The 55564-nt window shown below is 68.7% G+C and carries 56 protein-coding genes, 1 tRNA gene, 1 pseudogene and 1 riboswitch (1 of these 59 running past the window's edge); of the genes and pseudogenes, 32 read left to right on the top strand and 26 right to left on the bottom strand.

Annotation, left to right across the window (positions count from 1 at the left end; translation table 11 throughout):
- On the bottom strand, positions 1-127 hold the 5' portion of the coding sequence (locus HMPREF0591_RS11625) for an ATP-dependent DNA ligase (protein ID WP_007168740.1). Its footprint begins 2153 nt before the window's first position; only the first 127 of its 2280 coding nucleotides appear in the window; its start codon is at positions 125-127; its stop codon lies beyond the left edge, outside the window.
- A 184-nt stretch (positions 128-311) separates the two neighbouring features.
- Here HMPREF0591_RS11625 and ku point away from each other — a divergent pair, with 184 nt between their 5' ends.
- Entirely contained in the window at positions 312-1250 is a 939-nt protein-coding gene (gene ku / locus HMPREF0591_RS11620) for a non-homologous end joining protein Ku (protein ID WP_040622366.1), read from the top strand.
- Between the two features lie 21 nt (positions 1251-1271).
- Here ku and pstA read toward each other — a convergent pair whose 3' ends face one another.
- The 4 genes from pstA to pstS (HMPREF0591_RS11600) all read right to left on the bottom strand — a co-directional run bounded on the left by pstA (position 1272) and on the right by pstS (HMPREF0591_RS11600) (position 5583).
- Positions 1272-2174 (bottom strand): phosphate ABC transporter permease PstA, encoded by a 903-nt coding sequence (gene pstA, locus HMPREF0591_RS11615; RefSeq protein WP_007168738.1) that lies wholly within the window; start codon positions 2172-2174, stop codon positions 1272-1274.
- Positions 2171-3115: a phosphate ABC transporter permease subunit PstC gene (pstC, locus tag HMPREF0591_RS11610; protein ID WP_085981622.1), complete on the bottom strand. Its 945-nt coding sequence runs from the start codon at positions 3113-3115 to the stop codon at positions 2171-2173. The genes pstA and pstC overlap by 4 nt, the downstream gene beginning before the upstream one ends.
- A gap of 57 nt (positions 3116-3172) precedes the next feature.
- Positions 3173-4288 (bottom strand): phosphate ABC transporter substrate-binding protein PstS, encoded by a 1116-nt coding sequence (pstS, locus tag HMPREF0591_RS11605; protein WP_007168736.1) that lies wholly within the window; start codon positions 4286-4288, stop codon positions 3173-3175.
- Positions 4289-4470: 182 nt separating this feature from the next.
- Complete coding sequence (pstS, locus tag HMPREF0591_RS11600; RefSeq protein ID WP_040622363.1) at positions 4471-5583, bottom strand: phosphate ABC transporter substrate-binding protein PstS; 1113 nt, start codon at positions 5581-5583, stop codon at positions 4471-4473.
- A 278-nt stretch (positions 5584-5861) separates the two neighbouring features.
- On the opposite strand from pstS (HMPREF0591_RS11600), the gene HMPREF0591_RS11595 reads away from it, so the two are divergent.
- From HMPREF0591_RS11595 to HMPREF0591_RS11555, 9 genes are all read left to right on the top strand, one after another.
- Entirely contained in the window at positions 5862-6653 is a 792-nt protein-coding gene (locus tag HMPREF0591_RS11595; protein ID WP_007168733.1) for an SDR family oxidoreductase, read from the top strand.
- A 101-nt stretch (positions 6654-6754) separates the two neighbouring features.
- Positions 6755-7831: an NAD(P)H-dependent amine dehydrogenase family protein gene (locus HMPREF0591_RS11590; protein WP_007168732.1), complete on the top strand. Its 1077-nt coding sequence runs from the start codon at positions 6755-6757 to the stop codon at positions 7829-7831.
- Positions 7832-7914: 83 nt separating this feature from the next.
- On the top strand, positions 7915-9171 hold the full coding sequence (locus HMPREF0591_RS11585; protein ID WP_085981621.1) for an Nramp family divalent metal transporter: 1257 nt from the start codon (positions 7915-7917) through the stop codon (positions 9169-9171).
- Positions 9172-10227, top strand: coding sequence for a poly-gamma-glutamate hydrolase family protein (locus HMPREF0591_RS11580; protein WP_007168730.1), 1056 nt, complete (start codon positions 9172-9174; stop codon positions 10225-10227).
- A gap of 23 nt (positions 10228-10250) precedes the next feature.
- Positions 10251-11075: an LLM class F420-dependent oxidoreductase gene (locus tag HMPREF0591_RS11575; protein ID WP_007168729.1), complete on the top strand. Its 825-nt coding sequence runs from the start codon at positions 10251-10253 to the stop codon at positions 11073-11075.
- 146 nt (positions 11076-11221) lie between these two features.
- Complete coding sequence (locus HMPREF0591_RS11570) at positions 11222-12568, top strand: phosphoribosyltransferase (protein ID WP_040622359.1); 1347 nt, start codon at positions 11222-11224, stop codon at positions 12566-12568.
- A gap of 453 nt (positions 12569-13021) precedes the next feature.
- Positions 13022-13447: a hypothetical protein gene (locus HMPREF0591_RS11565; RefSeq protein WP_007168726.1), complete on the top strand. Its 426-nt coding sequence runs from the start codon at positions 13022-13024 to the stop codon at positions 13445-13447.
- Between the two features lie 76 nt (positions 13448-13523).
- Positions 13524-13976: a DUF5709 domain-containing protein gene (locus HMPREF0591_RS11560; RefSeq protein WP_007168725.1), complete on the top strand. Its 453-nt coding sequence runs from the start codon at positions 13524-13526 to the stop codon at positions 13974-13976.
- Between the two features lie 278 nt (positions 13977-14254).
- Positions 14255-14327: transfer RNA gene (locus tag HMPREF0591_RS11555), tRNA-Arg, on the top strand.
- A gap of 1 nt (position 14328) precedes the next feature.
- Here HMPREF0591_RS11555 and HMPREF0591_RS11550 read toward each other — a convergent pair.
- On the bottom strand, positions 14329-14562 hold the full coding sequence (locus HMPREF0591_RS11550) for a hypothetical protein (RefSeq protein WP_007168724.1): 234 nt from the start codon (positions 14560-14562) through the stop codon (positions 14329-14331).
- Positions 14563-14835: 273 nt separating this feature from the next.
- Positions 14836-16314 carry a DUF4185 domain-containing protein gene (locus tag HMPREF0591_RS11545; protein ID WP_007168722.1) on the bottom strand — a complete coding sequence of 493 codons (1479 nt, stop codon included), beginning with the start codon at positions 16312-16314 and terminating at the stop codon, positions 14836-14838.
- 392 nt (positions 16315-16706) lie between these two features.
- On the opposite strand from HMPREF0591_RS11545, the gene HMPREF0591_RS11540 reads away from it, so the two are divergent.
- The 4 genes from HMPREF0591_RS11540 (at position 16707) to HMPREF0591_RS11525 (ending at position 20702) form a co-directional block, all read left to right on the top strand.
- Positions 16707-16937, top strand: coding sequence for a hypothetical protein (locus HMPREF0591_RS11540; RefSeq protein ID WP_007168721.1), 231 nt, complete (start codon positions 16707-16709; stop codon positions 16935-16937).
- A 531-nt stretch (positions 16938-17468) separates the two neighbouring features.
- Positions 17469-18704, top strand: a complete 1236-nt coding sequence (locus HMPREF0591_RS11535; RefSeq protein ID WP_007168720.1) for an acetyl-CoA acetyltransferase — start codon at positions 17469-17471, stop codon at positions 18702-18704.
- A gap of 1 nt (position 18705) precedes the next feature.
- Complete coding sequence (locus HMPREF0591_RS11530; protein ID WP_007168719.1) at positions 18706-20220, top strand: carotenoid oxygenase family protein; 1515 nt, start codon at positions 18706-18708, stop codon at positions 20218-20220.
- Positions 20220-20702, top strand: coding sequence for a VOC family protein (locus tag HMPREF0591_RS11525; RefSeq protein ID WP_007168718.1), 483 nt, complete (start codon positions 20220-20222; stop codon positions 20700-20702). The genes HMPREF0591_RS11530 and HMPREF0591_RS11525 overlap by 1 nt, the downstream gene beginning before the upstream one ends.
- Before the next feature lie 4 nt (positions 20703-20706).
- On the opposite strand, the gene HMPREF0591_RS11520 is transcribed toward HMPREF0591_RS11525, so the two are convergent.
- From HMPREF0591_RS11520 to HMPREF0591_RS11490, 7 genes are all read right to left on the bottom strand, one after another.
- Positions 20707-21141, bottom strand: a complete 435-nt coding sequence (locus tag HMPREF0591_RS11520) for a hypothetical protein (RefSeq protein WP_007168717.1) — start codon at positions 21139-21141, stop codon at positions 20707-20709.
- Positions 21142-21282: 141 nt separating this feature from the next.
- A complete protein-coding gene (locus HMPREF0591_RS11515) occupies positions 21283-21753 on the bottom strand; it encodes a type II toxin-antitoxin system Rv0910 family toxin (protein ID WP_007168716.1) in 471 nt (156 codons plus the stop codon).
- Positions 21754-21757: 4 nt separating this feature from the next.
- Positions 21758-21946 carry an antitoxin gene (locus HMPREF0591_RS11510; RefSeq protein ID WP_007168715.1) on the bottom strand — a complete coding sequence of 63 codons (189 nt, stop codon included), beginning with the start codon at positions 21944-21946 and terminating at the stop codon, positions 21758-21760.
- 59 nt (positions 21947-22005) lie between these two features.
- A complete protein-coding gene (locus HMPREF0591_RS11505; protein WP_007168714.1) occupies positions 22006-24375 on the bottom strand; it encodes a cation-translocating P-type ATPase in 2370 nt (789 codons plus the stop codon).
- Entirely contained in the window at positions 24372-25949 is a 1578-nt protein-coding gene (locus HMPREF0591_RS11500) for a serine hydrolase (RefSeq protein ID WP_007168713.1), read from the bottom strand. The genes HMPREF0591_RS11505 and HMPREF0591_RS11500 overlap by 4 nt, the downstream gene beginning before the upstream one ends.
- A 38-nt stretch (positions 25950-25987) precedes the next feature.
- Entirely contained in the window at positions 25988-27100 is a 1113-nt protein-coding gene (locus HMPREF0591_RS11495) for an MBL fold metallo-hydrolase (RefSeq protein ID WP_007168712.1), read from the bottom strand.
- Between the two features lie 5 nt (positions 27101-27105).
- On the bottom strand, positions 27106-27837 hold the full coding sequence (locus HMPREF0591_RS11490; RefSeq protein ID WP_007168711.1) for an enoyl-CoA hydratase: 732 nt from the start codon (positions 27835-27837) through the stop codon (positions 27106-27108).
- Positions 27838-27864: 27 nt separating this feature from the next.
- Here HMPREF0591_RS11490 and HMPREF0591_RS11485 point away from each other — a divergent pair, with 27 nt between their 5' ends.
- Complete coding sequence (locus HMPREF0591_RS11485) at positions 27865-29322, top strand: carboxyl transferase domain-containing protein (protein WP_040622356.1); 1458 nt, start codon at positions 27865-27867, stop codon at positions 29320-29322.
- Between the two features lie 97 nt (positions 29323-29419).
- Here HMPREF0591_RS11485 and HMPREF0591_RS11480 read toward each other — a convergent pair whose 3' ends face one another.
- Entirely contained in the window at positions 29420-29971 is a 552-nt protein-coding gene (locus tag HMPREF0591_RS11480; RefSeq protein WP_007168709.1) for a TetR/AcrR family transcriptional regulator, read from the bottom strand.
- A 103-nt stretch (positions 29972-30074) separates the two neighbouring features.
- Here HMPREF0591_RS11480 and HMPREF0591_RS11475 point away from each other — a divergent pair, with 103 nt between their 5' ends.
- From HMPREF0591_RS11475 to HMPREF0591_RS11455, 5 genes are all read left to right on the top strand, one after another.
- Positions 30075-31214, top strand: a complete 1140-nt coding sequence (locus HMPREF0591_RS11475) for an FAD-dependent oxidoreductase (protein ID WP_007168708.1) — start codon at positions 30075-30077, stop codon at positions 31212-31214.
- A 177-nt stretch (positions 31215-31391) separates the two neighbouring features.
- Positions 31392-32102 carry a two-component system response regulator PrrA gene (prrA, locus tag HMPREF0591_RS11470; protein WP_007168707.1) on the top strand — a complete coding sequence of 237 codons (711 nt, stop codon included), beginning with the start codon at positions 31392-31394 and terminating at the stop codon, positions 32100-32102.
- Positions 32103-32118: 16 nt separating this feature from the next.
- Positions 32119-33459 (top strand): HAMP domain-containing sensor histidine kinase, encoded by a 1341-nt coding sequence (locus HMPREF0591_RS11465; RefSeq protein WP_007168706.1) that lies wholly within the window; start codon positions 32119-32121, stop codon positions 33457-33459.
- Between the two features lie 122 nt (positions 33460-33581).
- Positions 33582-33845 carry a DUF2630 family protein gene (locus HMPREF0591_RS11460; RefSeq protein ID WP_007168705.1) on the top strand — a complete coding sequence of 88 codons (264 nt, stop codon included), beginning with the start codon at positions 33582-33584 and terminating at the stop codon, positions 33843-33845.
- On the top strand, positions 33842-35407 hold the full coding sequence (locus HMPREF0591_RS11455) for a phytoene desaturase family protein (protein ID WP_040622355.1): 1566 nt from the start codon (positions 33842-33844) through the stop codon (positions 35405-35407). Before HMPREF0591_RS11460 ends, HMPREF0591_RS11455 begins: the two co-directional genes overlap by 4 nt.
- Before the next feature lie 94 nt (positions 35408-35501).
- On the opposite strand, the gene HMPREF0591_RS11450 is transcribed toward HMPREF0591_RS11455, so the two are convergent.
- Together HMPREF0591_RS11450 and pdxH are read right to left on the bottom strand one after the other, a co-directional pair.
- Positions 35502-36794, bottom strand: coding sequence for a citrate synthase (locus tag HMPREF0591_RS11450; protein ID WP_007168703.1), 1293 nt, complete (start codon positions 36792-36794; stop codon positions 35502-35504).
- A gap of 104 nt (positions 36795-36898) precedes the next feature.
- A complete protein-coding gene (pdxH, locus tag HMPREF0591_RS11445) occupies positions 36899-37558 on the bottom strand; it encodes a pyridoxamine 5'-phosphate oxidase (protein ID WP_007168702.1) in 660 nt (219 codons plus the stop codon).
- Between the two features lie 72 nt (positions 37559-37630).
- On the opposite strand from pdxH, the gene HMPREF0591_RS11440 reads away from it, so the two are divergent.
- Positions 37631-38752, top strand: a complete 1122-nt coding sequence (locus tag HMPREF0591_RS11440; protein ID WP_007168701.1) for a citrate synthase 2 — start codon at positions 37631-37633, stop codon at positions 38750-38752.
- 131 nt (positions 38753-38883) lie between these two features.
- Positions 38884-39339 (top strand): VOC family protein, encoded by a 456-nt coding sequence (locus HMPREF0591_RS11435; RefSeq protein WP_040622352.1) that lies wholly within the window; start codon positions 38884-38886, stop codon positions 39337-39339.
- Here the strand turns inward: HMPREF0591_RS11435 and HMPREF0591_RS11430 are convergent.
- Complete coding sequence (locus HMPREF0591_RS11430; RefSeq protein WP_007168699.1) at positions 39336-41027, bottom strand: FAD-dependent oxidoreductase; 1692 nt, start codon at positions 41025-41027, stop codon at positions 39336-39338. The two genes, HMPREF0591_RS11435 and HMPREF0591_RS11430, sit on opposite strands and share 4 nt — an antisense overlap.
- Positions 41028-41047: 20 nt before the next feature.
- Positions 41048-42073 (bottom strand): AurF N-oxygenase family protein, encoded by a 1026-nt coding sequence (locus HMPREF0591_RS11425; protein WP_007168698.1) that lies wholly within the window; start codon positions 42071-42073, stop codon positions 41048-41050.
- A 245-nt stretch (positions 42074-42318) separates the two neighbouring features.
- Here HMPREF0591_RS11425 and serC point away from each other — a divergent pair, with 245 nt between their 5' ends.
- Both serC and sepH read left to right on the top strand, forming a co-directional pair.
- Positions 42319-43437 (top strand): phosphoserine transaminase, encoded by a 1119-nt coding sequence (gene serC, locus HMPREF0591_RS11420; protein ID WP_085981618.1) that lies wholly within the window; start codon positions 42319-42321, stop codon positions 43435-43437.
- A gap of 117 nt (positions 43438-43554) precedes the next feature.
- A complete protein-coding gene (sepH, locus tag HMPREF0591_RS11415; protein WP_007168696.1) occupies positions 43555-44334 on the top strand; it encodes a septation protein SepH in 780 nt (259 codons plus the stop codon).
- 26 nt (positions 44335-44360) lie between these two features.
- Here the strand turns inward: sepH and HMPREF0591_RS11410 are convergent, their stop codons facing one another.
- From HMPREF0591_RS11410 to HMPREF0591_RS11400, 3 genes are read right to left on the bottom strand one after another with little or no spacing between them, the layout of a single operon-like run.
- Positions 44361-44633, bottom strand: coding sequence for a DUF2537 domain-containing protein (locus HMPREF0591_RS11410; protein WP_007168695.1), 273 nt, complete (start codon positions 44631-44633; stop codon positions 44361-44363).
- Positions 44630-45463, bottom strand: a complete 834-nt coding sequence (locus HMPREF0591_RS11405; protein ID WP_007168694.1) for a TrmH family RNA methyltransferase — start codon at positions 45461-45463, stop codon at positions 44630-44632. Before HMPREF0591_RS11405 ends, HMPREF0591_RS11410 begins: the two co-directional genes overlap by 4 nt.
- On the bottom strand, positions 45460-45891 hold the full coding sequence (locus tag HMPREF0591_RS11400) for an Rv0880 family HTH-type transcriptional regulator (protein ID WP_007168693.1): 432 nt from the start codon (positions 45889-45891) through the stop codon (positions 45460-45462). Before HMPREF0591_RS11400 ends, HMPREF0591_RS11405 begins: the two co-directional genes overlap by 4 nt.
- 198 nt (positions 45892-46089) lie before the next feature.
- Between HMPREF0591_RS11400 and HMPREF0591_RS11395 the strand changes: the two genes are divergently transcribed.
- Positions 46090-46362, top strand: coding sequence for a DUF2530 domain-containing protein (locus HMPREF0591_RS11395; protein ID WP_040622348.1), 273 nt, complete (start codon positions 46090-46092; stop codon positions 46360-46362).
- 19 nt (positions 46363-46381) lie between these two features.
- The gene (locus HMPREF0591_RS11390) at positions 46382-46837 is read left to right on the top strand and encodes an SRPBCC family protein (RefSeq protein WP_007168691.1); all 456 of its coding nucleotides are present in this window, start codon (positions 46382-46384) and stop codon (positions 46835-46837) included.
- 257 nt (positions 46838-47094) lie between these two features.
- Here HMPREF0591_RS11390 and HMPREF0591_RS11385 read toward each other — a convergent pair.
- Positions 47095-47877, bottom strand: a pseudogene (locus HMPREF0591_RS11385) (DUF3027 domain-containing protein); the annotation flags it as partial.
- Between the two features lie 131 nt (positions 47878-48008).
- Here HMPREF0591_RS11385 and HMPREF0591_RS11380 point away from each other — a divergent pair.
- Positions 48009-49661 (top strand): MFS transporter, encoded by a 1653-nt coding sequence (locus HMPREF0591_RS11380; protein ID WP_040622345.1) that lies wholly within the window; start codon positions 48009-48011, stop codon positions 49659-49661.
- The gene (locus HMPREF0591_RS11375; RefSeq protein WP_085981594.1) at positions 49658-50146 is read left to right on the top strand and encodes a DUF2771 domain-containing protein; all 489 of its coding nucleotides are present in this window, start codon (positions 49658-49660) and stop codon (positions 50144-50146) included. Before HMPREF0591_RS11380 ends, HMPREF0591_RS11375 begins: the two co-directional genes overlap by 4 nt.
- A 22-nt stretch (positions 50147-50168) precedes the next feature.
- Here HMPREF0591_RS11375 and HMPREF0591_RS11370 read toward each other — a convergent pair whose 3' ends face one another.
- The 3 genes from HMPREF0591_RS11370 to HMPREF0591_RS11360 form a co-directional block, all read right to left on the bottom strand.
- A complete protein-coding gene (locus HMPREF0591_RS11370; protein ID WP_007168687.1) occupies positions 50169-51083 on the bottom strand; it encodes a universal stress protein in 915 nt (304 codons plus the stop codon).
- Positions 51084-51280: 197 nt separating this feature from the next.
- Positions 51281-52270: a glutathione S-transferase family protein gene (locus HMPREF0591_RS11365; RefSeq protein ID WP_007168686.1), complete on the bottom strand. Its 990-nt coding sequence runs from the start codon at positions 52268-52270 to the stop codon at positions 51281-51283.
- Positions 52271-52329: 59 nt separating this feature from the next.
- Positions 52330-52743 carry a cold-shock protein gene (locus tag HMPREF0591_RS11360; RefSeq protein WP_007168685.1) on the bottom strand — a complete coding sequence of 138 codons (414 nt, stop codon included), beginning with the start codon at positions 52741-52743 and terminating at the stop codon, positions 52330-52332.
- 163 nt (positions 52744-52906) lie between these two features.
- On the opposite strand from HMPREF0591_RS11360, the gene HMPREF0591_RS11355 reads away from it, so the two are divergent.
- The 4 genes from HMPREF0591_RS11355 to HMPREF0591_RS11340 form a co-directional block, all read left to right on the top strand.
- Positions 52907-53311, top strand: a complete 405-nt coding sequence (locus tag HMPREF0591_RS11355; protein ID WP_007168684.1) for a YccF domain-containing protein — start codon at positions 52907-52909, stop codon at positions 53309-53311.
- Positions 53308-54387: a GTP 3',8-cyclase MoaA gene (moaA, locus tag HMPREF0591_RS11350; protein WP_007168683.1), complete on the top strand. Its 1080-nt coding sequence runs from the start codon at positions 53308-53310 to the stop codon at positions 54385-54387. Before HMPREF0591_RS11355 ends, moaA begins: the two co-directional genes overlap by 4 nt.
- Positions 54380-54670: a MoaD/ThiS family protein gene (locus HMPREF0591_RS11345; protein WP_007168682.1), complete on the top strand. Its 291-nt coding sequence runs from the start codon at positions 54380-54382 to the stop codon at positions 54668-54670. Before moaA ends, HMPREF0591_RS11345 begins: the two co-directional genes overlap by 8 nt.
- Before the next feature lie 234 nt (positions 54671-54904).
- Positions 54905-55094: riboswitch (cyclic di-AMP (ydaO/yuaA leader) on the top strand.
- A gap of 12 nt (positions 55095-55106) precedes the next feature.
- Positions 55107-55564, top strand: a 458-nt coding sequence (locus HMPREF0591_RS11340) for a transglycosylase family protein (protein ID WP_007168681.1), incomplete at its 3' end; no start/stop codon positions are given.

Below are 55564 nucleotides of genomic sequence, written 5' to 3'. Positions count from 1 at the left end.
GCGGGATCATCACCTCCGCGACCCGGGTGTAATAGTCGAAGACGTCCCGCTTCGTGGTCCCCGTGGCGGGGTAGAGCACCTTGTCGGCGTTGGTCAGCCGCACGCGGGGCCCCGCCGTCGCACTCATAGTCTCAACGTACGTCCTCCGGCGAGGGGTGAGCCATGGCCCGCGGGCTCGTCGGCGAAGCCGTGAACACGTTCGACCCGGGCGGGCGCCCTGGCGGCTCGCCAGGCTTCGATGCGGTCACGAGCTGCGGCGCAGCGGCCCGGCGTGCTGTTAGGCGGCCAACAGTATGGGCATACTGACTTACATGCGCTCCATCTGGAAGGGCTCGATCGCGTTCGGGCTGGTCAACGTCCCGGTCAAGGTGTACAGCGCCACCCAGGACCATGACATCAAGTTCCATCAGGTGCACGCCAAGGACAACGGCCGCATCCGTTATCAACGCGTCTGCGAGGTGGACGGTGAGGTCGTCGAATACCGTGACATCGCCCGGGCCTTCGAATCCGACGACGGCCAGATGGTCATCATCACCGACGATGACATCGCCACCCTGCCCGAAGAGCGCAGCCGCGAGATCGAGGTGCTGGAGTTCGTTCCCGCCGAAGAGGTCGACCCCATGCTGTTCGACCGGAGCTACTTCTTGGAGCCCGACTCCAAGTCGTCGAAGTCCTATGTGCTGCTGGCCAAGACGCTCGCCGAGGCCGATCGGATGGCGATCGTCCACTTCACGCTGCGCAACAAGACACGGCTGGCCGCGTTGCGGGTCAAGGACTTCGGCAAGCGGGACGTGATGATGGTGCACACGCTGCTGTGGCCCGACGAGATCCGCGATCCCGACTTTCCCGTGCTGGACAAGGAAGTCGAGATCAAACCGGCGGAACTGAAGATGGCGGGCCAGGTGGTGGAGTCGATGGCCGAGGACTTCAATCCCGACCGGTACCACGACACCTACCAGGAGCAGCTGCAGGAGCTCATCGACGCGAAACTCGAAGGCGGCGAAGCCTTTACCACCGAGGAGCAACCGAAGGAGCTCGACGAGACCGAGGACGTCTCGGACCTGCTGGCCAAGCTGGAGGCCAGCGTGAAGGCGCGCTCCGGCGATGGGAAGGCACCGGCCAAGAAGGCACCGGCCAAGAAGGCACCGGCCAAGAAGGCACCGGCCAAGAAGACGCCGGCCAAGAAGACGGCCGCGAAGAAGACCACGGCGAAGAAGGCACCGGCCAAGAAGGCCGCGGCGAAGTCCTGACCCCGCCCCGGCGGGGCTGACTCAGCGCCGGCGGGCCGCCAGGAACCGCGTCGCCGCCGCGACCAGGTTGATCACGGCGACGATGATGATCAGGCTCAGCGCCGCACCCCAGATGCGCAGGAAACCGGCGTGCTCGGGGTTGGTGAGTTCGGTGTAGATCAGCAGCGGCAGCGAAGCCATGTTGCCGTGGAAGATGTCGGTGTTGATGGATCGGCTGTAGCCGACCAGCACCAGCACCGGAGCGGTTTCGCCGATCACCCGCGCGACCGACAGCAGAACGCCGGAAACGATGCCGGGCATCGCGATCGGGAACACGATCCGCATGATCGTCTTCCATTTGGTCACACCGAGCGCGTAGCTGGCCTCGCGCAGATCGTCGGGCACCAACCTCAGCATCTCCTCGGCGGACCGCACCACCACCGGCAGCATCAGCAAGACCAGCGCCAGCGAGACGGCGAACGAGCTCTGCTGGAAACCCAGGGTGGCGATCCAAAGGCTGAAGACGAACAGCGCCGCGACGATGGACGGCACCCCGGCGAGCACGTCGACCATGAACGTCGTCAGCCGCACCAGCCGGCCGGAACCGTACTCCACCAAGAAGACCGCGGTCATCAGGCCCAGCGGCACGGACAGCAGGGCCGCCACCCCCGCCTGCACGACGGTTCCGTAGAGCGCATGATAGACGCCACCGGCGAATTGCTCCGGCAAAATGCCGCGCAGCGAGTGGGTCCACCAGGTCGCCCGGGTGACCGCGTACCAGCCCCGGGCCACCACCACCGACAGCACCCAGCCCAGCGGCACCAGGGCGATGAGGAACGAGGCGACGAAGAACAGGGTCGCCGCGTTGTTCGTCAGCCGGCGACGGATGCTGACCGGCCGGAAGGCCTGCGTCTTGACCGGCCGGTCGAACACGTTGGCGGTCATCCGTTGACCTTCCCGCCGGCGATGGCCCGCGCGAGCGCGTTGACGACGAACGTCAAGACGAACAGCGCGAACCCCGCGGCGATGTAGGCCCCGGTGGGCAACGGTTCGCTGAACTCGGCCGCCGCGGAGGCGATCTTCGAGGCGAACGTGTACCCGCCGTCGAACAGCGACCAATTCCCCGGGCGTGCGGCGGAGCGCAGAATGATCAGCACCGCGACGGTCTCACCGAGCGCGCGCCCCAGCCCCAGCATCGACGCCGCGATGACACCGCTGCGGCCGAACGGCAGCACGGTCATCCGCACCACTTCCCACTTGGTGGCACCCAGCGCTTGCGCCGCTTCCATCTGGATATGCGGCGTCTGCCGGAAAACCTCCCGCGAGACCGACGTGATGATCGGCAGGATCATCGCCGAGAGCACGATGCCCGCGGTGAAGATGGTGCCGCCCCCGGCCAGCGACACGTTGCCCTGCTTGAACAGGAAGAACCAGCCCAGGTTGCGGTTGAGGAACGCCGCGACGGGCTCGATGTTGGGCGCCAGCACGAAGATGCCCCACAGCCCGAAGATGATCGACGGCACCGCGGCCAGCAGGTCGACGACCGCCCCGAACGGCCGAGCCAGCCGCTTGGGCGCGTACTGGGTGAGGAACACCGCGATCCCGACCGCGACCGGCACCGCGAGCGCGAGCGCGGTGAGCGAACTCAGCACCGTGACCATCAGCAGGTCACGGATGCCGAACGCCAGCTTCCCCGGGTCGGTGGTGCTGAACTGGGCGCTGGTGAAGAAGTTCGCGTGATTGACCCGCAACGACGGGACCGCACGGATCAGCAGGAACACCGCGATCAGCAGGATCGCGACCACGATCGTCGAACCGGCAGCGGCAGCCAGCAGTTTGAACAACTGGTCGCCCCGCCGGGCCGAAGGCGCACCCAGCGCCTTCAGCTCCGGCTTTTTCGGGGTCGACGGGCTGGCTACCGCTCGGGTCACGACCACCTCAAATCACGTGATGGCGTTGATCGAAGCCGACAGTCTCGACTTGAACGAATCCGGGATGGGAATGTACCCATTGTCGGCCAGGCCACTTTGCCCCGCACCGATCGTACTTTGCAGGAATGCCTTCACGGCCGTGCCAACCTGGGGATCGGGGTACTTCGAGCAAACGATCTCGTACGTCGCCAGCACGATCGGGTAGGAACCGGGCTGGGTCGGCTTGTAGAAGGAGAGCGTGTCGAGCACCAGGTCGTTGCCCTGGCCGCTGATCTTGGCCCCGGAGATCGTTTTGCCGACCGAGTCCGAGCTGATCGCCACCGCATCCGGACCGGCCGACGTGATCACCTTGGCCATGCTCAGCTTCTGCGCCTGCGCGAACGACCATTCGTTGTAGGTGATGGAGCCCTCGGTCGCCTTGATGGCCGCCGACGTGCCGTCGTTGCCCTTGGCGCCCTCGCCGACGCCGCCCTTGAACGTCTTTCCGGCGCCCTTGCCCCACGCGCCGTTGGACGCGGCGTCGAGGTACTTCTGGAAGTTGTCCGTGGTGCCGGATTCGTCGTTGCGGAACACCACGTGGATCGGCTCGGCGGGCAACGTCACGCCGGGGTTCACCGCCGCGATGGCCGGGTCGTTCCAGGTCGTGATGGCGCCGTTGAAGATCTTGGCCGCCGTGGGACCGTCGAGGCTCAGCGAGCTCAGCCCCTTGACGTTGTAGGTGATCGCGATCGGACCGAACACCACCGGCAGGTTCCAGGCGGGCGAGCCGCAGCGCTGCTGTGCCGCGGCGTATTCCTTCGGAACGAGCGGTGAGTCAGAGCCACCGAAATCGGTTTGGTTGCCGTTGAATTCGCTGATGCCCGCACCCGAGCCATTCGCGGTGTAATTCAACGTCTGGCCGGGGCAGGCCTGCTCGAATGCGTTGACGAAGCGCGTCATCGCGTTGGCCTGGGCGGTCGACCCGCTGGCCTTCAACGTCTTCTTCCCGCCACACGCCACGTTGCCCGACGACGAACCGCTGGTCGCCCCGCTTCCGCCAGTGGCGTTGTTGTCACTTCCGCATCCCGACAACGCCAGCGCACCAGCGGTCACGACGCTCAGCGCGGCTCCGAATCGGTTGAGTTTCAAGTCACTTCCTAACGGTAGGGATGAAACATGATTGCCGACGTTCTCCTAGCCGCTCTCGGCGACCAGCGTCTCTCGCAGCACGGAAGCTAACAGCACGAAGGTTAACGTTGGGCAAATTGCCGTCGGCGGATCATCGCTGGCCAAGGCGGCTTGGGCCGGGATCGCAGAGCGGGCGAGAAGGCTCACGAAATGGCGTCGACCGCCGCCAACAGCCGGGATTTGAACGACGCCGGCACGGGAATGTAGCCATTGTCCGCCAAGCCGTCCTGCCCCGCGCCGACGGTGCTTCGCAGGAAGGCCTTTACGGCCGCGGCGACCTGCGAATCCGGATACTGCGAGCAGACGATCTCGTAGGTCGCCAGGACGATCGGGTAGGAGCCGGGCTTTGTCGGCTTGTAGAAGGAGAAGGTGTCGACGACCAAGTCGTTGCCCTCCTCGCTGAAGGTGGCGCCGGCGATCGTCCTACCGACGGAGTCGGCGCTGATCCCCACCGCGTCCGGGCCGGCCGAGGTGATGATCTTGGCCATGTTGAGCTTCTGCGCCTGGGCGAAGGACCACTCGTTGTAGGTGATCGACCCCTCGGTGGCCTTGACGGCCGCCGAGGTGCCGTCGTTGCCCTTGGCCCCCTCACCGACGCCACCGTTGAAGGTCTTCCCGATGCCCTTCTCCCAGACGCCGTCGGCGGCGGAGTCCAGGTATTTCTGGAAATTGTCCGTCGTCCCGGACTGGTCGTTGCGGAAGATCACCCGAATCGGCTCGGCGGGAAACACGACGCCGGGGTTCAGCCCCTGAATTGCCGGGTCGTTCCACTCCTTGATCGCGCCCATGAATATCTTCGCGGCCGTCGGACCGTCCAGGCTGAGCGACGTGACGCCCGCGACGTGATAGGTAATGGCGATCGGGCCGAACACCACCGGCAAATTCCAGGCCGGCGAACCGCAGCGCTGCCGCGCCGCAAAGTATTCGATGGGGGCCAGCGGAGAATCCGATCCGGCGAAATCGGTTTGATTGCCGGTGAATTCGGCGATCCCCGCGCCGGAACCATTCGGCGTGTAGTTCAGCGTCTGGCCGGGGCAGGCCTGCTCGAAGACCTTGATGAAGCGCGTCATCGCGTTGGCCTGGGCGGTCGATCCGCTGGACTTCAGCGCCTTCTTCCCCGCACAACTCACCTTGACCGGCGACGCGGCCGCGCCGACATCTTCACCCGCCGCGTTGTCGTTGGACCCGCAGGCCGCCACCACCAGGGCAAGGGCGGTCATGGCATTTAACGCGGTACCAAATCGGTTCAGCCTCAACAGGAATCCCTATGGGCCAGGTCAAACATCATCGTCACCATTCAATAGCCACTGCACGCCGACCAAACGGTCAGCACCAAGGCTAGCGCCGGGTAAATGTTCTCGCAGGGGACGCAAGATGCGGCGAGGTCGTCAGGCCCCGAATTGGGCGCGGGCAGTTGTACGGGTCCCGCCATATGCAAAAGTAGAACCTGTTCCAGAAATGCCGCATCCGAGACGGCAGAGCTTGCTACCGTGTCGGCTGACATCGGCTGACAACTTGGGCGAGGAGAGCCGCAATGATCCTGGACAGATTTCGTCTCGACGACAAAGTCGCCGTCATCACCGGTGCCGGCCGCGGGCTCGGGGCGGCCATCGCGCTGGCTTTCGCCGAGGCGGGCGCCGACGTGCTCATCGCCTCGCGCACGGAATCGCAACTAGAAGGCGTCGCCGAACAGGTCCGCGCCGCCGGCCGACGGGCGCACGTCGTCGCCGCCGACCTGGCGCATCCGGAGGCGACCGCCCAACTGGCCGGCCAGGCCGTCGAGGCCTTCGGAAAACTAGACATCGTCGTCAACAACGTCGGCGGGACCATGCCCAACACGCTGCTGACCACCTCGACCAAAGACCTCAAAGACGCGTTCACCTTCAACGTCGCCACCGCGCACGCGCTGACCGTCGCGGCGGTGCCCCTCATGCTGGAGCACTCCGGCGGGGGCAACATCATCAACATCACCTCCACCATGGGCCGCCTGGCCGGCCGCGGGTTCGCCGCCTACGGCACCGCCAAGGCCGCGCTGTCGCATTACACCCGGCTGGCCGCCCTGGACCTGTGCCCGCGCATCCGCGTCAACGCCATCGCGCCGGGGTCGATCCTGACCTCCGCGCTGGACGTGGTGGCCTCCAACGACGAGTTGCGCGCGCCGATGGAGAAGGCCACACCAATGCGACGCCTCGGCGATCCCGTCGACATCGCCGCTGCCGCAGTGTATTTGGCGTCGCCGGCGGGGAGCTTCCTGACCGGAAAGACGCTCGAGGTCGACGGCGGCCTCACCTACCCCAACCTCGACATCCCCGTCCCGGATCTGTGAACCCTTGACGCGCGAGCAGACGCAAACTCGCCTGCGCAGCCCGCAGTTCATGCGATTTTGTGTCTGCTCACGGTCGTGAACCAACCCCTGAGGAGCCCGTCATGGCAATACCCGTCGTCCAATTGGGCACCGGCAACGTCGGCGTCCACGCGCTGCGAGCGCTCATCACCAACCCGGCGTTCGATCTCACCGGCGTCTGGGTGTCATCGGACGCCAAGGCGGGCAAGGACGCCGCCGAGCTTGCCGGACTTCCCGATCCGACCGGCGTGCTCGCCAGCACCGACCTGGACGCCGTCCTGGCGACCGGCCCGCAATGCGCCGTCTACAACGCGCTGGCCGACAACCGGTTGCCCGAGGCGCTGGAGGACTACCGGCGCGTGCTGGCGGCCGGGATCAACGTCGTGGGCAGCGGCCCGGTGTTCCTGCAGTATCCGTGGGAGGTGATCCCCGAGGAGCTGATCAAGCCCATCGAAGACGCCACGCGCGAAGGCAATTCGAGCGTGTTCGTCAACGGGATCGACCCCGGTTTCGCCAACGACCTGCTGCCGCTGGCGCTGGCCGGCACCTGTCAGAACATCCAGCAGATCCGCTGCATGGAGATCGTCGACTACGCCACCTACGACAGCGCCGCGGTCATGTTCGACGTGATGGGGTTCGGGAAGCCGCTCGACGAGATCCCGATGCTGCTGCAGCCCGGCGTGCTCAGCCTGGCCTGGGGCTCGGTGGTTCGGCAGCTCGCGGCCGGCCTGGGCGTCTCGCTCGACTCGGTGGCCCAGGAGTACGTGCGGGTCCCGGCGCCCGAGGACTTCGACATCGCGTCGGGACACATCCCCGAGGGCAGCGCGGCGGCGCTGCGGTTCGAGGTCTTCGGCCTGGTCAACGGCGACCCCGTCGTGGTCCTCGAACACGTCACCCGGCTGCGTGAGGACCTGTGCCCCGACTGGCCGCAGCCGGCGCAACCCGGCGGGTCCTACCGCATCGAGGTCACCGGCGAACCGTCCTATGCGATGGACGTCTGCCTCAGCAGCCGCAAGGGCGACCACAACCACGCCGGGCTGGTCGCCACCGCGATGCGGGTCGTCAATGCGATCCCCGCGGTGGTGGCCGCGCCGCCCGGAATCGTGACGACGCTGGATCTCCCCCTGATCACCGGGAAGGGCCTCTACCTGCCCGGGTGACCGGCCGGCGGTAGCGCCGTGTGTGCCCGAATCGCGGGTGGCCTTCGGGCCGGCCCGCAGTCTTCGGATACCCTCACTTTCTTATTCGGCCAAGTGAATCGAGGGGCGGCGCGTTGACGCAGAGCAGGCAGGACTCGCTCAAAAGCAGCTGGTATCTGCTCGGTCCCGCCTTCGTCGCCGCGATCGCCTATGTCGATCCGGGCAACGTCGCCGCCAACGTCAGCTCCGGCGCCCAGTTCGGCTACCTGCTGCTGTGGGTGATCGTCGTGGCCAATGCGCTGGCCGGGCTGGTGCAATACCTGTCGGCCAAGCTGGGCCTGGTGACCGGGCGCTCGTTGCCCGCCGCCATCGGCAAGCGGATGAGCCGTCCCGTCCGGCTGGTCTACTGGGTCCAGGCCGAACTGGTGGCGATCGCCACCGACATGGCCGAAATCGTCGGCGGCGCAATCGCCTTGCGCATCCTGTTCGACTTGCCGCTGCTGCTCGGCGGGATCATCACCGGGCTGGTCTCCCTGTTGCTCCTGGCGATCCAGGACCGCCGCGGGCAGATCATTTTCGAACGCGTCATCACCGGCCTGCTGCTCGTCATCGCGGTCGGTTTCGCGGCGAGCTTTTTCGTGAAGACGCCGCCGCCCGGAGACGTGCTCGGCGGGCTGGTGCCGCGGTTCCGCGGCACCGAAAGCGTGCTGCTCGCCGCCGCCATCCTGGGCGCGACCGTGATGCCGCACGCCGTGTACATGCATTCCGGGCTGGTCCTCGACCGGCACGGACATCCCGCCGCGGGCTCCCAGCGCCGCCTGCTGCTGCGGGTCACCCGGCTCGACGTCGTGCTGGCCATGGCCGTCGCGGGGACGGTGAACGCCGCGATGCTGCTGGTCGCCGCGATCAACCTGCAGCACCGCAACCTCAGCGCGTCCATCGAGGGCGCCTACTCCGCGATCCACAACACGCTCGGACCGACGATCGCGGTGCTGTTCGCGGTGGGATTGCTGGCGTCCGGACTGGCGTCGTCGTCGGTGGGCGCCTACGCCGGCGCCATGATCATGCAGGGGCTGCTGCACCGCAGGATTCCGATGCTGCTGCGCCGCTTGATCACCGTGTGTCCCGCCCTGGTCATCCTCGCCGTCGGGTTCGACCCCACGCGGGCGCTGGTGCTCTCGCAGGTGGTGCTGTCCTTCGGGATTCCGTTCGCAGTCCTGCCGCTGGTGAAGCTGACCAGCGACCGGGAATTGATGGGCGGCGACGCCAACCACCCCGTCACGACGATTATTGGCTGGGCCGTCGGCGTAATGATTAGTCTGCTTAACATGGTGCTCATCTGGCTGACGGTGACCGGCTAAATGCCGGCCCTGCGGCATGCCTACTTCGCATACGGGTCGAACCTGTGCGTCAGGCAGATGGCGCAGCGATGCCCCGACGCCGCCGATCCGCGGCCGGCGGTCCTGTCCGATCACGACTGGCTGATCAACCAGCGCGGCGTGGCCACGGTCGAACCGTGCGCCGGTAATCAGGTGCATGGCGTGGTCTGGCAGATCTCCGACGGCGACCTGGCGACGCTCGACAGCGCCGAGGGGGTGCCGGTGCGCTACCGGCGCGACCGGCTGACCGTGCACACCGACGACGGGCCGTCGCCGGCGTGGGTCTACATCGACCATCGGGTGACGCCGGGTCCGCCCCGGCCGGGCTACCTGCCCACGATCATCGACGGCGCCGTGCAGCACGGGTTGCCGCAACGTTGGATCGACTTCTTGCGGCGCTGGGATCCGTCACGCTGGCCACGCCGGGCATCCGCGGCGGGGCCAGCGCCGCAATCGCTTTCGGCACTGCTCAGCGAGCCGGGGGTGGCCGAGGCCAGCCGGTTACGGTCGCGCTTCGGGTTCCTCGCCATCCACGGCGGCGGACTGGAAGAGATGACCGACGTGATCGCCGAACGCGCCGCCGACGCCGCCGACGCGTCGGTGTACGTGTTACGGCACCCCGATCGCTACCCGCACCACCTTCCGTCGGCGCTGTTCGACCCGGCCGAGTCGCCGCGGCTCGCCGAATTCCTGGACCACGTCGACGTTGCGGTGTCGCTGCACGGCTACGGCCGCATCGGGCGCAGCACCCAACTGCTGGCCGGCGGCCGCAACCGCGCGCTGGCCGCGCACCTGGCCCGGCACATCAACTTGGCCGGCTATCAGGTCATCACCGACCTCGCGGACATCCCACCGGAGCTACGGGGCCTGCACCCGGGTAACCCGGTGAACCGGGTGCGCGACGGCGGCGCCCAGCTGGAGCTGTCCCCCCGCGTGCGCGGCATCGGCCCGCGCAGCCCACTGCCCGGCGACGACGGTCTGTCGCCGGTCACCGGCGCCCTGGTGCGGGCGTTGGCGGAAGCGGCGCGTTGTTGGTAATTATCCTCATCGGTTGAACGGAGTTGTTGGTGGCCAAGGATTTTCGCTTCGGAATGAGCATGCGCTTCATCAAGTCGCGCGCGGCGTTCGTCGACAAGGTGAGGCAGGCCGAAGACACCGGATTCGATGTCCTGTGCGTGCCGGACCATCTGGGCGCCGTGGCACCCATTCCGGCGCTGACGGCGGCCGCCATGGTGACCACCAAACTGAAGCTGAGCATGTTCGTGCTCAACGCCGCCTTCTACAAGCCGGCCCTGCTCAGCCGGGACCTGGGCGACCTGGACAAGCTCAGTGAGGGCCGTCTCGAGATCGGGCTGGGCACCGGATATGTCAAGGAAGAGTTCGACGCCGCCGAGCTCCCCTACCCCAGCGCCGGCGCCCGCGTCGACTACCTCAAGCACATGACGACCTACCTGAAAGAACATCACCCGAAGACGCCCATTCTCATCGCCGGCAACGGCGACCGGGTGCTGACCATCGCCGCCCGGCAGGCCGACATCATCGGGCTGACCGGTTCGCGCGTGAAAGAGGCCGACGACCCGCTGACCGAACGCGTCGAGTTCGTCCGCAACGCCGCCGGCGACCGGTTCGACGGGCTCGAGCTGAACCTCGCGGTCACGGCGGTACCGGCCGAGGGCGAGAGCCTGCCCGACCTGACGATGACCCGTAGGTACGCGCCGGAATTGTCCGACGAGGAAATCCTGGCGATGCACGCCGTGCTGACCGGGTCGCCCCGGGAGATGGCCGACACCCTGTTGGGGTATCGCGAGAAGTACGGGGTCACCTTCATTACCGTCCAGGACAACCACATGGACAACTTCGCCAAGGTGATCGCCGAACTGCGCTGAACGGTCGGCGGCCAGGGGGCGTTGGTCCCCACCGCAGCGGCCTTCCGGCCCTTCGCGGCACCGGCCGGTCACGACACACTGAGGTGATGACTCCCAGGGACCGCGGTGGTGGTCGCGGGCGGCTGCTGGCGCCTCGGTTGGCTTCGTTGCGCGGTGCCAAACCGTTCGATGATCGTGTGGACGCCGGACGACAGCTGGCCACAAGCCTGGAATCCCTGCGCGGTCAAGACGTTGTGGTGCTTGGCCTGCCGCGCGGCGGCGTCCCGGTGGCCTTCGAGGTTGCCAGGGCACTACGGGCACCGCTCGATGTGTTGGTGGTGCGCAAGCTCGGGGTCCCGTTTCAGCCCGAACTGGCCTTCGGCGCGATCGGCGAGGGCGGTGTGCGGGTGATCAACGACGCCGTTGTCCGGGAGGCCGACTTATCCACAGACGACATTGCCGCCGTCGAGGCCAAGCAACGGGCCGAGCTGGCTCGCCGCTCGGAAATGTTCCGCAGTGGGCACGAGCGGATCGCGCTGGCGGGACGGACCGCGGTGATCGTCGACGACGGCGTCGCGACCGGCGCGACGGCCCGAGCCGCCTGCCAGGTGGCCCGCGCCCAGGGCGCGGATAGGGTGGTGTTGGCCGTTCCGATCGGCGGACGCGATGTGTTCGCGAGGTTCGCCGGTTACGCCGACGAAGTGGTCTGCCTGCACACGCCCGAATTGTTCTTCGCCGTCGGCCAGGGGTACCGCAACTTCGCCCAGATTTCTGACGGCGAGGTGGTGAGGCTCCTCGATCGCGCCCGCGACGGATCTCGCGCGCCGGTCGACGATGCCGCCGCGGCCGACCCCCCGATCCGCGACGAGGAAGTCACCGTCAGCGCCGGTTCGGTCTCGGTGGCCGGCCATCTGACCATTCCCGAGCGCCCCGTCGGTGTGGTGCTGTTCGCGCACGGCAGTGGGAGCAGTCGGCACAGCCCCCGCAACCGCTACGTGGCCGAGGTGCTGAACGGCGCGGGTCTGGCCACGCTGCTGTTCGACCTGCTCACCCCGGCGGAGGAACGGAATCGCGCCAACGTGTTCGACATCGAGCTGCTGGCGCGTCGGCTGGTCGACGTCACCATCTGGCTGGGCCGCGAGCGGGACACCGCCGCGCTGCCGGTCGGCTACTTCGGCGCCAGCACCGGCGCCGGCGCGGCCCTGGTCGCCGCCGCCGACCCGCGCGTCAACGTCGCGGCCGTGGTGTCCCGGGGCGGGCGGCCGGATCTGGCGGGTCCGTTCCTGCCCAGGGTCCACGCGCCGACGCTGCTCATCGTCGGCGGCAACGACGAGATGGTGCTGGAGCTGAATCGGCAAGCGCAGGCGGCAATCCCGGGCAAGTGTGAACTCACCGTCGTGCCCGGCGCCACCCATCTGTTCGACGAGCCCGGCACGCTCGAGCGGGTCGCGGTGCTCGCCCGCGACTGGTTCATCGACCACTTGAGCCCGGCGGCCCTTACCGCGAATCCGTGAAGCGGAAGCTTCAACGCGGACGCTTGCGGGCACGTCCGCTCGTCTAGCTCGGCGGCACGTGCTCCCCGGCGCGTGGGCATTCGTCGGGCAGATGGACGAGTACCGCGTCGTCATCGGCCGGCGCGGCCTGGCCCCGGCGATGCGCAGTCAGGTAAAGCCATCCCGGTCCGATCGCTTGTTTGCACCGGGCGCATTGTGGGTCTGCGGCCATGGCGTCCTCCCTTCCCGGAGTCACGATCCCGGTCGTCATTCTCCGCGCCTTGGCAGTCGCGGACCACGATTCGAGGAGATCGATTGCCGCATGGCCTGTTTCGCCATGCTGCCGGACGGGCGCGCCCAACGTTCAGGCCCTCTTTCATCGGGTCGGCGGTGAGCTTGACCAGCGGCACAACGGACTCAAGACATGACTTTCGACTCTCCCCAACAGCGGGTCGGCCGCACAGACTGCACATCATGACCACATCCGACGACACCGCCCAAACCTGGCGCGACGTGGCCGATCAGCTCACCGCGGCGCAGATCGCTCAGCTCGAGCGCATCGAACACGACGAACCGCAGACGCTGCTGGACATGGCGCGACAGTGGGCGGCCAAGAACGTGTCCGCCGGGATGCCGTTCGACGCTGTCGCGCCCCCGGACGGCGCGGTTCGCACGTTCGACTGGCAGCTCGACAGGAACTGGTTTCGCGACTTCGAGGGCACCAGTCGGCGAGGCGGGCGGGCGCGCGTTCAGATCTACGGCCGACAACAGGTCGACGGCTCGACGCGCCGGTGGATCGCCGTGCATGCGCGCCACCTCGATGCGTTGGACGGGGTCGCCGCCCGCGAACTCGCCGCGGCGTTGACCGACGCGGCCGACGAGATCGAGCGGCTCAGCTGAGGATTCCCCGGATGGCACTCCGTGAGACGACTTATATTGTGGCAGAACCGGTATCGAAGAACATGGCAGGCAAATCGTGAGCTCTCACTATGAGACCGGCCCCGCAGCGGGCGAGTACAGCGTCGAGGACGACAACCAGCTTCAGCCGGAGGACACCCTGCTGGATCGCGGTGTGGACGACGTCCTCGACGAGGGGTATTCGCCACCGGAGCGGCCCTACGGGCGAGGCGCCTTCGGCCCGGGCGAGAACCTGGACCAGCTCCTGGCGGAGGAAGAGCCCGACCCGGCAGCGCGCATCGACGTCCCGTTCGACGAAGCCGAGCAGCGACGCTCCGATGCATCCGAGCGCGAGTCCGAGTTCCCCCAGCGGCGCGAGGTGGGCCGCGGCCGAGCCGGCCGCCTTGTCGCGCCGGACGCGGGATTCGGCGGGGACTACGAGGACGAATTGGTCGCTTCGGACGTCGGCCTCGACGGGGGCGCAGCGTCCGCCGAGGAAGCCGCCATGCACGTCATCGAGGACGAAGACTGACAGACTTGCGAGTGCTACCGCCCACGACGTTTCGGAGCGCTGCGACGGCCGGCCGTTGATCGGTCCGCCGGCCGACGCCCGACCGCGCTGAACGACGGCTACCGTGGACCGGGGCCTCGAACGGCAACGGTCACCACGCGAGGACCCGCTACACTCACATCCGCCGGACTGGGACTACCGGCTCGACCGCCCAGAACGGCACCAGGACGCTCGACGCACCTTCTGAAATGCCTCCACGGATGCCGACCCAGGGTGCGTTCAGTGTTCGCGGACGGCCCGCCCTCGTAGCTCAGGGGATAGAGCACGGCTCTCCTAAAGCCGGTGTCGCAGGTTCGAATCCTGCCGGGGGCACTCAAGGCTTGATCCCGTACCCCTCGCCGTCGTCGGCCAGGTAGCTGACCAGATACCACCGCCGGGGCGGTTGGGTGCTCGCGTCGTATTCTTCGGTCGCGGTCGCGCGCTCGAGCCGAACGTCCGTCAGCCGCGGATTGTGCACGCGGACATAGTCTTCGAGCTCAGCCAGTAGCGCATCGCCGGTCAGACTCGTGTCCGCGAGCGCTTTCGCTTCGCGCTTGGCCCAACTCACGCGTTACATCTTGCCCCGGCCAACGCGGCCGGCGGCCGACGCGTCGGGTTAAGTCGCTCTCCGCCCGTCGAGCATGATGCCCAGCCGGACGGCGCCGTCCCTGCGACGCACACCCTCTATGCGCACCTCGATGTCTGGCCGCCTTGGCTTACCGGCGGTCGAAGTGGCCGGGTTGTCGAAGGTGATCATCGCCGATCTCCTCTCTCACTAGGCCCCCGCTTTATTCAGGGTGCGACACGTATACCGACTATTCGGGGTGCGACACGATCACGATTAGGGCAAGACGGTGTGCATCAGCATCACGTCGTATGCCGACCACAGCGACAGGTTGAAGTACAGGTCCCGGCCCGACGACCAGGGGTGGATCATCGGTGCATAGATGCCGCCGGGCATCGAGAACGACGACACCAGGGGTTGCTCGGGGCTCCACGGCCCTTGCGGGGTCGGCGCGGTCCGCGCGACCACGTCGTTGCTGCCGCCGTTGGTGTATAGCACCAGGTATTGCTTGAGGTAGTTGTTGTATTGGGCCGACATTTCGCCCACGGGGCCCGGGAAGATCGGCGTCGCCGCGCCCGGGTTGTTGGGGACCCACCGGCCGCCCTCGTCGCCGTTCCAGTACTGGTACTTGGTCAAGTCGGGCAGCTGGGCCGGTGGCACCCGCGACAGGAATGCCGCGCCGCCGCGTCCCGACGGGGTGCCGAATTGATACAGGTAGCCGTCGTTGCCCTTCATGAAGGCGCCCATTTGGAAGTTTTCGTTACCGGGGGTGAACCCGGCTCCCGGAATGGCGTCCGCGGAGGCCGTGCGGATCGAAGTGGGAAAGATCCCCCAGTTCTGCCCGTTGTCATTCGACCGCGCGATCGCCGAGTAGTTGGTGCTCCATTCGCCGTCGCGACCCCACTGCCGGATGGACATGTAGCTCATGTACTGCGTCCTGCCGATCGAGATGCCGGCGGTCGGAATGATCCCGGTCTCGTGCGCCGCCTTGTGAATGGTGTTGACGACCTGTTTGGAAAGGCTCGGCGCCCACACCGGTGAACCGGAGTACCGGTCGTTGGGGATGCCGTCCGAGATGTGGATCCCGTGTGAGAGATCGCGGTCCGAGCTGCGGAACAGGGTGTTGTACCGCCACTGTTGGCCCCTGACCTTGCAGTAGCCGAAGGTGTCGCCGAAGGCCATCAACACCTGCCGGTTCACGGGATCGCCGTTGTCCCAGGCGATCCCGAGGTCGGTGCCGGAGATGCTGAAGCGCTGCAGCGTCTTGTTCGGGCCCTCGGGGCCGGTCACCCAGTCGACGAGCGAGGTCGGCGCCCCGGCGATCGAGGGCGGCGGGGGAGCCGGCGCGGGTTGCGGCTGCGGGACCGGGGCGGCGTTGGGCTGCAGCTGCCCGGCATTCGGCGGCTGGGGCAGGCCGGGAACGGGCGGGTTCGGGCCGGGCGGAAGGACCCCGGCTTGCGGCCTCATGGGGGCGGCCTGCCGGGGAATTGCCGGCTTGAGGAAGGAGGAGATCAGCGGCCCCAGCTTGGGCAGCGGCGCCTGGTCATTCGTGTGGGTGGGCCTGCGCCCGGTGGGCGGTTGGACGACCGGCTGCGGTGCGGGCATCGCCGGCGGCGCGGCGGGCGGCTCCACGTTCGCTTCCGGAGCGCCGCACGGGGTGGCGTTCGCCGACGGCGCGGGCCCGACCACGTAGACGAGTCCGACAGCCGCCGCCGACGCCATCGATAGCGACAGACTTCGAAGAATCGCCGACATGTAGCACCTTTCGAGCGGCGGGACACCGCGTTGACGTCCGCAGTTGGCTCATGTGACGATAGTGATCAGCGCGACTGTTGTGACTAGTGATGCGACGATAGGTACGTATCCGTGACCGTGTCGCAACGCAGCCGGGCCCCGCCGAAACGGGTGCCATCAGCCGGTTAGCTCCCCGGCGGGCAGCTAACCATCCCGCCCTCGCGGCCACCCCGCCATTCGCGCTCGTCCGCCGCGAAATTGCCCGCGGCGCCCGCCCGCAGGGCGACGCATTCTTCTGGCCCAGGGGTGTTGCCGGCGCCCTACCGGTGTTATCCTGCCGTGACAATATGATCCGTATTTCGGTCCGAAGAGATTCGTTATACGGATCACGCCCTTCGATCCGGAGAAAGCTCATGCACGATCGGACAGTCCCGCGCTATGCGTTGCTCGCCGTCAGCGGCCTGGTCATCGCCGCAGTGACCCTGGCGGGTCACCACCAAAGCGGCGCCATCACCGCGGCGCCCGTTGGCACCGACACCCAAGCGTCCACCACCTCGCCGACGCCGCTGACCACCTTGCCGCCGCCGTCGACTCTCTCGGCGCCGCCGGCTCCGTCGGCGCCGCCGGCACCACCGCTTCCCTAGCGGTCGCCGGACGGCAGGGCCTTCCTGCGGGCCACCACGCGGGTCGTTTGCCTGCCGCAGACCGCCACCCGGAGCGACGCCGGTCAATCCCCCCAGAACTGCCGCTCGGGGGCGGGCATCGCCGCGTGTGCCCGGCTCGCCGTGACGGTTGGGGCGCGTGGGTCTCGCGGCGGGGAGGAGCACGCCGCCACAGCGCGCGCCGGGATCCCCGGCCCGGTATGGCTTTTGGGCCGGCTAAGCGCGGTCGGACACGCTCGGCTGGGACATGTCGGCCACTGCGTCTTCGCCGAGCCCGTCGAGGACACCGCCTGGACGCGCCGCGGCGTCCGCGCGGAAGCCGTATGTTTGCCTGCCGCCGTACGGGGCAATGTTCCATGAGAGGCGAACGCGTCGGCCGGCCTTCGCGTCCGCCTAGGTCCCGTCGGTTCAGCCCGAGAGCCGACGGGGCCGCCTCATTTTGGGGTACCCGTGACCGCGACCGCTCGCGGATACGCCTCAACGACGAGGCCGCCCAGGAGTACCGTGCGGCGTATGGATGGCTCGGCGGGGATATGGATCCTGGGTGGTTGGCAAACCGATTTCGCCCGCAACCTGACCAAAGAGGGCCGGGACTTCGCCGCCCTAACCGGGGAGGTCGTCGACGGCACGCTGGCCTCGGCCAAGGTGAACGCCGCCGACATCGAGGTGGTCCACGTGGCTAACGCCTTCGGGGAAATGTTCGCCGGCCAGGGCCACCTCGGGGCGATGCCGGCCACGGTCTGCGCCGACCTCTGGGACACCCCGGCCTCCCGGCACGAAGCGGCGTGCGCGTCGGGCAGCATCGCGACGCTGTCGGCGATGGCCGATCTGCGCTCGGGTGCGTACGACATCGCGCTGGTGGTGGGGGTCGAGCTCGAGAAAACCGTTCCCGGCGACACCGCGGCCCAGCACCTGGGCGCGGCGGCGTGGACGGGTCACGAGGGCGCCGACGTGCGTTACCTGTGGCCGTCGATGTTCGCTCAGGTCGCCGACGAGTACGACCGCCGCTACGGCCTGGACGACGCGCACCTGCGGGCCATCGCGCAGCTCAACTTCGCCAACGCGCGGCGCAACCCCAACGCCCAGACGCGCGCGTGGACGGTCCCCGACCCCATCACCGACGACGATGCGACCAATCCCGTCACGGAGGGCCGGCTGCGACGCTTCGACTGCAGCCAAATGACCGATGGCGCGGCGGGATTGGTGCTGGTCGGCGACGCGTATCTGCGCGACCATCCCGACGCGCGCCCGATCGGCCGCATCGACGGCTGGGGGCACCGCACGGTGGGACTGGGCCTGCGGCAGAAGCTGGACCGCGCGGCGGACGATCCCCGGGAAAGTCACGTCCTTCCCCATGTGCGGTCCGCGGTGCACGACGCCTTGCGGCGCGCCCGCTTGACCCTCGACCACCTCGACGGCTACGAGGTACACGACTGCTTCACCCCCAGCGAGTACCTCGCCATCGACCACATCGGGTTGACCGGGCCCGGCGAGTCGTGGAAGGCGATCGAAAACGGCGAGATCGAAATCGGTGGCCGGCTGCCGATCAACCCCAGCGGCGGCCTGATCGGCGGCGGCCATCCGGTCGGCGCCTCCGGTGTGCGGATGCTGCTCGACGCGGCCAAGCAGGTCAGCGGCGGGGCCGGCAACTACCAGGTCGAGGGGGCCAAGGCGTTCGGCACCCTCAACTTCGGCGGCAGCACCGCCACCACCGTCAGCTTCGTCGTCAGCACAGCAGAAGGCACGTGACATGGATGTGGAGATCGTCGGCAAATTCCTGTCCACGCTGCCCGAAGACGACGACCACCCGTACCGGACCGGGCCCTGGCGCCCGCAGACCACCGAGTGGGACGCCGACGACCTGATCGCCGTGGAAGGGGAAATCCCGCACGATCTGGACGGCATCTACCTGCGCAACACCGAGAACCCGCTGCACCCGGCGCTGAAGACCTATCATCCGTTCGACGGCGACGGCATGCTGCACGTGGTGGGTTTCCGCGATGGAAAAGCCTTCTACCGCAATCGCTTTGTCCGTACCGACGGCTTTTTGGCGGAGAACGAAGCGGGGGGGCCGCTGTGGCCGGGCCTGGCCGAACCGGTGCAATTGGCCAAGCGGGAGGATGGCTGGGGCGCCCGCACCAGGATGAAGGACGCGTCGAGCACCGACGTCGTCGTGCACCGGGGCGTGGCACTTACCAGCTTCTATCAGTGCGGCGACCTGTACCGGGTCAACCCGTACTCGGGTGAAACCCTGGGCAAGGAAAGCTGGAACGGGCGGTTCCCTTCGGATTGGGGCGTGTCCGCGCACCCGAAGGTCGACAACAAAACCGGTGAGCTGCTGTTCTTCAACTACAGCAAGCGAGAGCCGTACATGCGATACGGCGTGGTCGACGGAAACGACGAACTGGTCCACTACGTCGACATCCCACTGCCCGGGCCGCGACTGCCCCACGACATGGCATTCACCGAAAACTACGTGATTCTCAACGACTTTCCGTTGTTCTGGGACCCCACCCTGCTCGAGCACGACGTGCACCTGCCCCGCTTCTACCCGGACATGCCGTCTCGCTTCGCGATCCTCCCCCGCCGCGGCGGCACCCACGACATTCGTTGGTTCGAGGCGGAACCGACGTTCGTGCTGCACTTCGTCAACGCTTACGAGGACGGTGACGAGATCGTGCTCGACGGCTTCTTCGAGGGCGACCCTTCCCCGATTGACAACGGTGGATCGAAGTGGGACAAGCTGTTTCGCTTCCTGGCGTTGGACCGTCTGCAGTCGCGGTTGCACCGATGGCGGTTCAACCTGACCACCGGTGCCGTGCACGAGGAGCGGCTGTCGGAATCCATCACCGAGTTCGGCACCATCAACCCGGACTACGCCGCGGGCAACTACCGTTACGCGTACGCGGCCACCGGCAAGCCGGGCTGGTTCCTGTTCGACGGGCTGGTCAAACACGATCTGCGCACCGGAAGCCAACAGGAGTTCTCCTTCGGCGACGGCGTCTACGGGAGCGAGACGGCGATGGCGCCCCGGGTCGGGGCCTCCGGCGAGGACGACGGCTACCTCGTCACACTCACCACCGACATGAACACCGACGCCTCGTATTGCGTGGTCTTCGACGCCGCCCGGCTCGGCGACGGACCGGTCTGCAAACTACGACTGCCGGAACGTATCTCCAGCGGCACCCATTCGACGTGGGCGCCCGGGGAACAGCTACGGCGCTGGGATACCGCGGAGTCGGCCGCCATGGCCGTCGGGCTGTGATGGCCGCCGACAAGCCGCGCCGTACCACGCACTGGCCCCCGCAATTGGCGACGATCGGTGGTCTGCGCTTCGCGCGCCGGTCGTCGAATTTCCAAGACACGGTGCGGTTTTACCGCGAACTGGTGGGCTTGCCCCTGTTCGAGACGTTCGGCGAAAGCTACGGCAGCAACGGCGCGATCTTCGGCCTGCCCAGCTGGAACCTGACCCTGGAGATCGTGGAGTCCGTCGAGCCCGTCGCGGTGGACCACCACGAGCAGCTGTGCCTGTACTTCCCCGACCGACAGGCCCAGCAGGCGGCGATCGCCCGCCTGCGGGGGGCGGGCGCCCAACCCGTCGAACAGCACCCGTACTGGGAGGCGACCGGCGCGGTCACTTACCGCGATCCGGATGGTCGCGAAATCGTCTTTGCGCCTTTCGTATTCGGCGTCAACGAGCCGAGCGACAGCTCCGCCTCGGGAACGCACGAGTTCCCGTCGGCCTGAGACCTCAGCGGGGCGACCGAGCGGAGGCCAACGCCGCGACGACCGCGGCGATCGAGCACACCACCGCGCACACCGCCGCGCCCGCACCGACGTACAGGCCGTACTGGGCCGATACCGGCGGGTTGACGTTGAGCTTGTAATACCACGCCACCAGCGCGACGATCAGCAGCGAAATCACCAGCGCGGCAACCGAAGCAAGCCTGACCGAGAGGCCGCGGCCGACCATCGCCCCGGTCACCAGCAGCGCCGAGGACAGCAACACGATGAGCTGGCCCGCGCCAAATCCCGGCGGGAGTTCCAAGTTCCCGTGCGCGCCTCCGATGGCGTTGGCCCAGCCGCCGCCGTTGACCGCCGTCGTCAGCCACGGCAGCCACGCGCTGGCCGAGATCACCAACGCGAAAAACGCCACCAGCCAACCAGGGCGCAGCCGGCTAGTCATGTCAGCGAGATTAGCCGACTCAGCACCGGCCCCGGCGAACGTCACGCCAGCGTGGCGCCCGGGGGCAACCGCCACGCTGGCGTGACGCTCGGGGAGTGTGGCGCTCGGGGGCGTGGCGCTCGGGGGCGTGGCGCCCGAGCGTCAGCGACGACCGCCGGAGCCGTTCATGCCGGGATCGGGCCGGGTGAACACCGTGACGAAGTTCTCCAGCGACGTGTCGATGTCGCCACGAAGCGCGGCGGCGACGATCATCCCGATCGGCCCGAACAGCGCCGGGCCGCCGAGGTGGACGTCGAAGCTGACGGTGGAGCCCTCGTCGGCGGGTTGAACCTTGGCCATCAGCTTGACCTTGACGCCCCCGACGCCGTCGCCGTTGAGCGTCATGCCCTCCGGCGGCTTGTACCGCACCACCGTCCACTTGATCCGGTTGTACATGCCCTTGACCTCGACGATCGACTCCACGACCGTCCCTTTGTCGATGTCTTCGGGCAGTTTGCTCCGCCACACCCGGTGAATGGTCAGCCAATCCTTGAACCGGGACAGGTCGGAGGCGTGCTTCCAGGCCACCTCGGGTGGCAGCGGGACGTCGATGGATCCGGAGAGTTTCGCCATGAGCTCAGTTCTGGTCGTCGCCTTTTGCCGCGGATTCGGCCGCCTTCTTGGCCTCTTCTTGCACTTTGTGGATGGTGTCGGAGTACTTGCCCTGCGTCTTGCCGTCGACGAATTCGCCGGCCTTGTCGATCGCGGTCTCGACCTTGTCGGCGTTCTGCGACAGCAGGTCTTTGGCCTTGTCCAGGAATCCCATCTCCCCGTCCTTTCCCCGCCGAAAATCCTACTAACCCTTCCGGCCCGCGCTTCGGGTGGTCAACGCCACAGCCGCGGCTGCACACCGAGCATCCGCGCCCGGATCCACCACAGGGCCTCGACGGCGCCGGCGCCCAGCGCGCCGATCCCCACGGCGGTCGCCGTCACCGCGACATCGGAGGGATCGAGCAGGAACGCCTTGCGGGCCAGCGGGATGCTGAAGATCACGACGTAGGCCAGCCCGGAACCGACGACCAGCGCCACCCGCCACCACTGATAGGGCCGCGCCACGATCGCCAGCACCCACAGCGCCGTCATCAGCAGCGTGATCAGCGCCGCGGTCGACGCCTGTTCTTGTTGCTGGAACGTCGCGTGCCGGCCGTGGTAGGCCACCAGGTACGACGCGAACGTCGCGATGCCGACGATCAGCCCGGACGGCAGCGCCGAACTCAGCACCCGCCGCACGAACCCGGGGTAGGCGCGTTCGTTGTTGGGCGCGAGCGACAGGATGAACGACGGGATTCCGATGGTGAACCACGCCGCGATGGTGACGTGGATGGGCTGAAACGGGTATAGCAGGGGATCGGCTTTGAGCGGCCTGGCGAACAGGCATTCGACGCCGACCAGCAGGGCCAGCAGCACCGAGTAGACGGTCTTGGTCAAGAACAGATTGGCCACCCGCTCGATGTTTCCGATCACCCGCCGGCCCTCGCCCACCACATACGGCAGGGTGGCAAACCGGTTGTCCAGCAACACGATCTGCGCCACCGCGCGCGACGCCGGGCTGCCGGCCCCCATCGCGACGCCGATGTCGGCATCCTTGAGGGCCAGCACGTCGTTGACGCCGTCGCCGGTCATCGCGACGGTGTGTCCGTGCGATTGCAGGGCGTGCACGATCGCCCGCTTCTGGTCGGGCCGCACCCGGCCGAAGGTGGTGTAGGCGTCCAGCGCGTCGGCCAATTCGGCGGGGTCCGACGGGAGCCGGCGCGCGTCCATCGTCTCGCCGCGCAGCCCGAGCTTGTCGGCGACGGCGCCGACCGATACCGCGTTGTCGCCGGAGATCACCTTGACCGAAACACCCTGCTCGGCAAAGTAATCCAGTGTCTCGGCGGCGTCCGGACGCACCCTCTGTTCGAGGATCACCAGTGCCACGGGGGTGACGCGGCCCGGCGCGTCGGGATGGTCGACGGCCACGTCGCCGGTGCCGACGAGCAGCACCCGCAACCCCTGCGCGCCGATACGCTCGGCGTCTTCGGCCGCCGCCGAGGCCGGATCGAGCAGCACATCCGGCGCACCGATCACCCAGTTGCCGTGGTCGCCGAAGGACACCCCGCTCCACTTGGTGGCCGACTTGAACGGCGCGGTCGCCGTGGCGACCCAGCCCGGGGGGCGTTGATAGCTCTCGGCGATCGCCTGCATGCTGGCGTTCGGGCGCGGGTCGGCGGCCGCCAGCGCCGCCAGCGCGTCGTCGACGCGGTCCACAGGCGCGCCCAACCCCTCGACCCCCGCGACGCGCATGCCGTTCTCGGTCAGGGTGCCCGTCTTGTCCGCGCACACCACGTCGACCCGGGCCAGCCCCTCGATGGCGGGCAACTCCTGCACCAGGCAGCGGCGCTGGCCCAGCCTGACCACCCCGACGGCGAACGCGACCGACGTCAGCAGCACCAGGCCTTCGGGCACCATCGGCACCAGCGCGCCGACCGCCCGCAGCACGGACTGCCGCCAGCCCGCATGCGTGGTGAACAACTGCGTGTAGATCGTCAGCAGACCGGCCGGCACCAACAGATAGGTGATGAACTGCAGGATACGGTTAATCCCGTTGCGCAGTTCGGATTTCACCAGAGTGAACTTGCTGGCCTCCTCGGCCAGCTTGGCGGCATAGGCCTCCGGGCCGACCCGCGTGGCGCGGTAGGCGCCCGTTCCGGCGACGACGAAGCTGCCCGACATCACCCCGTCTCCGGCGGCCTTGGTGATCGGGTCGGCCTCCCCGGTGAGCAGCGACTCGTCGATCTCCAGGTTCGCCTCCTCGACGATCCGGCCGTCGACGACGACCTGGTCGCCGGGCCCGAGTTCGATGATGTCGTCGAGCACGACCTCGGCGGGCGACAGGGTCCGGGTGCCGGATTGCCTGCGCACCAACGGTTTCGCCTGGCCCACGATGGCCAGCGCGTCCAGCGTTCGCTTGGCGCGGATCTCCTGGACCATGCCGACGACGCTGTTGGCGACGATGAGCAGGCCGAACATCCCGTTGATCAGCGAGCCCGTCGCCAACACGATCAGCAGCAACACGCCCAGGATCGCGTTGATCCTGGTGAAGACGTTGGCCCGCACGATGTCCGGGACGCTGCGGGTGGCGCGTTCGGAGATCGCATTGCTCTTGCCGTCGGCGACGCGCTGCGCCACCTCCGCGTCGCTCAGGCCCGCGATCATCGGGTGAACGTTCCCAGCTTGTCCGAGTCGTAGTACTCCAGGTTCAGCGTCGCGCCGAAAAATACCGCTTTGGAAACCGTTCCGGGCGGCGCGTTTTCGTCGGTCAATCCGAAGGTGAAGGTGTCGCCGTCCCAGTGCGTCAGGGTGACCGTCCGGTTCTTCGGACCCATCGCCAATTGCAGGGTGCCATCGTGTTCGGTGACGACGGCCGGGCCCCAGTAGTCGCTGGCGTAGACGCCGGCGTAGTCGCGCAGCGGCCGGGCCGGGGCGGGGTTGGCCGGTGGCTGCTTGCCGACCAGCGAGCCCTCCGGGTTGTTCAGCCAGCCGATCGCCTTCTGGTACAGGGCGCCCCAATCCTCGCGGATCTGGCCGTACTGAACGAGATCCATGAATTGGGCGGTCAGCGTTTCGGGGATGCCGTAGGGGGCACCGTTGGTCAGCGCGATGATGCCCAGGTCCTCCGCGGGCATCACGACGAAGTTGGTCGCGGCCCCCAGAGCGAAGGCGCCGGAATGACTGTATTCGGTGCGTCCCGAGGAGTCGACCGACGCGTTGAAGCCGTATCCGTAGAACCCGGTGCGCGCCTTGGGTGTCTTCGCCGGCGACGAGACCATCTGCGGGCTGGTGGCGGGCAGCAAGGCTTCCGGGGCGACGATCCGCCGGCCGTTGTAAGTTCCGTTGCCCAGCAACATCATCAGCCAGCGGGCCATGTCATCGACCGACGAGCTCACGCCGCCGGCGGGGGATTGGGGATCGGGGTCGCGCTGAAGCCGGGCCTCCCACTTGTCGCCGACCTTGACGTGGTTGACCGCGTGGTTGGGTCTTGCGACGAAGTCCGCGAAGCGCGAACTGGTCGACGTCATCCCCAGGGGGCGGTAGAGCGCCTCGTCGGAAAGGTCTTCCCATGGCTTGCCCGCCGCGGCGGCCACCGCTTCGGCGGCGGCGGTCACGCCGTAGTTGGTGTAGGCGTAGCTGACTCGAAACGGCGCCAGCGGCAGGTACTTCAGGCGTTCGAGGGTCTGCCGACGGCCGTAGCCCAGATCCTCGAGTTTGTCGCCGGCGTGGTCGGGCAGCCCCGACCGGTGCGAATACAGGTCGGCGATGGTCACATGGCCGCTGACGTAGGGATCGCCCAGGGTGAACCAGGGCAGCTTGGCCGCGACCGGCGTGTCCCAGGCGACGACGTTGTCGGTGACTTCGTGCGCGACCACCGTGGCTCCGACCGATTTGGACACCGACGCCAACTGGAAGACGGTGTCGGCGTCCACCTTGTTGTCCTGCCCGCGTCCCCTGCTTACGTCCTTGACGCCGAAGCCCTTGGCGTACAGCACCTTTCCGCCGTGGACGATGGCCACGGCCATCCCCGGGACGCCCGTGCTCTTCATCAGGTCGTCGACCAGGCCGTCGACCTTCGCGACGGCGTCGTCGATGCGGCCGGCGGGGATGGCGAGACCGGACACCTCGTTGGGCGGTGCGTCAGAGAGTGCGGGCGGCCTGGACACCGGTTGCGCGGGCCCACACCCTGTGATGCCGAGCAGCACGGTGACAGCGGCCGCGGCCGCGCGTTTCGTCATGGCCGAACTCTAACGTGGGCGCGTTGCCGAACCCCGGATCAGAACCGCCACCAGGGGTTGGCCTTCACGGGCGCCGCGGGATCGACGCGTTGACCCGGGGTGGGCACCGCGACTTTGACCTGTTCGGGTTCCGCGGCGGCGAGCAGGCGCTCAACCGGCTCGGCCCACGGGTGGGGGGCCAGCCGGAACGTTCCCCAGTGGATCGGAACGAGCAGTCCGTCGTCGGTGAGGTCGAGGTGGGCCCGGACGGCCTCCTCGGGGTTCATGTGGACGTCGGGCCACGCGGTGTTGTAGGCGCCGATCGGCAACAAGGTGAGGTCGAACGGCCCGTGGTCGGCGCCGATCCGCGCGAAGCTCTTGGTATAGCCGGTGTCTCCACCGAAATACGCGCGGCGGTTCGGGCCGGTGAACGCCCATGACGCCCACAGGGTGGTGTTGCGGTCGAGGAAGCGGCCCGAAAAGTGGCGCGCCGGCATGCAAGTCACGGTGAGCTCGTCCACCTGGGCGCTCTGCTCCCAGTCCAGTTCGACGATGCGGTGCTCGGGTATCCCCCATGCGCGCAGGTGGGCGCCGACACCGAGCGGCACGAAGAACGGGGCTCGCTGCGTGCGGGCCAGCGCCATCACCGTGTCGATGTCGAGGTGGTCGTAGTGGTCGTGGCTGATCACCACGGCGTCGACGGCGGGCAGCCCCTCCAATTGCACCGGCGGCGGGTGCAGTCGCTGCGGCCCGACGATGTCCGACGGTGAGCATCGATCGCTCCACACCGGGTCGGTCAGCACCCGGTAGCCGTCGATCTCCAGCAGCGCCGTGGAGTGCCCGAACCAGCTGACGGCGAGCCGGGCGGGGTCGCCGTCGAAGATCGCCGGTGCGGCCAACGGGATCGGCGCCGGCGGCCGGCTCACGCCCCGGTTGCCGATCAACTCCCAGGCGACCAGCCGCATCTCCTCGCGATCCATCGTGAAAGCGGAAGCGGGGTCGAGGTTGACGAACACGCCGTCGCGGTAGTTCGGTGATCCCTGCGCCGCCGCCCTGATCGCCGAGGGGTGGGCGCCGAGGGCCGCCGGCGCGCCGTGCAGGGCCCGCACCAACCAACTGCCGGCCGCCAGCGATGCCGTACCGGCGGCCAGTCGCAAGGCCCCCCGCAACATGACGCTCAGGCCCCCTGGAACTTCGGCGGTCGCTTCTCGATGCGGGCGACCTGCGCCTCGATGACGTCCTGGCTCTTCCAGGCCTTGTCGAAGAGCTCCTTGTGTTCCGGCAACGAGTCGTCCATGGCGCCGTCATCGTTGAGCACCCGTTTGGCGTGCTGGATGGCCAGCGGCGCCAGGTCGGCGATCTCGGCGGCCCAGGACTGCGCGTCGGCCAGCGTCCCGATGCGGTTGGCCATTCCGGTTTGCAGCGCCACCTCGGGCGTCAGCTTCTCCGCGGTCAGCAACATCGCGCTGGCCCGGCCGTGACCCACCAGCGAGGACAGCCGGCGGATGCTCCAGTTATCCAGCGCCAGCCCGTATTTGGAGGTGGGGAATTGAAAGAACGCCTCGGGCGCGACGACCCTCAGGTCGCATCGCATCGCCAGCTGCAGGCCCGCGCCGATCGCGGGACCGTTGATGGCGCCGATCACCGGGATCAGCGTGGCATCCATCAGCTTGTGCAGCTCGATGAGCCGGTCGGGGTAGTCGGCGGCGAACGCGTCGCCGCTCAGGTCCGCGCCGGCGCAGAAGGCCGTGCCCTGGCCGGTCAGCACGATGGCCCGGACGGTGCCGTCGCTCGCCTTCTGGAAGGCCTCCCGCAGCTCCTCGACGAGCTCGGAATTCAGCGCGTTGCGGCGCTCGGGGCGCTGCAGCTCGAGGGTCAGCACGGCTTCGGCCCGGGTAACACCGATCATGGCAGCCACCCTATATAGCCTCGTGTCGTGAGTCGTATCACGGCTGCTCAGTTGCGGGACGCGGTGCTGGACGAGGGCTCCTTCGCCCGCTGGGACAGCGAGCCGCTCGCCGTGCCGGTCAGCGAGGCGTATGCACGCGAGCTGGCCGACGCGCGGGCGGCCACCGGCCTGGACGAATCGGTGCTGACCGGCGAGGGCCGCATCTTCGGGCGCCGAGTGGCGGTCGTGGTGTGCGAGTTCGGCTTTCTCGGCGGTTCGATCGGCGTGGCGGCGGCCGAACGGATCACCGCCGCGGTGCAGCGAGCGACCGACGAGGGGCTGCCGTTGCTGGCGTCGCCGAGTTCCGGCGGCACCCGCATGCAGGAGGGCACGGTCGCCTTCCTGCAGATGGTGAAGATCGCCGCGGCCGTCCGCCTGCACAAGCAGGCCCACCTGCCCTACCTGGTCTACCTGCGAAATCCGACCACCGGTGGGGTGTTCGCGTCGTGGGGATCGCTGGGTCATGTCACGCTCGCCGAGCCCGGCGCGCTGATCGGCTTCCTCGGGCCGCGGGTGTACCAGCTGCTCTACGGCGAGCCGTTCCCCGAAGGCGTCCAGACGGCGGAGAACCTGCAGCGGCATGGCGTGATCGACGGCGTCGTCCCGGTCGGCGAGCTGCGCGGGATGCTCGATCGTGCGCTGACCGTCATCGCCGACCCGCCAGCGGCTTTGCCGCCCGCGCCGCCGCCCGAACCGATACCCGACGTGCCGGCATGGGACTCGGTGGTCGCCTCGCGCCGCCCGGACCGGCCGGGCGTCGGGCTGCTGCTGCGCCACGGCGCCACCGATCAGGTGCTGCTGGCGGGGAGAGCGACGACGCTGTTGGCCCTGGCGCGTCTCGCGGGTCAGCCGGCGGTGGTGCTCGGGCAACAGCGGCTGACGGGCGGGGTGATGGGGCCGGCGTCGCTGCGCGAGGCCCGCCGCGGCATGGCGCTGGCCGCCGAGCTGTGCCTGCCGCTGGTGCTGGTGATCGACACCGCCGGCCCCGCGCTGTCCGCCGAGGCCGAAGAGGGCGGGCTGGCCGGTCAGATCGCCCAGTGCCTGGCCGAGCTGGTCACCCTGGACACCCCGACGGTGTCGGTGCTGCTCGGCCAGGGCAGCGGCGGGCCGGCGCTGGCGATGGTGCCCGCCGACCGGGTGCTGTGCGCCCTGCACGGCTGGCTGGCGCCGCTTCCGCCGGAAGGCGCCAGCGCGATCGTCTTCCGCGACACCGCGCACGCCGCTGAACTTGCTGCGGCGCAAGGCATTCGGTCGCTCGACCTGCTGAGGTCGGGCATCGTCGACGCCATCGTGTCGGAGCGTCCCGACGCCGCCGACGAGCCGATGGAGTTCTGCCAGCGGGTCTCGCGCGCCATCGCCGCCGAGGTGCACGCGCTGCGCGCATTACCCGCCGGCGAGCGGCTGACCACCCGGCTGCGCCGCTACCGGCGCATCGGATTGCCCTGAGCGCCGGCCGCTCTCGTCCACCCCCGTCCGCTTCCGCGACACATAATCGGCTGCGACGACGCGCCGCAGAACGCCACCGTGGTTTATCTCTGGTGAGTCAGCCTTCCGGCAGCCCCAGGTAGCGCTGAATGGTCGGGCCCAGCCAGTCGACGATCTCGTCCCGCGTCATCTCGACGACCGGGGGCAGGCGTAACACGAAGCGGCACAAGGCCATTCCCAGGATCTGAGTCGCGATCAGCCCGGCCCGCACACCGGAGTCCTGCGGCGCGACGAAGGCGGCCACCAACGGCTGGATCTGGCTGCCGAAGATCTCTTGCATCCGCTGCGCCGCTTCCCCGTTGGTGGCGCTGGACCGCAGCAGGATCACCAGCGCCTCGTCACCCTCCCAGCGTTCGAGAAAGTGCCGGACCATCGACGGCCCTACCTGCGCGGGGTCGATCGCGGCCAGGTCGGGAAACCGCAGGTCGAACTCGGCCGCCGCCGCGAACAGCCTGTCCTTGCTGCCGTAGTACCGCATGACCATCGCGGGATCGATCCCCGCGTCGGCGGCGATCGCCCGGATCGTCGCGCCCTGAAAGCCCACCGCGCCGAACCGCTCGCGGGCCGCCGCCAGGATCGCCGCCTTGGTGTCGTCAGACGACCGTCTCATGCCAACAATTGTAGGCCAACAAGTGTTGACATAGCTCGGTCGGCGCGCGAGCATGGGTTATGCCAACAAGCGTTGACTAAGGCGTCAGAGAGGGGAGCGGGCCATGAAAGACACCGATGTCCTGGTGGTAGGCGCGGGGCCCACCGGCCTCACGCTGGCCGCCGCGTTGCTCGACCGCGGGATTCGGGCGGTGCTGGTCGACAAGATGGCGGCGGGCGCAAACACGTCCCGCGCCGCCGCCGTCAACGCCCGCACCCTCGAGGTGCTCGAAGAGCTGGACGTGTCCCGGCGGATGATCAAGGCGGGGCTGATCGCGCCGCGGTTCACCATGCGGCAGGGCCGGCGCATCTTGATCCCCGTCGACTTCAGCGAGCTGCCGACCGACCATCCCTACACGCTGATGCTGTCCCAGGCCGACACCGAGCGGCTGCTGCTGGAGCGGCTCGGTGAACTGGGCGGCGACGTCGTGCGCCCCAAGGTGCTGAGCCGAGTCACCCAGGACGCGAGCGGCGTCACGGCGACGTTCGACGACGGCGACACCATCCGGGCCGGTTATGTCGTCGGGGCGGACGGCATGCACAGCACGGTTCGCGCGCAAGCCGGGATCGGTTTCGCCGGCGGGGAATTCGCCGAGTCCTTCACGCTCGCCGACGTGCGAGTGACCGGGGAGGTGCCCCGCCACGAAGTGATCCTGTTCTACGCCAAGGACGGCCTGGCGGTGCTGGCGCCGCTGCCCGGGGACATCTTCCGCGTCGTCGCGCCGACCGCCGACGCGCCACCGCAGCCGTCCGCGGAGTTCGTGCAGGCGCTACTGGATGCCCGGGGGTTCGGGCCGGGGCAAACCACCGTCACCGAGCTGGTGTGGGGATCCCGGTTCCAGATCCATCACCGCGTGGCCGACACCTACCGGGCCGGCCGGTTGCTGCTCGCCGGCGACGCGGCCCACGTGCACAGCCCGGCCGGCGGGCAGGGCATGAACCTCGGGATCACCGACGCCGCGGCGCTGGCCGGGGCGCTCGCCGAGGTCCTGGCGGGCGGGCCGGACGCCGCGCTGGACGCCTACAGCGCCGCGCAGCGCCGGCGTGCCGAGCGGGTGCTGAAACTCACTGGACGCCTGACCCGGGTCTCGACCCTGCCCCGCCCGCTGCGGCCCCTCCGCAACGCCGGAATACGCCTGGCCGCGGGGGTCCCGGCGGTGCGGCGTCAGCTCGCGCTGCGACTGAGCGGGCTCGGCACCGAATGACCCGAAGACGCACGGGCCCAACATGACTCGTCCGGACCGGCGAATCCCGCTGCACGCCAGCCGTTTCGGCGCCGGCGGGGCCCTAACACCGCGCAGTCGCGGCCCAGCGTCGAAAACGTAACCTTTTAGGTGTCGCCGACCCCTCCAGGGCACCACCGCGATCGACAATCAGGCAAAATGGGCGGCATGGACACTGGCGGGACCTCACCTCGCGTCTTGGTCGTCGACGACGACTCCGATGTGCTCGCGTCGTTGGAACGCGGCCTGCGGCTGTCCGGATTCGAGGTGTCGACCGCGGTCGACGGCGCCGAGGCCTTGCGCAGCGCCACCGAGACCCGGCCGGACGCGATCGTGCTCGACATCAACATGCCGGTGCTGGACGGCGTCAGCGTGGTCACGGCGCTGCGGGCGATGGACAACGACGTGCCGGTCTGCGTGCTGTCCGCCCGCAGTTCGGTCGACGACCGGGTGGCCGGGCTCGAGGCCGGTGCCGACGATTACCTGGTCAAACCGTTCGTACTCGCGGAGCTTGTCGCGCGCGTGAAGGCGCTGCTGCGCCGCCGCGGCGCGACCGCGACCTCTTCGTCGGAAACCATCACGGTGGGTCCGCTGGAGGTGGACATCCCCGGCCGGCGCGCGAGGGTCAACGGTGTCGACGTCGACCTCACCAAGCGCGAATTCGACCTGCTGGCGGTGCTCGCCGAGCACAAGACCGCGGTGCTGTCCCGCGCGCAGCTGCTGGAATTGGTGTGGGGTTACGACTTCGCCGCGGACACCAACGTCGTCGACGTGTTCATCGGATACCTGCGCCGCAAGCTGGAGGCCAATGGCGGTCCCCGGCTGCTGCACACCGTCCGCGGAGTAGGGTTCGTCCTCCGTATGCAGTAACCAGGTCGAGCGGTCGATGAATTTTCTCTCCCGGATTTTGACCCGTACGCCATCGCTGCGGGCCCGGGTCGTGGTCGCGACGGTCATCGGCGCGGCGATTCCCGTGCTGATCGTCGGCGTCGTCGTTTGGGTGGGCATCACCAACGACCGCAAGGAGCGGCTGGATCGGCGCCTCGACGAGGCCGCGGGCTTCGCGATCCCGTTCCTGCCGCGCGGGCTGGACGAAATCCCCCGCTCCCCCAACGACAACGACGCCATCATGACGGTCCGGCGCGGCGACCTCGTCAAGTCGAATTCCGACGTGACGCTGCCCAAGCTGGACGTCGACTACGCGGACGCCTACGTCAAAGGCGTGCGCTACCGGGTGCGGACGGTCGAGATTCCCACGCCGGAGCCCACGTCGCTGGCCGTGGGGGCGACGTATGACGCGACCCTCGCCGAAACCAACAATCTGCACCGGCGGGTGCTGCTGATCTGCGGCTTCGCCATTGGCGCGGCGGCCGTGTTCGCCTGGCTGCTGGCCGCGTTCGCGGTGCGCCCGTTCAAACAGCTGGCGCAGCAGACCCGGTCGATCGACGCCGGGGACGAGGCACCGCGCGTCGAGGTCCACGGTGCCACCGAGGCCGTCGAGATCGCCGAGGCCATGCGGGGCATGCTGCAGCGCATCTGGGACGAGCAGATCCGGACCAAGGAGGCGCTGGCGTCGGCCCGCGACTTCGCCGCCGTCTCGTCACACGAACTGCGCACCCCGCTCACCGCGATGCGCACCAACCTCGAGGTGCTGTCCACCCTGGACATGTCCGACGACCAACGCAAGGAGGTGCTGAGCGACGTCATCCGCACCCAGTCGCGGATCGAGGCCACCCTGAGCGCGCTCGAGCGGTTGGCCCAGGGCGAACTTTCGACGTCCGACGACCACGTGCCGGTCGACATCACCGAGCTGCTCGACCGCGCCGCCCACGACGCGATGCGCATCTACCCCGATCTCGACGTGTCACTGGCGCCGTCGCCTACGTGCATCATCGTCGGATTGCCGGCGGGATTGCGCCTGGCCGTGGACAACGCGATCGCGAATGCCGTCAAACACGGCGGCGCGACCCGGGTCCAGCTCTCGGCCGTCAGCTCCCGCGCCGGGGTGGAAATCGCCATCGACGACAACGGCAGCGGCGTGCCCGAAGACGAACGCGACGTGGTGTTCGAGCGGTTCTCCCGCGGGTCGACCGCCTCCCATTCCGGGTCGGGGCTGGGGCTGGCGTTGGTGGCCCAACAGGCCCACCTCCACCGCGGGACCGCCGCACTGGAAAGCAGCCCGCTGGGCGGCGCGCGGCTGGTGCTGCGCCTCCCGGGCCCGAGCTAGCGTCCCGCGTCGCGCGGCTGAGTGAGTCCGGAATACCGCCAAACGCTAGCGATTTCGGCACCGCAATTCTCCCCGGCCGTCGGCCCTCACGTGCGCGTTCGCGCGTCGTGCACACTGGAGCGATGGCCAACGGCAAGAAACCGACGGACAGCGAAACCCTGGCACACATCCGCGGCCTGGTCGCCGAGGAGAAAGCCCTGCGGGAGCAGCTGCAACAGCGCGACATCTCCGAATCGGAGGAGCACGATCGGCTGCGGCGGCTGGAAGTCGAGCTCGACCAGTGTTGGGACCTGCTGCGGCAGCGCCGGGCGCTGCGGGACAGCGGCGGTGACCCGCGCGAGGCCGAGGTGCGCCCGCCCGACGAGGTCGAGGGCTACCTGAACTGAGCCAACACGCGGCGGATGTCGACGCCGTCGTCATAGGTGGCGGTCACAACGGCCTGGTGGCGGCGGCGTACCTGGCCCGGGCGGGGCTTCGGGTGCTGGTGCTGGAGCGGCTGGCACACGTCGGCGGGGCCGCCGTCTCGGCACGTGCCTTCGAGGGCGTCGACGTCCGGCTGTCGCGGTACTCGTACCTGGTCAGCTTGTTGCCACCGCGCATCGTCGACGACCTGGGCGCCGCGGTGCGGGTGGCCCGGCGACCGTATTCGTCGTACACGCCCGACCCCGCCACCGCTGGCCGCCACGGGCTCCTGATCGGGGCGGCCGGTCACACGTTCGCCGCGATCGGCGCCGCCCCCGACGAGCAGGGGTTCGCCGCCTTCTACCAACGCTGCCGGCTGGTGACCCAACGGCTGTGGCCGACGCTGCTGGAACCGCTGCGCACCCGCGAGCAGGCCCGCCGACACGTCGGGAGAAGCGGCGAGGCGACCTCCGCGTGGCACGCGTTGATCGACGAGCCGATCGGGCACGCCATCACCGCCGCCGTCGGCAACGACGTCGTGCGCGGCGTCATGGCGACGGACGCCCTGATCGGGACGTTCGCCCGCCTCGGCGACCCGTCGCTGATCCAGAACGTCTGCTTTCTGTATCACGTGCTCGGCGGCGGGACCGGCGACTGGGACGTCCCCGTCGGCGGGATGGGCGCGCTGACCGAGGCCCTGGCGGCCGCCGCGGTTCGCCACGGCGCCCAAATCACCACCCGCGCAGAGGTTTACGCCGTCGACCCGGACGGCGGGGTGCGTTACCGCGTCCGCGACGACGAGCGCACGCTCCGCGCCCGGTTCGTCCTCGCCGGGGTGACACCGTCGGCACTGGCCGGCCTGCTCGGCGAACGACCGCCGACCCCCGCGCAGGGCGCGCAGGTCAAGGTGAACATGGTGCTGCGGCGCCTGCCGCGACTGCGCGACGCCGGCGTTACACCCGAGCAGGCCTTCGCCGGAACGTTCCACGTCAACGAGTCCTGGACCCAACTGGACAGCGGGTATGCCCACGCGGCCGCCGGGCAGATCCCGAATCCGCTGCCCTGCGAGGCCTATTGCCATTCGCTGACCGACCCGAGCATCCTGTCGCCCGCCCTGCGCGAGTCGGGCGCCCACACCATGACGGTGTTCGGCCTGCACACCCCGCACTCGTTGTTCGACGGCACATACTCCGGCGCCCTGCGTGACCGGCTCACCGACGCGGTGCTGGCATCGCTGAATTCCGTTCTCGCCGAACCGATTCAGGACGTGCTGATGAGCGACGCCGAGGGCCGGCCGTGCCTCGAGACGACGACCACCCTGGACCTGCACCGCAGGCTGGGGATGACCGCGGGCAACATCTTCCACGGCGGATTGTCGTGGCCGTTCGCGGACGACGACGACCCGTTGGACACCGCGGCGCGGCGATGGGGTGTGGCCACCGCGCACGAGCGGATCATGCTGTGCGGCTCCGGCGCCCGCCGCGGCGGTGCCGTGTCGGGCATCGGCGGGCACAACGCCGCCATGGCGGTGCTGGCCTCGCTGTGAGCGACCGCCGGCGAGGCTGCGGAGTTGTACGCGATTTCCCGCGTGTCGCCGTGCAGACGCGCACGCCCACGCGCGGAAGGTCAGGTCCGCAGCGCTACCGCGCGTCGATGGTGGTGTAGTCGCGCTCGGTGTAGCCGGTGTAGATCTGGCGCGGACGGCCGATCTTGCTGTCGCCCTCGTCGTGCATCTCACGCCAGTGCGCGATCCAGCCCGGCAGTCGGCCCAGCGCGAACAGCACGGTGAACATGCGCACCGGGAAGCCGAGCGCGCGATAGATCAGCCCGGTGTAGAAGTCGACGTTCGGGTAGAGCTTGCGCTCGACGAAGTAGTCGTCGGTCAGCGCCGCCTCTTCCAGCTCCTTGGCGATGTCCAGCAGCGGGTCTCCCCCGAGCTTGGCCAGGATCTTGTCGGCCTGCTCCTTGACGATGCGGGCGCGGGGGTCGTAGTTCTTGTAGACCCGGTGGCCGAAGCCCATCAGCTTGACGCCCTCTTCGCGGTTCTTCACCTTGCGCACGAACTCGCTGACGTCGTCGCCACTTTCGCGGATCTGCTCGAGCATCTCGAGCACGGCCTGGTTGGCGCCGCCGTGCAGCGGGCCCCACAGCGCGTTGATGCCCCCGGAGATCGAGGTGAACAGGTTGGCCCGCGACGATCCCACCAGGCGCACCGTGGACGTCGAGCAGTTCTGCTCGTGGTCGGCATGCAGGATGAACAGCATGTCGAGAGCTCGCACCACTTCCGGGTCGGCATGGTACGGCTCGGCCGGCAGCCCGAAGGTCATCCAGAGGAAGTTCTCCACCAGCGAGAGCGAGTTGTTTGGGTAGAGGAACGGCTGACCGATCGACTTCTTGTACGCGTAGGCGGCGATGGTGGGCAGTTTCGCGAGCAGACGTGTCGTCGACAACTCGACTTGCTCACTGTCCATCGGGTCCAGCGAGTCCGGGTAGTACGCGCTCAACGCGTTCACCACGCTGGACAACACCGGCATCGGATGGGCGTTGGGCGGGAAGCCGTCGAAGAAGCGCTTCAGGTCCTCGTGCAGCATGGTGTGCAGCTGGATCCGCTTGGTGAACTCGGCGAGCTGGTCCTTGTTCGGCAGCTCGCCGTAGATCAGCAGGTAGCTCACCTCGATGAAGGTGGATTTCTCGGCGAGTTGCTCGATCGGGTAGCCGCGGTAGCGCAGGATTCCGGCGTCACCGTCGATGTAGGTGATGGAGCTCTTGCAGGCGGCGGTGTTGACGAACCCGTTGTCGAACGTCGTGTAGCCGGTCTTGGACAACAGCGAGCCCAGCGCAATCCCATCAGCCCCTTCGGTGGCTGGCGTGATCTCCAGGTCGATTTCGCCCCCCGGGTACTTCAGAGTTGCGGTGTCGTCGGTGTCGGCCACGAGAACCCCTTTGCGCTCTGGCTGGTATGGCTGCCCTGACTAGGTGCTTATAGGTGAAGGTAGTCGTTGTTGCGTTCGCGTGCCTGCCCGGGGTCGGGTCAAGGTCAGGGCTGCAGGCGCTCGACCCGACCGCCGATGACCCGGATCCGGTTATGCAACCGGTTCTCCCGCCCCTGCCAGAATTCGACCTCCTCCGGGGCGAGCAGGTAGCCGCCCCACCCCGGTGGCACCGGGACCTGCTCGCTGTCGGCGAAGCGCGCGGTCACCTCGGCCAGCTGGTCGAGCAGTGCCGCGCGCGAGGCGATCGGACGCGACTGCTGCGACGCCCACGCCCCCAGCTGCGAGCCGCGCGGCCGCTTGGACCAGTAGTCCTCGGTGACCTCTTCAGTGACCTTGCTCACCGCGCCGCGGATGTGCACCTGCCGACCCAGCAGGTACCAGGGAAAGGTCACCGACGCGTACGGCGTCACCGCCAGGTCGGCGCCCTTGGCCGAGTCGTAGTTGGTGAAAAATGTGATTCCCGACTCGTCCACGCTCTTGCACAGCACCGTCCGGCTCGTCGGCCTGCCGTCGGCGACGGTGGCCAGCACCATGGCGTTGGGTTCGGCGACGCCCGAGCCCTCCGCGTCGTCGATCCATTTGCGCAGCAAGGCAACCCAGCCATCGTCGAGCCAATCCGCGTCGAGATCCGGACTGCCGTCCTTTTCCACCGATCCGTACTCCACGCGCATTCTCTGCAGGTGCTCACGGTCTGGTCCGGCCATCGCGCCAACGCTACCGGGGCTTGCTACCGGCCGGTAGCGTCGGCCGGAGGCTGGGGTGCGAGAATTTTCGGTATGACTGTGGTCCCCGAAGACTTTGTCCCCGGCCTTGAAGGCGTCGTCGCCTTCACCACCGAGATCGCCGAACCGGATAAAGACGGCGGCGCGCTGCGGTACCGCGGCGTCGACATCCAAGACCTGGTGGATCAGCAGGTCACCTTCGGTGACGTCTGGGGCCTGCTGGTCGACGGGAAGTTCGGCCAGGGCCTGCCGCCCGCCGAACCGTTCCCGCTGCCCATCCACACCGGCGACGTGCGCGTCGACGTCCAGGCCGGCCTGGCGATGCTGGCCCCGATCTGGGGGTACAAGCCCCTGCTCGACACCGACGACGGCACCGCCCGCGACCAGCTTGCCCGGGCCTCGGTGATGGCGCTGTCCTACGTCGCCCAGTCCGCGCGCGGCATCTACCAGCCCGCGGTGCCGCAGCGGGTCATCGACGAATGCTCCACCGTCACAGCCCGTTTCATGACCCGCTGGCAGGGCGAGCCGGACCCGCGGCATGTCGAGGCGATTGACGCCTACTGGGTCTCGGCCGCCGAGCACGGCATGAACGCCTCGACGTTCACCGCCCGGGTGATCGCCTCGACCGGGGCCGACGTCGCCGCTGCGTTGTCCGGGGCGATCGGGGCGATGAGCGGGCCGCTGCACGGCGGAGCGCCGGCGCGGGTGCTGCCGATGATCGAAGAGGTCGAGCGCACCGGCGACGCCCGCGCGCTGGTGAAAAAGATCCTGGACAGCGGCGACAAGCTGATGGGCTTCGGGCACCGGGTCTACCGGGCCGAGGACCCGCGGGCGCGGGTCCTGCGCGCGACGGCCGAGCGGTTGAGCGCGCCGCGCCACGAAGTTGCGGTGGCGCTGGAGCAGGCCGCCCTGACCGAGCTGCGCGAGCGCCGACCGGACCGGGCCATCGAGACCAACGTCGAGTTCTGGGCGGCGGTGATCCTGGACTTCGCCCAGGTCCCCGCCAACATGATGCCGGCAATGTTCACCTGCGGCCGCACCGCGGGCTGGTGTGCGCACATCCTGGAGCAGAAGCGGCTCGGGAAGCTGGTGCGCCCATCGGCCATCTACGTGGGGCCGGCCCCGCGCAGCCCCGAATCGGTCGAAGGCTGGGACCGCAGCCTCACCCACGCCTGACGGCGGTCTTCTTGTCGGTGCCCCGCGATTGAATGAGTGTCGCCGCGATGAGTTTTCGTCGCGGGCGCAGTCATAACTCGCGAGCCCGCCCGGCCCGGGCCGGCCTGGGAACCGACAGCAAAGAGAACACCATGGCGCTCAACTTCGAGCCCGCCCTGTCCCCGCACCTGGTGGTCGACGACGCCGCCGCCGCAATCGACTTCTATGGCAAGGCGTTCGGCGCCGAGGAGCTGGGCCGGGTGCCCCGCCCCGACGGGAAACTCGTCCACGCCGCGCTGCGCATCAACGGCTCTTTGGTGATGCTCAACGATGATTTCCCCGAGATGTGCGGCGGCAAGTCGATGACGCCCACGTCGTTGGGCGGCACTCCGGTCACCATCCACCTGACGGTCACCGACGTCGATGCCAAGTTCCAGCGCGCGGTCGACGCCGGCGCCACCGTGGTCGCCCCGCTGGACGATCAGTTCTGGGGCGACCGCTACGGCGTGGTCGCCGATCCGTTCGGCCACCAATGGTCGATGGGGCGGCCGGTCCGCGAGGTCGGCTACGACGAGATCCAGGCCGCGATGGCGGGGCAGGTGAGTTAGCCGAGCAGCCGGTCCAGCAGCCCGCGTCGCGGCGACGGGGCCGGCTCGGCGGTGGCGGCGGCGGCGAGCATGTCGGCGACCTCGGTGAATTTGTTCCGCGGCCGGCCGTCGTTGCTCCCGCGCGCGACCTCGGCGGCGTCGATCGCCCGCCACCCCCGGGCGTCGACGGCGTCGGGCTGCCGGGCCTGGACCAGCTTGGCCAGCGACTCCGGCTTCGACACCGGATCGCTGAGCCTGCCGGCGTTGAAGTCCGCCACCAGAGCCTGAACCGTTTGCAGGGAGCAGGATTTGTTCGTGCCGATGAATCCGCTCGGCCCGCGCTTGATCCAGCCCGCGACGTACGCGCCGGACACCGGCTCCCCCGAGTCGGGATCGACGACCCGGCCGCCGTCGTTGGGAACGACGGCGGCCGATTCGTCGAACGGTAGGTCGCGAATCGGCTTGCCGCGGTAACCAATCGACGTCAACACCAGGCCGGCGTCCAGTCGGCACAGCTCGTCGGTGCCGGTGACGGCGAATTCCACGCCGGTGGCGCGTTGCTCACCCAGCACGCGATTCGGGGTGAGCCGATAGGCCAGCCTGACCCGTGGACGCCCACCTCCCGGCGCCGAGTCGTCACCGAGGTCGCCCAGGATTTCCAGCTTGCGCTTGGTCAGGCCGTCGGTCCCGCTAGCGAGGTCGGCCGCTACCAGTTCATGGTCGGCCGCGCTGAGCACGACTTCCGACGAGCCGGTGAGCCCGATGAGTTCGGGCAGGGTGAACGCGGACTGCGCGGGGCCGCGCCGCGCGGCGACCACCACTTCGCGGACCGCGGACCCGCGAAACGCCGCCAGCGCGCGATCGGAGATGTCGGTACGGGCCAGGTCATCCGGATTCGCGGTGAGCACCCGGGCGACGTCGAGGGCGACGTTGCCGTTGCCGACGATCACCACCCGCTCGTGGCTGAGATCGACTGGCAGGTCGGCGAAGTCGGGGTGGCCGTTGATCCACGCCACGAATTCGGTGGCGGTTCCGGTGCCCGGCAGACCCATGCCCTCGATCTGCAGGCGACGGTCGTCGGGGGCGCCGACGGCGTACAGGACGGCGTGGTGGTGGGCGAGCAGATCGGCGTGACTCAGGTGCCTGCCGACCTCGACGTTGAGAAAGAACCGGAAGTGGCGATGACCGGCGACCCGGTCGAACAGCTTGGTGACCCGTTTGGTGTTCTGGTGATCGGGCGCAACCCCGGCGCGCACCAACCCGTACGGGGTGGGCAGCTTTTCGAAGACATTGACCCGCACGCCGTGCTGAGTGAGCAGTTCGTCGGCCGCATACATCGCCGCCGGCCCCGACCCGACGATGGCCACGGTCAGCGGCTGGCGGCGGGCGCGCACCTGGGCGGCCGGAATCACCGGGGCCAGCTTCGACGTCGGCGGCACCTTCTCGCCCTCGGGCCGCTCCGGGTAGAAGGACGCGTTGATCTCGACGAACGGCAACTGTTTGCTGTCCAGCCGCGTGTCCGGCGCGATCGCGCCGACGGGGCAGGCGCTCACGCAGGCGCCGCAATCCACGCACGCCACCGGGTCGATGTAGAGCATCTCCGAGGTGGCGAAGCCGGGCTCGTCGGGCGTGGGGTGAATGCAGTTCACCGGGCACGCGAAAACGCAGGACCCGTCGTTACAGCACGACTGGGTAATAACGTGCGGCATAGGCGGTTATCCGTGCGGACCTAGGCGGCCGGCACCGCGGCCAGGTGCTGGCGCTGCGGCTCGCTGCGGTAGCGCGAGGGCTTGCCGTCGATCTTGCAGAGCCGCCACATGAGCCGCGCGGAACGCGTCTCCATCAACCCGGTGTCGTGGGCCAGCATCCGGACGTCACCGAACATGTCGCTGAGCCACTTTCGCGATTCCGGAGACCGGAAGAAAAGCTCCTTGCGCACCTCGCGCGGAATGTCGAACTCCTGCCAGAACGCCTTGGGCGGCACCACGATTGCCCGGCACAGGAGCTTCATGGTCAGGGGCAGGTACAGGGCCGTCCAGAAGCGCTGTCGCTTGGTCAGCTGCGGCACACGCCTGCGCAGGAACTCGTGCGCGAAGGAGATGTGACGCGCTTCCTCGGCCACGTGGATGGCCATCACCCGCTCCATGATCGGGTGCAGCGACTTCCCTTCGCGGAGAACGTTTTTCTGCGTGTGGTCGATCGGCTCCTCGCCCGCCAGCACCCCGATGAAGAAGGCCACCGGCAAGGGGCCGGCCACCAGCGGGACCAGCGGCGAGAGCCACTTGAGCAGCCGCGGCATGCCCGGCACGTCGGCGCCCACCCGGTTGACCATCTCCTGGAACATCATGGTGTGGTTGCACTCCTCGACCGATTCGTGCAAGCAGTAGCGGTATTCCGGGGATCCGTTCGGCACCCAGAACGTGTAGTTCATCAGGCCGCGGATCAGGATCGATTCGAAGTGCAGCCCGACCTTGGCGACGTTGGCCTGGCGCCACATGCCGATCTTGATCTTGCGCTCGTCGGACTGCGCGAGATACCAGGGGTGGCGCCCCAGCGGGTCGGTCGTGGGCAGAATCCACCGCGGATCGTTCTCCGTCACCGCAAATTCCGGTGATTCCCAGTCGATGTCGGTGTACGGGTTGAAGTTCCGCCGCACCGACCCCTCGGACAGTGTGGCAAGCGTGTTGACGTACTCGGTGTCGTCGCGCACTTCCATATTGCGGCGCCAACGCCGAACCATCCGTGTCCTGGCCATATCCAAGCCTCCCCAGCGAGGTTTACATTTGGACGTGCTATGTCCAGACAGTACCGCAGGTACCGCATATCTTTCTAGACCCCTCGCGGCACTGTGAACTGACCAGTGGTCAGGGTTTTAGTGTGCCCCGCCTCACAGCGGGTGAAACGTCGCGCACCGGGCGTCCTGGCCTTTTGCCCGCGTCGGCGGCGTCGCGCAACGGACCGCCGCGTCGCCGGTCGACCCGGCTCACTACCCTGATGAGCATGGCTGACCAGCTCGAGGTTCCCGCTGACATCAAACCCCGCGACGGCCGCTTCGGATGCGGCCCTTCCAAGGTCCGGCCCGAGCAGTTGCAGGCGCTGACGACCACCGCCGCCCCGCTGTTCGGCACGTCGCATCGCCAGGCGCCGGTGAAGAACCTGGTGGGCCGGGTCCGATCGGGGCTGGCCGAGCTGTTCTCGGTGCCGGACGGGTACGAGGTCATCCTCGGCAACGGCGGCGCGACCGCGTTCTGGGACGCCGCGGCGTTCGGGTTGATCGACAAGCGGTCGCTGCACCTGTCGTTCGGCGAGTTCAGCTCGAAGTTCGCCTCCGCCGTCGCCAACAACCCGTTCGTCGGCGACCCCATCGTCGTCAAGGCCGACGCCGGCAGCGCCCCCGAGCCGCAGGGCGATCCGTCGGTGGACGTTGTCGCCTGGGCCCACAACGAGACGTCGACCGGGGTAGCGGTGCCCATTCGCCGCCCCGCCGACTCCGGCGACGCCCTGGTCCTCATCGACGCCACCTCGGGCGCGGGCGGCCTGCCGGTCGAGATCACCGAGACCGACGCCTACTACTTCTCGCCGCAGAAGAATTTCGCAAGCGACGGCGGCCTGTGGCTGGCCATCATGAGCCCGGCCGCGCTGGCGCGCGTCGAGTCCATCGCCGCGTCGGGCCGCTGGGTTCCCGACTTTTTGTCGTTGCCGATCGCGGTGGACAACAGCCTGAAGAACCAGACGTACAACACCCCCGCCATCGGCACCCTGGCGCTGATGGCCGAGCAGGTCGACTGGATGCTGGGCAACGGCGGGCTGGAGTGGGCCGTCAAGCGCACGGCGGACTCGTCGCAGCGGTTGTACTCCTGGGCAGAGGAACGGCCGTACACCACGCCGTTCGTCGCCGACCCCGCCCTGCGGTCCCAGGTGGTCGGCACCGTCGACTTCGCCGACGACGTCGACGCCGCGGCCGTCGCGAAGGTCCTGCGGGCGAACGGCATCGTCGACGTCGAGCCGTACCGCAAACTCGGCCGCAACCAGTTGCGCGTCGGGATGTTTCCGGCGATCGACCCCGACGACGTCAGCGCCCTGACGCAATGTGTCGACTGGGTGGTCGAGCGGCTGTAGCGCCTCGCAATCAGCACGCAACCGCCCAGCGTGTCAGCACCGGTGATGGGCGTTAGCTGCACTAGAGTGCGCACGAGACGGGTCCGTCGACCTGCACGGAGCCTGCGAGGAGAAGCCATGCGGGAACTCAAAATGGTTGGGGTCGATTCCGACGGCAAACACATCATCTGCGAGACCGGCGATCCGGCCGAACCGTTCAAGCTCGTCGTCGACGATCAGCTGAAGGCCGCGGTGCGCGGTGAAATGACGCCGGTGGAGCAACCTCAGCTCGACATCCAGGTCACCAACATGCTGAGCCCCAAGGAAATCCAGGCGAAGATCCGGGCCGGCGCGTCCGTCGAGCAGGTGGCCGCGGCGTCGGGCTCCGACATCTCGCGGGTCCGCCGCTTCGCGCACCCGGTGTTGCTGGAACGGGCCCGCGCCGCGGAGTTGGCAACGGCCGCGCACCCGGTGCTCGCCGACGGCCCCGCGGTGCTCACCCTGCTCGAAACCGTGAGCGCCGCCCTGGTGAAGCGCGGCCTGGAACCGGACAGGCTCAGCTGGGACGCCTGGCGCAACGAGGACAGCCGCTGGACCGTGCAGCTGGCGTGGAAGGCCGGCCGCTCGGACAACATCGCGCACTTCTGCTTCGCCCCCGGCGCACACGGCGGGACGGTCACGGCCATCGACGACGCCGCCAAGGAGTTGACCGACCCGAACTTCGACCGTCCGCTGCGACCCCTCGCCCGGGTGGCCCACGTCGACTTCGAGGAGCCGGTGAAGCCCACCGCCGCGGCCGCGCCGCCGCAAGAGCAGCCCGCCCCGCAAGAGCAGCCGGTACACACCCGACGGGGCAAGCCGGTCATCCCGGCCTGGGAGGACGTGCTGCTCGGGGTGCGCTCGGGCGGCCAACGCTAGCCGGCTGGTGGCGACCCGCCGCGCCGCTACCGCCCGATCGTCAGCGCAAGCAACGCCAGCCACGCTCCCGCGACACCGATTCCCGCGCCGAGCACGAACCAACGCAGCACCGGCTTGCGCCGCCAACCCCACAGCGTGGGCGCCAGCCCGCCGGCCGCGACGGCGTTGAGGGCGACCGCCAGCAGCGGATGCACGCGGATCAAACCCAGGGTGAGCACGACGATGGCGGCCCCGGTTACCGCGGCGACGAACCCGGCGACCGTCAAACCCGTTGCCCAGGGCGCGGAATCGTCGGTCACGGGCCGAGCCTAGCTCGTTCGTAGAAAGCCAGAGCGGCCGCGGTGGCGACGTTGAGGGAATCCGTTCCGCGCGACATCGGGATGCGCACGCGCGCGTCGCTCAAGCGGAGGGTGGCCGGCGTCAACCCCGGTCCTTCCGCGCCCACCACCACCGCGATACGTTCGTCGCGCGCGGCCGCCATGGCCTCGGGCAGGGCGCACGCGGTGCTGTCCGGCGTCATCGCCAGCACCCGAAACCCCTTCTGTTTCAACATCTTCAGCTCGGCGGGCCAGTCCGTGGCGCGGGCGTAGGGGACGAGCAACGCGTGACCCATCGAGACGCGGACGGCGCGACGGTATAGCGGGTCGGCGCAGCCACTGCCGAACACCACCGCGTCCACGCCCAGCCCGGCGGCGTTGCGAAAGATCGAGCCGAGATTCTCGTGATCGTTGACGCCCTCGAGCACCGCGACGGTCCGGGCGCCCTCCACCAGACCGGCCACCGTGGGTTCCGGCACCCGGCGGGCGGCCGCCAGCACGCCACGGTTGAGGTGAAAGCCCACCACCTGCGCCATGACCTCGGCGGAGGTCCGGTAGAACGGGACGGCACGACCCGCCAGGTCGCCCGCCAGCTCGGCGAGCCGGCGATCGGTCCCCAGCAGGGCGTGCGCGGTGAACCGCGAGGCGAGCATGCGCTGGACGACCAGGACGCCTTCGGCGATCACCAGGCCTTTGCCCGACGGCAGGTCGGGGCGGCGATCGACGCTGTTCAGGTCGCGGAAGTCGTCGAGGCGGGGGTCGTCGGGGTCGTCGACATCCTGGACGTCAGGGCCGTCGGTTCCGTCGCTCACGGGCCTTCGTCGACCAGGGCCAACATCAGGTCGGCGGCGTTGCGCAGCGTGTCACGTTGCTCGCTGTCCAGCGTCGCCAGCCGTTTGGCCAGCCACTCCTGACGGGCACGTCGGGTCACCTTGACCAGCTCGGCGCCGGACGGGGAGACCGACACCAGAACCTGCCGGCCGTCGATGGGATGCGGGGCGCGGTCCACCAGGCCCATGTCGGCCAGCGAAGCGATCACGCGGGTCATCGACGGCGGCCGCACCCGCTCGCGAATCGCCAGCGCGCCGGGCGTCATCGGGCCCTCGTTGCCCAGCGTCGCCAGCGCCGACAGCTGGGACAGCGACACCGGAGACGACGGGTTTCGGAACCGGAGTTGGCGGGCCAGCCGCATGACCGCCAGCGACAGGTCGCTCGCCAGCCGCGCATCGCTGTCAGGCATGGCGCGAGGTTACACGGAAGCTCACGAAATCGGGATACGAACCGGTGAACGGGCTCTGACCGGGATCGCCGCGCCGGCCGGACGGCGGCGAACCGGTCGGGTGGGCGCGTAACCCGCAGTGCCCAGGCATTTTCGGGTGTCCGGCCGCGCAACTGGGCGGTGCGGCGGCGCGACCCGGCGCGGGCTATGTTAATCCCGATGTCCGTCGAACCCGGCCAGAACCGTGAGGCGCCGCCGCTACCGCCCGCGCTGCTCAACGCGTGGCCCTTCATCGCGCTGGGTGCGCTCGGCTGGCTGGCCGCGGTGGCCGCCGCATTTTTGGTGCCCGCCCTGCAGAGTTGGCGTCCGGTGACGCTGGCCGGGCTCGGAGTGGGCGCGCTGGGGACGAGCATCTTCGTGTTACAACTCGCGGCGGCCCGCCGTGGCGCACGCGGCGCGCAAGCCGGACTCGAGAACTATTTCGACCACTGAGGTTCGGAAGGGAGGACCGATGGCAGCCCCGCTACTGCAAGCGCAAATCGATATCGACGCACCGGTTTCCACGGTGTGGGGATTGATATCCGATCTCCGGCGGATGCCGGAGTGGAGCCCACAGTGTCGATGGATGAAGGCGTTCGGTCCGCTTCGGCAGGGCACGCGCACCCTCAACATCAATCGCCGCAACCGAATGTTCTGGCCGACGACGTGCACCATCGTCGAGGTCATCCCGGAGACCAAGCTCGCGTTCCGCGTCGACACCAACAACACCATCTGGAGCTACGAGCTGCAGCCCAGCGGCGAGGGAACCCGGTTGGTCGAGACCCGTCACGCCGAGAACGGTGTGACCGCGTTCTCGAATCTGTCGGTGAATGCGCTCTTCGGCGGGACCACCAACTTCGAACGCGAATTGGTCGAGGGCATGAACGCCTCGCTGGCCAGGATCAAGGCCGCCGCAGAGCGGGGCTAGTCGGCCCGGGATTCCTCGGGCTGGGATTCCTCGGGCTGGGGTGCTTCGGCCTGGGATTCCTCGGGCTGGGATTCCTCGGGCTGGGGCGCTTCGGCCTGGGGTGCCGCCTCGGGCCCCTCTTGCTCGGGTTCGGGCTCCTCGGGCCGGGGTTCCGCCGACAACTCCGGCCGGGCCTCCCCGGTCGCGGATTCCGGCGGCTCGGCCGGGGACTCCGACGGCTCCAATTGCGCCTCGGAAGTCTCGGACGGCTGGGGCGGCTCGGGCGGCGGCTGGACCACGTCGAGCACGCCGTCGTCGAAGGGCTCGTACATCGGCGACCCGGTGCCCGCCGGGGCCGGGGTGTCCGAATGCGCGCCGCAGCCGTACTGCTTGTCGACGACCTGCCCGTCGGCGGACAGTTCGTTGCCGCACACGCCGAACATCGCGCCCAGCGATCCCGACAACGGCAGGAAGAAACCGCAGTCGCGGCACACCCGTTTGGTGGAACGGGCCATCGGCGAGTCGGGACCGTGATCGCCGGTGTGCCAGCGTTCGGCCGCCGCCGCACGTCCCCAGGCGCTCATCACCCAGCGCCGGCCCAGCCCGATTTCGGCGGCCGCCTCGTCGACCTGGTCGTCACCGCTGGCGACGTAGCCGGGAACCAACCGCGGATCGTCGGCGGCGGGGGCCAGCAGGTCGCCCGGGCTCAGGTCGCCCGGCCGCACCCGCTGATCCCACGGAACCCAGGCCGGAGCCAGCAACGCCGTCGGCCCCGGAATCAGCACCACCTCGCTGACGGTGGCGTGGTCGGCACCGGGGTGCGCGGCGACGACGACCGCCCACTGCCAGCCCTGGTAGCCGGGCAGATGCGCCAGGAACCGGTGGGTGGCGGCGGCCGGATCCTCGTAGCTGACGCCCAGGTAATCGCCGACCGACTCCGCACCGCTGAACTCCACGACGGCGGCCCTGGCCTGGTCCACCGCAGCCGTGAGCACGGCCGCCAACCCCTCCGGCCACTCGGCCACGGTCGCCACGGCAGATTCCTCGATGGGCCCGGTCACGCTGTCCCCTTCCTGCATTGCGGTTCCAATACTAGGTTGACGAGCCACGCCCTGTTGCCTGCATACGCTTGTCGTCGCCATAGGGGAGAATCTCCAACGTGTCTGGACGGCGGCGTGATGATCCGGGCCGCGTGGCCTCCACCCCGGGTCGCCGGCCCCGCAATGGGGCCGCCAACCAACATCCGGGCATGGCGAATTACCCCGCCGATGACGCCCCGAGCCGGCGGGCGCGCCGCCCACCGCCGATGCCCAGCTCCAACCGCTACCTGCCGCCCATCGGCCACCAGTCGGAGCCGGATCGAAGCGATAGCGTGCCCCCGCGCACTGCGGTCGCCGGCGAACGGATCACCGTCACCCGCGCCGCCGCGCTGCGAAGCCGCGAGATGGGTTCGCGGATGTACTGGATGGTGCAACGGGCCGCCACCGCCGACGGCGCCGACAAATCCGGCCTGACGGCGCTGACCTGGCCGGTGGTGGCCAACTTCGCGGTGGACGCCTCGATGGCCGTGGCGCTGGCCAACACGCTGTTCTTCGCGGCGGCCACCGGCGAGAGCAAGGGCCGGGTCGCGCTATACCTGCTGATCACCATCGCGCCGTTCGCCGTCATCGCGCCGCTCATCGGTCCCGCGCTGGACCGGTTGCAGCACGGACGGCGGGTCGCGCTCGCCGGGTCCTTCATTTTGCGTACGGCGTTGGCGCTCCTGCTGATCCTGAATTACGACGGTGCCACCGGGAGCTACCCGTCGTGGGTGCTCTACCCGTGCGCACTCGCGATGATGGTGTTCTCCAAGTCGTTCAGCGTGCTGCGCAGCGCCGTGACCCCGCGCGTCATGCCGCCGACCATCGACCTGGTGCGGGTGAATTCCCGGTTGACCGTGTTCGGTCTGCTCGGCGGCACCATCGCCGGCGGGGCCGTCGCGGCCGGCGTCGAGTTCGTCTGCACCCACCTGTTCAAGCTGCCCGGCGCGCTGTTCGTCGTCATCGCAGTCACGATCGCCGGTGCCTTGCTGTCGATGCGGATCCCCCGCTGGGTCGAGGTGACGGCGGGCGAGGTACCGGCCACGTTGAGCTACCGGCAGGACAGCGAGCCGCCGCGCAGGCACTGGCGCAAAGAGGTCAAGAAGGCCGGCGGTGCGTTGCGACAACCACTGGGCCGCAACATCATCACCTCGCTGTGGGGCAACTGCACCATCAAGGTCATGGTCGGCTTCTTGTTCTTGTACCCGGCGTTTGTCGCCAAGGCACACCAGGCCAGCGGCTGGGTTCAGCTGGGGATGCTGGGGATGATCGGCGCGGCCGCCGGCATCGGGAACTTCGCCGGCAACTTCGCCGCGGCACGCCTGCAGCTGGGCCGGCCGGCCGTGCTGGTGGTGCGCTGCACGCTGGCGGTCTCGGCGGTCGCGTTGGCGGCGTCGGTGGCGGGCACCCTCGCGGCGGCCGTCATTGCCACCCTGGTCACGTCGGGCTCCAGCGCCATCGCCAAGGCCTCGCTGGACGCCTCGCTGCAGAACGACCTGCCAGAGGAATCGCGCGCGTCCGGATTCGGGCGCTCTGAGTCGACGCTGCAGCTGGCCTGGGTGCTGGGCGGCGCCGTGGGCGTCTTGGTCTACACCGAACTGTGGGTCGGCTTCACCGCGGTCACGGCGCTGCTGATCCTCGGGTTGGCGCAGACGCTCGTGAGCTATCAAGGGAATTCGCTGATTCCGGGACTGGGGGGCAACCGGCCGGTCATGGTGGAACAAGAGCGCGTGCGCCACGGCAGCCCGGCGGTGGTGCCCGAGTGACACGCGGAATGGCCCTCCTGCTGACCGGCCTGATGACGGTGCTGTGCGTGGCCGTCGGGGTCGGCACCTGGCTGCTGGTGCGGCCGTCCGGCCCGCAGCGCCCCGAGATCAGCGCGTATTCGCACGGCCACCTCACGAGGGTGGGGCCGTACCTGTACTGCAGCGTGCTGAACCTCGACGACTGTGACACGACCCAGACCCAGGGCGAGCTGAAGGTCAGCGAACGCTATCCGGTGCAGCTGTCGGTGCCCGACGCGATCTACCGGGCGCCCTGGCGGCTGCTGCAGGTCTACGAGGATCCAACCAACACGACCAGCACCATCTTTCGGCCGAACACCCGGTTCGCGGTCACCATTCCACCGGTCGACCCGCATCGGGGCCGCATGGTCGGGATCGTCGTGCAGTTGCTGACGCTGGTGATGGATCCCGGCGGCGAGCTCCGCGACGTCCCGCACGCGGAATGGTCGGTGCGCCTGGTCTCCTGACGGAGTGCCGGTGTGACGACGGCTAACGCGGTCGAGCGACGATCACCGGTGTGCGCACCGCGTGCACCACTGCCGTGCTCACGGATCCGAGCAGCATTCCGGCGAAGCCGCCGCGCCCGTGGCTTCCGACGACCACCAGTTGCGCCGACTCTGAGCCCTCGACGAGGTGTTGGGCGGGCCGGTTGACCACGACCTCGCGACGGACGACGACGTCGGGACAGCGTTGCCGGTACCCCGCCAGACGCTCCGCCAATGTTTCCTCGGCCTCAGATTGCAGTGCCGTCCAGGAGGTTCTGGTCGTTCCGGTCCACTCCCGCATCGGGATGTCGGGAAGCTCGGCGTCGGTCCAGGCATAGAGCGCGACGAGTTCCGCACCCCGCCAGGAAGCTTCGTCGAACGCGATGGCGGTCGCCAGCTCCGACACCGGCGAACCATCGACGCCGACAAGCACGCAGCCCTCGCGGGGCGAGGGTTCGTTGCGGATCACCGCCACCGGGCAGTGGGCGTGGTGGACGAGCCCGGTGCTGACAGATCCCAACAGCACGCGTTCCAACGCTCCGTGACCGCGGCTACCGACCACGACCATGTCGGCTTTCGTCGACAACTCGACGAGCGCGGGGACGGGCGCGTCGGTGATCACCTCATTGTTGACTCGCGGCCGGCTGTCTTCGTCGGTCGTGCTCTCGACGATCTTGGCTGCGTCGGCAAGGATCCGCTCTACCGACCTGCCCAGCTGTTCGCGGAATTCCGCCGGGGCGGACTCTCCTGTCCACTCGAGCACCGGCGCCCCGCCGGGCGACGGCGCCGCGGCATGCGCCAGGGTCAGGGCCACCTTGCGCATCGTTGCCTCTCGGGCGGCCCACCGGATGGCCTCGTTCGAATCCGGCGATCCGTCGATCGCGACGACGATTCCCGGATTCCCTGTTTCGCTGACCATTTGGATGCCTCGTCCCTAGGAGAGTGTGGTCCGGCACGGTCAACTCTAGGATTTCGGTGATGCGCGGTCAGGGGCCGTTGGTCCCATCCCTGATGACCAAACGACCTTCCGCGCCCGCCCGGCGGCGCGGCGTCGAAGCCGCCGACATTCAGCCCGGTCGCAGACTTTGCTCGACGAGGGTGCCAGCCTTGAGAGGGCTATGCCACTCGCTCGCCCGCGGGCGGCGGGCCCGGAGGGGTTCCGTCGCCGAACGGCTTGCCGCCCAAGGACTCCCGCCCATGCGGCGACAGCCAACCGCTGAGGTCCGGCCCCTTGGGCACGATGCGGGTGGGGTTGATGTCGGCGTGCACGATGTAATAGTGCTGCTTGATCTGGACGAAGTCGACGGTGTCGCCGAACCCCGGTGTCTGGAACAGGTCGCGCGCATACGCCCACAGCACCGGCATCTCGCTCAGTTTGCTGCGGTTGCATTTGAAATGCCCGTGGTACACCGGGTCGAAGCGGGCCAGCGTTGTGAACAGCCGCACGTCCGCCTCGGTTATGGTGTCGCCCACCAGGTATCGCTGACCGGCCAGGCGGTCGCTCACCCAATCCAACGCGGCGAACAGCCGGTCGTAGGCCGCGTCGTAAGCCTGTTGCGAACCGGCGAAGCCGCACCGATACACCCCGTTGTTGATCTCGGTGTAGACCCGCTTGTTCACCTCGTCGATCTCGGCGCGCAGCCGCTCCGGGTATAGCTCCGGCGCGCCGTCGCGGTGGTAGGCGGTCCACTCCGTGGAGAAATCCAGCGTCATCTGGGCGAAATCATTGGTGGCGACCGCGCCCGTCGGGATGTCGACCAGCGCGGGAACCGTGATGCCCTTCGGGTACTCGGGGAAGCGCTTGAAGTACGCGTCCTGCAGCCGCGGGATTTTCAGCACCGGGTCGAGGCCGCCAGGGTCGAGGTCGAACGTCCAGCTGCGCTCGTCGTGGGTGGGCCCGCAAAACCCAATGGAGAGAACGCTTTCCAGCCCAAGCAGGCGCCTGACGATGATCGCGCGGTTCGCCCACGGGCAGGCGCGAGCGACGATCAGCCGGTACCGGCCGGGCTCCACCCGGTAACCGTCGCGACCGTCGGCGGTGACGCGGCTGGTGATGTAGTCGGTATCGCGGGTGAAGTCACCTTTTTCGGCGACGTAGGCGGCCATGCCCACGATTCTGCCCGAGCCTCACGGGGCGGCCCAGTGCCAGCGGCTCCGCCGGGGAGCTAGGAATCGAGCTCCCGGGCGACCGCCCGAACCACCTCGGAAACGCGTCGAGCCGTCTTGCGGTCCGGGTAGCGACCCTTGCGCAACTCGGGCTGCACCGCGCTCTCCAGCAGCGTGATCATGTCCTCGACCATGCCGTGCAGCTCGTCGGGGCTGTGCTTGTGCTCAACGGGCGCCTCGCGGCGACCCTGAGCCTTGGTGAGGCTGGGCGGCGGCTCAATCAGCTTGAGGCTCAGCGCCTGAGGTCCGCGCCGCCCGGAGGCGATGCCGAACTCCACACGCTGGCCCGCTTTGAGCCCCTCGACCCCAGCGGGCAACGCCGACGAGCGGACGTACACGTCTTCGCCGTCCTCTTGCGACAGGAAGCCAAACCCCTTGTCGGCGTCGTACCACTTAACCTTGCCGGTCGGCACTGGTCTCACCTGCTTGTCTAACGGATCAATAGAATGGCCAACAGAATAAGCGTCCCGCCTGCGCAGGACGCCGTTTGGTCTATAGATCCTACTCGGCTGCTCACCTAACGAGCACCCCCGTTTACCCGCACTCGGTAGGCTGGGCGTCAACGGTGGAGGAGATATGCGCCTGATCCTGAACGTCATCTGGCTCGTGTTCGGCGGCCTGTGGATGGCCGCCGGGTACTTCCTCGCGGCGCTCGCCTGCTTCCTGCTGATCATCACCATTCCCTTCGGCTTCGCGTCGCTGCGCATCGCGGCGTATGCGTTGTGGCCGTTCGGCCGCACGATCGTCGACAAGCCGACGTCGGGAACGGGGGCCCTCATCGGCAACATCATCTGGGTGCTGTTGTTCGGGATATGGCTGGCGATCGGCCACGTGGCCAGCGCGCTGGCGATGGCGATCACCATCGTCGGCATTCCGCTGGCGCTGGCCAACCTCAAGCTCATCCCGGTGTCGTTGATGCCGCTGGGCAAGCAGATCGTGCCGGTCAGCGCGCCGTCCCACTCCGTGCCGGTGGCCGCATGACGCTGACCGCGCTGGGCGTGCCGACGGTGCCGGGCCGCACCGCCGGCGCCGACGCGCGCGACGCGCCGACGACGGGCCCGTTGGTGGACACCTACGGGCGGGTCGCCACCGACTTGCGCGTGTCACTGACCGACCGCTGCAACCTGCGGTGCAGTTACTGCATGCCGGCCGAAGGCCTGGACTGGCTGCCCGGCGAGCAGCTCCTGCGTCCCGACGAGCTGACCCGGCTCATGCACATCGCCGTCACCCGGTTGGGCATCACCAGCGTGCGGTTCACCGGGGGTGAGCCGCTGTTGGCGCGGCACCTGGAAGAGGTGGTCGCCGCCGTGGCCGGCCTGCGGCCCCGTCCGGAGATCTCGCTGACCACCAACGGTGTCGGGCTGGCGCGGCGCGCCGCCGGGCTGGCCCGGGCCGGCCTGAATCGCGTCAACGTGTCCATGGACAGCGTGGATCCCGACCACTTCGCGGCGATCACCCGTCGGGACCGGCTCGACGACGTGCTCGCCGGCCTGGCCGCCGCCCACGAGGCGGGCCTGACACCGGTCAAGGTGAACGCGGTGCTCGACCCGGTCACCGGGCGTGAGGACGTCGTCGACCTGCTGCGGTTCTGCCTCGAGCGCGGCCACCAACTGCGGGTGATCGAGCAGATGCCCCTGGACGCTGGGCACCAATGGCGCAGGGGCGCCGCGTTGAGCGCCGACGATGTACTCGACACACTGCGGCCACATTTCCGGTTACGTCCGGACCCGGCGCCGCGCGGGTCGGCGCCCGCCGAGCTGTGGCTGGTCGACACCGGCCCCGGCACGCCGAGCGGAAAATTCGGTGTCATCGCGTCGGTGTCCCACGCGTTCTGTTCGTCCTGCGATCGCACCCGGCTGACGGCCGATGGCCAGATCCGCAGCTGTCTGTTCTCGGCCGATGAGACCGATCTTCGGACCCTGTTGCGCACCGGCGCGTCCGACGACGCGATCGAAGCCGCGTGGCGCGTCGCGATGTGGGGCAAGCCCGCCGGTCACGGCATCAACGACCCGAGCTTCGTCCAGCCCGACCGCCCGATGAGCGCGATCGGTGGCTGACCCGGTGTCCGAAACCGCCGTCGAACACGACGGCATCCAGGTGACCGTGCGCTATTTCGCGGCCGCCCGTGCGGCCGTCGGAGCCGACTCCGAGACGCTGGTGCTGCGCCCCGGCACCACGGTGGCCGAACTCGTCGAGCGTCTCGCCATCCGGGGTTCCCGGCTCGCCACCGTGTTGAGTAGGTGTTCATACCTGTGCGACGGAGTCGCCGTCCGCGACGAGACCGCGTCGTTACGCACCGGCAACACGATCGACGTGCTGCCCCCCTTCGCCGGCGGCTAAAACTGTGAGATACCTCACGTAACGAAACGATAACGACGCCATCACGCCCGGATATCGGCCTCTATGACCTGCGTGAATGCCGCGCGTTCCTCGGCTTTTCCGACACGGCCGGAAGGGAAACGCCGGGTTTCGCTGAACGTGACGGGACCAACAGAAACCGCTACCTTTCTCCGAAGGCACGCCAAGGCAACCGAATTGGCGGACCTCCCCTCCCTATCGCGCCGAGCTCCATCCAATAGGCGGGGGCCCATCGACCTACATGGATGGAGACGGGGGACCCACCGGTCCACCGTGATCGGACTGGGGCCGCTCGCGGCCCCTTGGGGTGAAGCCGAGTCGTTTCGCAGCGGAGACGACGACGGCCGGGTGGCCTCTCCAACCCGAACCCGACAGCTGACCTCGCAGGCGCGTGACGAGAGAGGAATTTGCACGGCCTATGAGTGGACGTCACCGTAAGCCCAGCACGTCAAACATCAGCGTCGCCAAAATCGCCGTGACCGGAGCGGTCCTCGGCGGCGGCAGCATCGCCCTGGCCGGCCAGGCGGCCGCGGCCACCGACGGTGAATGGGACCAGGTAGCCCGTTGCGAGTCGGGTGGCAACTGGGCCATCAACACCGGCAACGGTTACCACGGCGGCGTGCAGTTCAGCGCAAGCACCTGGGCATCCCACGGTGGCGGCCAGTACGCCCCGTCGGCGGAATTGGCCACCAAGGAGCAGCAGATCGCCGTCGCCGAGCGTGTGCTCGCGACCCAGGGCCGCGGCGCCTGGCCCGTGTGCGGTGGCCCGCTGTCGGGCCCCACGCCGCGTGAGGTTCCCGCGCCGGCCGGGCTGGACGCCCCGCTGGACGCGCCCGGGATCAACGGTCAACCGGCGCCGCTGGCGCCGCCGCCCGC

The organism is Mycobacterium parascrofulaceum ATCC BAA-614 (assembly GCF_000164135.1).
In the GTDB taxonomy this organism is placed as follows: domain Bacteria; phylum Actinomycetota; class Actinomycetes; order Mycobacteriales; family Mycobacteriaceae; genus Mycobacterium; species Mycobacterium parascrofulaceum.
Note: the sequence above shows the minus strand (reverse complement) of the source record. Positions and strands in the feature narration are given on the sequence as shown.

Excerpts from the sequence above, each read along its gene's own strand:
- pdxH (WP_007168702.1), bottom strand. The coding sequence starts at position 37,558 with ATGGCCGGACCAGACCGTGAGCACCTGCAGAGAATGCGCGTGGAGTAC.
- HMPREF0591_RS11440 (WP_007168701.1), top strand. The coding sequence starts at position 37,631 with ATGACTGTGGTCCCCGAAGACTTTGTCCCCGGCCTTGAAGGCGTCGTC.
- serC (WP_085981618.1), top strand. The coding sequence starts at position 42,319 with ATGGCTGACCAGCTCGAGGTTCCCGCTGACATCAAACCCCGCGACGGC.
- HMPREF0591_RS11430 (WP_007168699.1), bottom strand. The coding sequence starts at position 41,027 with ATGCCGCACGTTATTACCCAGTCGTGCTGTAACGACGGGTCCTGCGTT.
- HMPREF0591_RS11355 (WP_007168684.1), top strand. The coding sequence starts at position 52,907 with ATGCGCCTGATCCTGAACGTCATCTGGCTCGTGTTCGGCGGCCTGTGG.
- HMPREF0591_RS11515 (WP_007168716.1), bottom strand. The coding sequence starts at position 21,753 with ATGGCGAAACTCTCCGGATCCATCGACGTCCCGCTGCCACCCGAGGTG.
- HMPREF0591_RS11505 (WP_007168714.1), bottom strand. The coding sequence starts at position 24,375 with ATGATCGCGGGCCTGAGCGACGCGGAGGTGGCGCAGCGCGTCGCCGAC.
- HMPREF0591_RS11480 (WP_007168709.1), bottom strand. The coding sequence starts at position 29,971 with ATGAGACGGTCGTCTGACGACACCAAGGCGGCGATCCTGGCGGCGGCC.
- HMPREF0591_RS11490 (WP_007168711.1), bottom strand. The coding sequence starts at position 27,837 with ATGATCGGTGTTACCCGGGCCGAAGCCGTGCTGACCCTCGAGCTGCAG.
- HMPREF0591_RS11425 (WP_007168698.1), bottom strand. The coding sequence starts at position 42,073 with ATGGCCAGGACACGGATGGTTCGGCGTTGGCGCCGCAATATGGAAGTG.
- HMPREF0591_RS11590 (WP_007168732.1), top strand. The coding sequence starts at position 6,755 with ATGGCAATACCCGTCGTCCAATTGGGCACCGGCAACGTCGGCGTCCAC.
- ku (WP_040622366.1), top strand. The coding sequence starts at position 312 with ATGCGCTCCATCTGGAAGGGCTCGATCGCGTTCGGGCTGGTCAACGTC.
- HMPREF0591_RS11400 (WP_007168693.1), bottom strand. The coding sequence starts at position 45,891 with ATGCCTGACAGCGATGCGCGGCTGGCGAGCGACCTGTCGCTGGCGGTC.
- HMPREF0591_RS11500 (WP_007168713.1), bottom strand. The coding sequence starts at position 25,949 with ATGACGAAACGCGCGGCCGCGGCCGCTGTCACCGTGCTGCTCGGCATC.
- HMPREF0591_RS11545 (WP_007168722.1), bottom strand. The coding sequence starts at position 16,314 with ATGTCGGCGATTCTTCGAAGTCTGTCGCTATCGATGGCGTCGGCGGCG.
- HMPREF0591_RS11495 (WP_007168712.1), bottom strand. The coding sequence starts at position 27,100 with ATGTTGCGGGGGGCCTTGCGACTGGCCGCCGGTACGGCATCGCTGGCG.
- HMPREF0591_RS11390 (WP_007168691.1), top strand. The coding sequence starts at position 46,382 with ATGGCAGCCCCGCTACTGCAAGCGCAAATCGATATCGACGCACCGGTT.
- HMPREF0591_RS11540 (WP_007168721.1), top strand. The coding sequence starts at position 16,707 with ATGCACGATCGGACAGTCCCGCGCTATGCGTTGCTCGCCGTCAGCGGC.
- HMPREF0591_RS11465 (WP_007168706.1), top strand. The coding sequence starts at position 32,119 with ATGAATTTTCTCTCCCGGATTTTGACCCGTACGCCATCGCTGCGGGCC.
- pstA (WP_007168738.1), bottom strand. The coding sequence starts at position 2,174 with ATGACCGCCAACGTGTTCGACCGGCCGGTCAAGACGCAGGCCTTCCGG.
- HMPREF0591_RS11510 (WP_007168715.1), bottom strand. The coding sequence starts at position 21,946 with ATGGGATTCCTGGACAAGGCCAAAGACCTGCTGTCGCAGAACGCCGAC.
- HMPREF0591_RS11595 (WP_007168733.1), top strand. The coding sequence starts at position 5,862 with ATGATCCTGGACAGATTTCGTCTCGACGACAAAGTCGCCGTCATCACC.
- HMPREF0591_RS11475 (WP_007168708.1), top strand. The coding sequence starts at position 30,075 with ATGAAAGACACCGATGTCCTGGTGGTAGGCGCGGGGCCCACCGGCCTC.
- HMPREF0591_RS11580 (WP_007168730.1), top strand. The coding sequence starts at position 9,172 with ATGCCGGCCCTGCGGCATGCCTACTTCGCATACGGGTCGAACCTGTGC.
- HMPREF0591_RS11370 (WP_007168687.1), bottom strand. The coding sequence starts at position 51,083 with ATGGTCAGCGAAACAGGGAATCCGGGAATCGTCGTCGCGATCGACGGA.
- HMPREF0591_RS11520 (WP_007168717.1), bottom strand. The coding sequence starts at position 21,141 with ATGACTAGCCGGCTGCGCCCTGGTTGGCTGGTGGCGTTTTTCGCGTTG.
- HMPREF0591_RS11535 (WP_007168720.1), top strand. The coding sequence starts at position 17,469 with ATGGATGGCTCGGCGGGGATATGGATCCTGGGTGGTTGGCAAACCGAT.
- HMPREF0591_RS11530 (WP_007168719.1), top strand. The coding sequence starts at position 18,706 with ATGGATGTGGAGATCGTCGGCAAATTCCTGTCCACGCTGCCCGAAGAC.
- HMPREF0591_RS11395 (WP_040622348.1), top strand. The coding sequence starts at position 46,090 with ATGTCCGTCGAACCCGGCCAGAACCGTGAGGCGCCGCCGCTACCGCCC.
- HMPREF0591_RS11565 (WP_007168726.1), top strand. The coding sequence starts at position 13,022 with ATGACCACATCCGACGACACCGCCCAAACCTGGCGCGACGTGGCCGAT.
- sepH (WP_007168696.1), top strand. The coding sequence starts at position 43,555 with ATGCGGGAACTCAAAATGGTTGGGGTCGATTCCGACGGCAAACACATC.
- HMPREF0591_RS11525 (WP_007168718.1), top strand. The coding sequence starts at position 20,220 with ATGGCCGCCGACAAGCCGCGCCGTACCACGCACTGGCCCCCGCAATTG.
- HMPREF0591_RS11460 (WP_007168705.1), top strand. The coding sequence starts at position 33,582 with ATGGCCAACGGCAAGAAACCGACGGACAGCGAAACCCTGGCACACATC.
- HMPREF0591_RS11365 (WP_007168686.1), bottom strand. The coding sequence starts at position 52,270 with ATGGCCGCCTACGTCGCCGAAAAAGGTGACTTCACCCGCGATACCGAC.
- HMPREF0591_RS11435 (WP_040622352.1), top strand. The coding sequence starts at position 38,884 with ATGGCGCTCAACTTCGAGCCCGCCCTGTCCCCGCACCTGGTGGTCGAC.
- prrA (WP_007168707.1), top strand. The coding sequence starts at position 31,392 with ATGGGCGGCATGGACACTGGCGGGACCTCACCTCGCGTCTTGGTCGTC.
- moaA (WP_007168683.1), top strand. The coding sequence starts at position 53,308 with ATGACGCTGACCGCGCTGGGCGTGCCGACGGTGCCGGGCCGCACCGCC.